Origin of the sequence: Alloalcanivorax xenomutans, from assembly GCF_900217905.1 — a bacterium.
GTDB classification, from domain to species: Bacteria; Pseudomonadota; Gammaproteobacteria; order Pseudomonadales; family Alcanivoracaceae; genus Alloalcanivorax; species Alloalcanivorax xenomutans.
In genome coordinates, this window is sequence record NZ_OBMO01000003.1 from 57,672 (window position 1) to 115,342 (window position 57,671).

General features: G+C 61.2%; 46 protein-coding genes (2 of these 46 cut by a window edge). 24 read left to right on the forward strand and 22 right to left on the reverse strand.

Annotated features, from left to right (window positions below):
- From CRO06_RS03210 to CRO06_RS03270, 13 genes are all read right to left on the reverse strand, one after another.
- On the reverse strand, positions 1 to 178 hold the 5' end (the start) of the coding sequence (locus tag CRO06_RS03210; protein WP_022995863.1) for an IclR family transcriptional regulator domain-containing protein. 776 nt of this gene lie to the left of the window's left edge; 178 of the gene's 954 nt are visible here — the first part of the coding sequence; it begins with the start codon at positions 176 to 178; the stop codon falls past the left edge of the window.
- 93 nt (positions 179 to 271) lie between these two features.
- Positions 272 to 1,174 carry a helix-turn-helix transcriptional regulator gene (locus CRO06_RS03215; RefSeq protein ID WP_051414398.1) on the reverse strand — a complete coding sequence of 301 codons (903 nt, stop codon included), beginning with the start codon at positions 1,172 to 1,174 and terminating at the stop codon, positions 272 to 274.
- A gap of 54 nt (positions 1,175 to 1,228) precedes the next feature.
- Positions 1,229 to 1,981 (reverse strand): ABC transporter ATP-binding protein, encoded by a 753-nt coding sequence (locus CRO06_RS03220; RefSeq protein ID WP_022995865.1) that lies wholly within the window; start codon positions 1,979 to 1,981, stop codon positions 1,229 to 1,231.
- Entirely contained in the window at positions 1,978 to 2,742 is a 765-nt protein-coding gene (locus CRO06_RS03225; protein WP_022995866.1) for an ABC transporter ATP-binding protein, read from the reverse strand. Before CRO06_RS03225 ends, CRO06_RS03220 begins: the two co-directional genes overlap by 4 nt.
- Positions 2,743 to 2,746: 4 nt before the next feature.
- Positions 2,747 to 3,823 (reverse strand): branched-chain amino acid ABC transporter permease, encoded by a 1,077-nt coding sequence (locus tag CRO06_RS03230; RefSeq protein ID WP_055100092.1) that lies wholly within the window; start codon positions 3,821 to 3,823, stop codon positions 2,747 to 2,749.
- A 10-nt stretch (positions 3,824 to 3,833) separates the two neighbouring features.
- Positions 3,834 to 4,694, reverse strand: a complete 861-nt coding sequence (locus CRO06_RS03235) for a branched-chain amino acid ABC transporter permease (protein WP_022995868.1) — start codon at positions 4,692 to 4,694, stop codon at positions 3,834 to 3,836.
- A 66-nt stretch (positions 4,695 to 4,760) separates the two neighbouring features.
- Positions 4,761 to 5,963: an ABC transporter substrate-binding protein gene (locus tag CRO06_RS03240; RefSeq protein WP_080530917.1), complete on the reverse strand. Its 1,203-nt coding sequence runs from the start codon at positions 5,961 to 5,963 to the stop codon at positions 4,761 to 4,763.
- 76 nt (positions 5,964 to 6,039) lie between these two features.
- Positions 6,040 to 7,215 carry a benzoyl-CoA 2,3-epoxidase subunit BoxA gene (gene boxA, locus CRO06_RS03245; protein ID WP_097057716.1) on the reverse strand — a complete coding sequence of 392 codons (1,176 nt, stop codon included), beginning with the start codon at positions 7,213 to 7,215 and terminating at the stop codon, positions 6,040 to 6,042.
- A 54-nt stretch (positions 7,216 to 7,269) separates the two neighbouring features.
- Positions 7,270 to 8,721 (reverse strand): benzoyl-CoA 2,3-epoxidase subunit BoxB, encoded by a 1,452-nt coding sequence (gene boxB / locus CRO06_RS03250; protein ID WP_022995871.1) that lies wholly within the window; start codon positions 8,719 to 8,721, stop codon positions 7,270 to 7,272.
- Positions 8,722 to 8,724: 3 nt separating this feature from the next.
- Entirely contained in the window at positions 8,725 to 10,368 is a 1,644-nt protein-coding gene (gene boxC, locus CRO06_RS03255) for a 2,3-epoxybenzoyl-CoA dihydrolase (protein WP_097057717.1), read from the reverse strand.
- Between the two features lie 161 nt (positions 10,369 to 10,529).
- Positions 10,530 to 11,324, reverse strand: coding sequence for an alpha/beta fold hydrolase (locus CRO06_RS03260; RefSeq protein ID WP_097057718.1), 795 nt, complete (start codon positions 11,322 to 11,324; stop codon positions 10,530 to 10,532).
- Complete coding sequence (locus CRO06_RS03265; RefSeq protein ID WP_097057719.1) at positions 11,321 to 12,916, reverse strand: benzoate-CoA ligase family protein; 1,596 nt, start codon at positions 12,914 to 12,916, stop codon at positions 11,321 to 11,323. Before CRO06_RS03265 ends, CRO06_RS03260 begins: the two co-directional genes overlap by 4 nt.
- A gap of 230 nt (positions 12,917 to 13,146) precedes the next feature.
- Positions 13,147 to 14,142, reverse strand: a complete 996-nt coding sequence (locus CRO06_RS03270; RefSeq protein WP_097057720.1) for an NADPH:quinone oxidoreductase family protein — start codon at positions 14,140 to 14,142, stop codon at positions 13,147 to 13,149.
- A 258-nt stretch (positions 14,143 to 14,400) separates the two neighbouring features.
- Here CRO06_RS03270 and CRO06_RS03275 point away from each other — a divergent pair, with 258 nt between their 5' ends.
- The 3 genes from CRO06_RS03275 to CRO06_RS03285 all read left to right on the forward strand — a co-directional run bounded on the left by CRO06_RS03275 (position 14,401) and on the right by CRO06_RS03285 (position 20,091).
- Complete coding sequence (locus CRO06_RS03275) at positions 14,401 to 17,649, forward strand: carboxyl transferase domain-containing protein (protein WP_097057721.1); 3,249 nt, start codon at positions 14,401 to 14,403, stop codon at positions 17,647 to 17,649.
- A 73-nt stretch (positions 17,650 to 17,722) separates the two neighbouring features.
- On the forward strand, positions 17,723 to 19,447 hold the full coding sequence (locus tag CRO06_RS03280) for a class I adenylate-forming enzyme family protein (protein WP_097057722.1): 1,725 nt from the start codon (positions 17,723 to 17,725) through the stop codon (positions 19,445 to 19,447).
- Positions 19,444 to 20,091 (forward strand): TetR/AcrR family transcriptional regulator, encoded by a 648-nt coding sequence (locus CRO06_RS03285; protein ID WP_022995878.1) that lies wholly within the window; start codon positions 19,444 to 19,446, stop codon positions 20,089 to 20,091. The genes CRO06_RS03280 and CRO06_RS03285 overlap by 4 nt, the downstream gene beginning before the upstream one ends.
- Positions 20,092 to 20,143: 52 nt before the next feature.
- On the opposite strand, the gene CRO06_RS03290 is transcribed toward CRO06_RS03285, so the two are convergent.
- Positions 20,144 to 21,151: an AraC family transcriptional regulator gene (locus CRO06_RS03290; protein WP_179746435.1), complete on the reverse strand. Its 1,008-nt coding sequence runs from the start codon at positions 21,149 to 21,151 to the stop codon at positions 20,144 to 20,146.
- A 164-nt stretch (positions 21,152 to 21,315) separates the two neighbouring features.
- On the opposite strand from CRO06_RS03290, the gene CRO06_RS03295 reads away from it, so the two are divergent.
- Both CRO06_RS03295 and CRO06_RS03300 read left to right on the forward strand, forming a co-directional pair.
- Positions 21,316 to 22,152 (forward strand): TauD/TfdA dioxygenase family protein, encoded by an 837-nt coding sequence (locus CRO06_RS03295; protein ID WP_022995880.1) that lies wholly within the window; start codon positions 21,316 to 21,318, stop codon positions 22,150 to 22,152.
- Between the two features lie 46 nt (positions 22,153 to 22,198).
- Positions 22,199 to 22,933 carry a hypothetical protein gene (locus CRO06_RS03300; RefSeq protein ID WP_097057724.1) on the forward strand — a complete coding sequence of 245 codons (735 nt, stop codon included), beginning with the start codon at positions 22,199 to 22,201 and terminating at the stop codon, positions 22,931 to 22,933.
- Between the two features lie 12 nt (positions 22,934 to 22,945).
- On the opposite strand, the gene CRO06_RS03305 is transcribed toward CRO06_RS03300, so the two are convergent.
- A complete protein-coding gene (locus CRO06_RS03305) occupies positions 22,946 to 24,502 on the reverse strand; it encodes a long-chain-fatty-acid--CoA ligase (RefSeq protein WP_022995882.1) in 1,557 nt (518 codons plus the stop codon).
- 210 nt (positions 24,503 to 24,712) lie between these two features.
- On the opposite strand from CRO06_RS03305, the gene CRO06_RS03310 reads away from it, so the two are divergent.
- From CRO06_RS03310 to CRO06_RS03320, 3 genes are all read left to right on the forward strand, one after another.
- On the forward strand, positions 24,713 to 24,922 hold the full coding sequence (locus tag CRO06_RS03310; protein WP_244902759.1) for a DUF1330 domain-containing protein: 210 nt from the start codon (positions 24,713 to 24,715) through the stop codon (positions 24,920 to 24,922).
- A 456-nt stretch (positions 24,923 to 25,378) separates the two neighbouring features.
- Positions 25,379 to 26,326 carry an AraC family transcriptional regulator gene (locus CRO06_RS03315; RefSeq protein ID WP_022995884.1) on the forward strand — a complete coding sequence of 316 codons (948 nt, stop codon included), beginning with the start codon at positions 25,379 to 25,381 and terminating at the stop codon, positions 26,324 to 26,326.
- Positions 26,327 to 26,429: 103 nt separating this feature from the next.
- Complete coding sequence (locus CRO06_RS03320) at positions 26,430 to 27,830, forward strand: amidase (protein ID WP_097057725.1); 1,401 nt, start codon at positions 26,430 to 26,432, stop codon at positions 27,828 to 27,830.
- Between the two features lie 38 nt (positions 27,831 to 27,868).
- Here the strand turns inward: CRO06_RS03320 and CRO06_RS03325 are convergent, their stop codons facing one another.
- The 3 genes from CRO06_RS03325 to CRO06_RS19905 all read right to left on the reverse strand — a co-directional run bounded on the left by CRO06_RS03325 (position 27,869) and on the right by CRO06_RS19905 (position 31,168).
- Positions 27,869 to 29,128 carry an MFS transporter gene (locus tag CRO06_RS03325; protein ID WP_022995886.1) on the reverse strand — a complete coding sequence of 420 codons (1,260 nt, stop codon included), beginning with the start codon at positions 29,126 to 29,128 and terminating at the stop codon, positions 27,869 to 27,871.
- 177 nt (positions 29,129 to 29,305) lie between these two features.
- A complete protein-coding gene (locus CRO06_RS03330) occupies positions 29,306 to 30,253 on the reverse strand; it encodes a pirin family protein (protein WP_097057726.1) in 948 nt (315 codons plus the stop codon).
- A gap of 69 nt (positions 30,254 to 30,322) precedes the next feature.
- Positions 30,323 to 31,168 carry a hypothetical protein gene (locus CRO06_RS19905; RefSeq protein WP_143247706.1) on the reverse strand — a complete coding sequence of 282 codons (846 nt, stop codon included), beginning with the start codon at positions 31,166 to 31,168 and terminating at the stop codon, positions 30,323 to 30,325.
- Positions 31,169 to 31,345: 177 nt separating this feature from the next.
- Between CRO06_RS19905 and CRO06_RS03345 the strand changes: the two genes are divergently transcribed.
- The 6 genes from CRO06_RS03345 to CRO06_RS03370 all read left to right on the forward strand — a co-directional run bounded on the left by CRO06_RS03345 (position 31,346) and on the right by CRO06_RS03370 (position 41,088).
- Entirely contained in the window at positions 31,346 to 32,137 is a 792-nt protein-coding gene (locus CRO06_RS03345; protein ID WP_063139594.1) for a M15 family metallopeptidase, read from the forward strand.
- Between the two features lie 178 nt (positions 32,138 to 32,315).
- The gene (locus CRO06_RS03350) at positions 32,316 to 33,611 is read left to right on the forward strand and encodes a PAAR domain-containing protein (RefSeq protein ID WP_097057729.1); all 1,296 of its coding nucleotides are present in this window, start codon (positions 32,316 to 32,318) and stop codon (positions 33,609 to 33,611) included.
- A gap of 656 nt (positions 33,612 to 34,267) precedes the next feature.
- Positions 34,268 to 35,554, forward strand: a complete 1,287-nt coding sequence (locus tag CRO06_RS03355; RefSeq protein ID WP_143247707.1) for a hypothetical protein — start codon at positions 34,268 to 34,270, stop codon at positions 35,552 to 35,554.
- 8 nt (positions 35,555 to 35,562) lie between these two features.
- On the forward strand, positions 35,563 to 39,315 hold the full coding sequence (tssM, locus tag CRO06_RS03360; protein ID WP_097057731.1) for a type VI secretion system membrane subunit TssM: 3,753 nt from the start codon (positions 35,563 to 35,565) through the stop codon (positions 39,313 to 39,315).
- Positions 39,308 to 40,306, forward strand: coding sequence for a type VI secretion system-associated protein TagF (gene tagF, locus CRO06_RS03365; protein ID WP_080530933.1), 999 nt, complete (start codon positions 39,308 to 39,310; stop codon positions 40,304 to 40,306). Before tssM ends, tagF begins: the two co-directional genes overlap by 8 nt.
- Positions 40,303 to 41,088 carry an OmpA family protein gene (locus CRO06_RS03370; RefSeq protein WP_022995895.1) on the forward strand — a complete coding sequence of 262 codons (786 nt, stop codon included), beginning with the start codon at positions 40,303 to 40,305 and terminating at the stop codon, positions 41,086 to 41,088. Before tagF ends, CRO06_RS03370 begins: the two co-directional genes overlap by 4 nt.
- 19 nt (positions 41,089 to 41,107) lie before the next feature.
- Here CRO06_RS03370 and tssA read toward each other — a convergent pair whose 3' ends face one another.
- From tssA to tssJ, 4 genes are all read right to left on the reverse strand, one after another.
- Positions 41,108 to 42,157 carry a type VI secretion system protein TssA gene (gene tssA, locus CRO06_RS03375; RefSeq protein WP_022995896.1) on the reverse strand — a complete coding sequence of 350 codons (1,050 nt, stop codon included), beginning with the start codon at positions 42,155 to 42,157 and terminating at the stop codon, positions 41,108 to 41,110.
- Between the two features lie 31 nt (positions 42,158 to 42,188).
- Entirely contained in the window at positions 42,189 to 42,980 is a 792-nt protein-coding gene (gene icmH, locus CRO06_RS03380; RefSeq protein WP_097057732.1) for a type IVB secretion system protein IcmH/DotU, read from the reverse strand.
- The gene (tssK, locus tag CRO06_RS03385) at positions 42,977 to 44,305 is read right to left on the reverse strand and encodes a type VI secretion system baseplate subunit TssK (protein ID WP_022995898.1); all 1,329 of its coding nucleotides are present in this window, start codon (positions 44,303 to 44,305) and stop codon (positions 42,977 to 42,979) included. Before tssK ends, icmH begins: the two co-directional genes overlap by 4 nt.
- Positions 44,306 to 44,455: 150 nt before the next feature.
- Positions 44,456 to 45,049: a type VI secretion system lipoprotein TssJ gene (gene tssJ / locus CRO06_RS03390; RefSeq protein WP_244902760.1), complete on the reverse strand. Its 594-nt coding sequence runs from the start codon at positions 45,047 to 45,049 to the stop codon at positions 44,456 to 44,458.
- A 550-nt stretch (positions 45,050 to 45,599) separates the two neighbouring features.
- Between tssJ and CRO06_RS03400 the strand changes: the two genes are divergently transcribed.
- The 10 genes from CRO06_RS03400 to CRO06_RS03445 form a co-directional block, all read left to right on the forward strand.
- On the forward strand, positions 45,600 to 46,163 hold the full coding sequence (locus CRO06_RS03400) for a tetratricopeptide repeat protein (protein WP_022995901.1): 564 nt from the start codon (positions 45,600 to 45,602) through the stop codon (positions 46,161 to 46,163).
- A 35-nt stretch (positions 46,164 to 46,198) separates the two neighbouring features.
- Positions 46,199 to 46,714, forward strand: coding sequence for a type VI secretion system contractile sheath small subunit (tssB, locus tag CRO06_RS03405; RefSeq protein ID WP_097057733.1), 516 nt, complete (start codon positions 46,199 to 46,201; stop codon positions 46,712 to 46,714).
- A 5-nt stretch (positions 46,715 to 46,719) separates the two neighbouring features.
- Positions 46,720 to 48,210 carry a type VI secretion system contractile sheath large subunit gene (gene tssC, locus CRO06_RS03410; protein ID WP_026949327.1) on the forward strand — a complete coding sequence of 497 codons (1,491 nt, stop codon included), beginning with the start codon at positions 46,720 to 46,722 and terminating at the stop codon, positions 48,208 to 48,210.
- Between the two features lie 123 nt (positions 48,211 to 48,333).
- Positions 48,334 to 48,825: an Hcp family type VI secretion system effector gene (locus tag CRO06_RS03415; protein WP_022995904.1), complete on the forward strand. Its 492-nt coding sequence runs from the start codon at positions 48,334 to 48,336 to the stop codon at positions 48,823 to 48,825.
- A gap of 117 nt (positions 48,826 to 48,942) precedes the next feature.
- Positions 48,943 to 49,452 (forward strand): type VI secretion system baseplate subunit TssE, encoded by a 510-nt coding sequence (gene tssE, locus CRO06_RS03420; RefSeq protein ID WP_014994541.1) that lies wholly within the window; start codon positions 48,943 to 48,945, stop codon positions 49,450 to 49,452.
- Positions 49,453 to 49,454: 2 nt separating this feature from the next.
- Positions 49,455 to 51,290, forward strand: a complete 1,836-nt coding sequence (tssF, locus tag CRO06_RS03425; protein WP_063139590.1) for a type VI secretion system baseplate subunit TssF — start codon at positions 49,455 to 49,457, stop codon at positions 51,288 to 51,290.
- A complete protein-coding gene (tssG, locus tag CRO06_RS03430; RefSeq protein ID WP_063139589.1) occupies positions 51,254 to 52,348 on the forward strand; it encodes a type VI secretion system baseplate subunit TssG in 1,095 nt (364 codons plus the stop codon). Before tssF ends, tssG begins: the two co-directional genes overlap by 37 nt.
- Positions 52,349 to 52,387: 39 nt before the next feature.
- Positions 52,388 to 55,090: a type VI secretion system ATPase TssH gene (tssH, locus tag CRO06_RS03435; protein WP_097057734.1), complete on the forward strand. Its 2,703-nt coding sequence runs from the start codon at positions 52,388 to 52,390 to the stop codon at positions 55,088 to 55,090.
- Positions 55,087 to 55,437, forward strand: a complete 351-nt coding sequence (locus CRO06_RS03440; RefSeq protein ID WP_022995909.1) for a hypothetical protein — start codon at positions 55,087 to 55,089, stop codon at positions 55,435 to 55,437. Before tssH ends, CRO06_RS03440 begins: the two co-directional genes overlap by 4 nt.
- Positions 55,438 to 55,503: 66 nt before the next feature.
- Positions 55,504 to 57,671, forward strand: the 5' portion of a protein-coding gene (locus CRO06_RS03445; protein ID WP_097057735.1) for a type VI secretion system Vgr family protein. It continues 862 nt past the right edge of the window; the window shows 2,168 of its 3,030 coding nt (coding positions 1-2,168); it begins with the start codon at positions 55,504 to 55,506; its stop codon lies beyond the right edge, outside the window.

Below are 57,671 nucleotides of genomic sequence, written 5' to 3' on the forward strand. Positions count from 1 at the left end.
GGCGGCGATAGACGTAGCCACGTGCCTCCAGGGTTTGCAGAATGCGATAAACGATGGTCGTGGCTTCGCCCATGGCGGCGACCACTTCGGTCAGGGACAGCGGTTCCGATGTCCGTTCCAGCAGCTCCAGGACATCCAGGGCACGAGTCAGTGTTTGCAGCTGATAGGAGGCCGCCATTCTTTTTGTCCGCCGGCTTTTGTCATTGGGGAAAATCGATAAATATCGAGCGCAATGGTAGCACAGGCAGCGCCCTGGTCTGGCACTGCCCGGTTACTGGTTGACCGCCGCGGGGCCGGTCAAATACGGGCGGGCCAGGCTCAGGAGCTCGGCGAAGCTGTCCTCGACGCTCCGGTGGGAGGTGTCGAGGACGGCGTCGGCGCGACGGTAGTCGGCGTCGCGTTCGACCAGTATGCGTTTGAGGTCATCCATGGCATGGGTATGGCCTTGCATTGGCCGCGTGTCGCCCTGGTCGATAACACGCTGCATGTGCTCTTCCGGGGAGGCTTTGATCCAAACGGTGTGGAAGCGGTTCAGCAGACGTTGAAAGGTCTCCGCTTCGGACACCAGGCTGCCGCCGGCTTCCACCACCGAAAGGGGATACTGTTCGATCACATACTCCAGCGCTTCCCGTTCGAAACGCCGATAAGCGGGCTGACCGCCGAGCGCCATGATCTCGCCGATATCCATGCCGGCGAGCTGTTCGATCAGGCCATTGAGACGGATATAAGGCACGTTAAGTCGCTCTCCAAGCATCCGACCCAGCCGGCTTTTGCCGCCACCGCGCAGGCCGATCAGCGCCACACCACAGTGTTGCCCCTTGTTCATGTCAAAATGCCGGACCAGCAACTGGTACGCTTCGTCCAGTTGAGCAGGGGACAGGCGATCGAGAAGATCCCGCAGAGGCGGCGGAAGGACCTGCTGTTCCTGTTGCGGAAGGATATCCTGCACTGGCACGCCCATGGCGGCGGCGAGCCGTTGAAGCAGCATGATTGAAATATTGGCCTTACCGCCTTCGATTTGTGCCAGATAGCGTTCGGAGATGTCCGACTGGGATGACAGTTCCTTGCGCGCCATGCCCCGCCGGGCACGAATGGCGCGTACCCGGTCTCCAATGGTCGCCATATAGTCTGGCCCGTTGCTTTCATTCTGATCGTTGGCAGGGTGCATGCTCATCTCCGTTTCCCTGAGCGTACCGGCGATGGCCTCGGCCGGCGCTGATGGAAGGCATTATCCCATGCCGAGGTGGGTGTCGAGTAGGTCGGCATTCTGGCTGATTTGCGGACTGTCACCGTCAAAAACCACCTTGCCTTTTACCAGCACCAGGTGCCGGTCGGCGATGGTCAGCAGGTTATCGATGTTCTTATCGACAATGATGCTGGCTATGCCGGAGCGTTTGATCTCGCCGAGGATCCTCCAGATCTCATCACGGATCAGCGGGGCGAGCCCCTCGGTGGCTTCGTCGAGAATCATGATGCGAGGATTGGTCATCAGCGCCCGTCCGATGGCGAGCATCTGCTGTTCGCCGCCGGATAGCAGGGCGCCATCGTGTTGCAGACGCTGAGCCAAGCGTGGAAAGGTATCCAGAACACGCTCAAGATTCCAGACGGACTGGCCCTCGCCATTGGGGCGGGCCGCCATGATCAGATGCTCATGCACATTGATGCCAGGGAAAATACCCCGTCCTTCCGGCACATACCCAATACCCCGGCGTACCACCTGCCAGGGCCGGCACTTGCGGGTCGGCTGTCCCAAGATCCGGATGCTTCCCTGACGGGGTGTAACGAAGCCCAGCAGCGTCTTCAGGGTGGTGGTCTTGCCCATGCCGTTACGACCCATCAGGCTCAGGGTCTCTCCGGGCATCAGATGAAGATCAATGCCATGGAGCACATGACTCTGACCATAAAAGGCGTGTAGATTCCGGGCGTCGATCAGAGGTTGCACCGTTGGCGGGGGAGAAAGGGACGCGTTGAAGGTGTTCATGCCTGCTCCTGTTGATGTCGGCCCAGGTAGACGTCACGCACTTTTTCGCTGCCGCGAATGGCCGCCGTGGTTCCAGTCTCAAGGATACGGCCGTCGACCATAACGGTGATCCGCTCCGCCAATGCGAAAACGGAATCCATGTCGTGTTCGATCAGCACCAGGGTGTAGTCGCCGCGCAAGGCGCGCAGCAACTCGGTAACCCGGCTGGTTTCCTCACGTCCCATACCGGCAAGAGGTTCGTCGAGCAGCATCAGTGTGGGCGCGGTGGCCAGCACCATGGCGATTTGCAGTTGACGTTGCTCGCCATAGCTCATGGCGCTTGCCGGGGTCGACGCGCGATGCGTGAGCAGGCAGGTTGCCAGTGCCTGTTCCGCGCGCTCATCGACTTGCCGCGCGGTGGCGCGCGAGCGCCAGCTGGCGATGACGCCGCCGAGGTGGATACGGGCGGCGAGGCGGCAGTTTTCGAGGCAGCTCAGGCGCGGAAAAATATTGGTTTTCTGATGGCTGCGGCCGATACCCAGACGGGCCACGCGATGGGCCGGCAGGCCGTGAATCGGGTGTTGCCGATAGTGGATTTCCCCTTCGCTGGGGCGCAGCTCACCAGAGAGCAGATTGATCAAGGTGCTCTTGCCCGCGCCATTGGGACCGAGGATGGCGTGGACCTGGCCGGGCCGGACATCAAAGTCGACCCGGTCAACCGCGGTCAGACCGCCGAACCGGCAGGTCAATCCCCGGGTGGACAACAAGGGCGTGTCACTCATGAGGTCAGCCCTCCTCGTGCTTTTGCGGCCCGGCGAGACCCAGACGCGTTTTGTTTGAAGCGGCGGGACGGGTGCGGAATAATCCGCCAACCCCAATCCTCGGCAGCCCGAGGCGGGGCGGGTCGAGAATGAGGCCGGCCAAGCCCTTCGGTAACACCAATACGATCAAAATAATCGTCAGCCCCATCAGTAGTTGCCAATAGACGGTCAGATGCTCGAAGGCGTAGTGCAACAGCTCGTAGGCGAAGGCGCCGAGTAACGGACCGAACAACGTGCCCATGCCGCCAAGAATGACCATCATCAGCACTTCACCGGACAGGTGCCACCCCAACTGCGCCGGGTTGGCGAAGCCATACTGCATGGCCGCCAGCATGCCGGCGACGCCAGCCAGCACTCCGGAGATGACGAAAGCCGCCAGCTTGTAGCCGTAGGTGGCATAACCCAGCGCCTGCATACGATGTTCGTTGTCATGGATGCCGTCGAGCACCTGGCCAAAGTAGGAACGTATCAACCAGTGCAGGAACAGGTAGGTAAGCAGGGTCATGCCCATGACGAAATAAAAGAACTGCAGCGGATTCTCGAGATCGATCAGCGTCTGGTCGCCGATGGTCAGGGTGGGTTTGAACATGATGAAAAGGCCGTCGCTGCCGCCGGTGAAGCTGGCGTCACTGACCAGATAGTAGAGCATCTGGCCGAAAGCCAGAGTGGTCATGATGAAGAAAATACCCCGGGTGCGTAGCACCAGTGCGCCAATCACCAGGGCGGACACGGCACTCACCAGCATCACCAGTGGCAGCATCCACCACAGCGAAGCGGCGTTATAGGAGGGGCTGGCCAGCGCCAGGGTATATCCGGCGAGACCGAAGAACAGGGCATGTCCCAGGCTGACCAGGCCAATCACGCCCACCAGAAGATCCAGGCTCATGGCGAACAGGCCGAGAATCAGCATCAAGGTCAACTTTTCCAGGAAAAAATCGCTGCCGTCACCGATCAGAATGGGACCCCAGAGAGGATAGAACACCAGCAGAACGGTCAGCGCGAGCATGATTATCGGTACGCGCTTGGGGTAGCTGTGAAGCATTGTATCCTCCTCAGGCGAACAGCCCGCGCGGTTTGATAATGAGCACGGCCGCCATGATCAGATAGATGATGACGCTGGCGAGAGCGGGGAGCAGCACCGGGCCAAAGGTTGCCGCCTGTCCTATCAGCAGGGAACCGAGGAAGGCGCCCTTGATCGAGCCGATACCTCCGATCACGACAATGACGAAACAGGTGATAAGGATGTTGTCACCCATGCCCGGGTACAGGGACGTCATCGGCGCGGAGAGCATGCCGGCAAATGCGGCCAGCCCCACGCCGATACTGAAAATCAGCGTGAACAGAGTGCGAACGTCGATACCGAGCCCTTCCACCATGTCGCGGTTGACCGCGCCAGCGCGGATGACGATACCCAGGCGGGTATGGCGGATAATCCAATATATGCCCCCCGCCACCAGCAGACAGATGGCGGCCACGAACAGCCGGTAGACCGGGTATTGGAGATTCCCGGTCAAGGCGATGTTGCCATTGAGGGAGGCAGGCACCGGCACGCTCAGCACATCGCTGCCCCAGATGATGCGCTGGGCCTCGTTGAGTACCAGGATCAAGCCGAAGGTCAGCAGCACCTGGTAAAGGTGATCACGCCGATACAGCGTGCCGAGAAACAGCCGCTCGATCAGCAGCCCCAACACCACCGCGACGGGCACGGCCAGCAGCAAGGCGAGCCAGAAGCTGCCGGTGCGCAAAGTCAGATCATAGGCCAGATAGGCGCCGATCATATACATGGCGCCGTGGGCGAGATTGATAATGCCCATGATGCCGAAAATCAGCGTCAGCCCGCTGGCGATCAGAAACAGAAGCAGGCCATATTGCAGCCCGTTGAGCAGCTGTATGGCAATGAATACGGGATCCATGAACGTTCTCCTCGGGTCGGTTGCCCGGCAGGGGCGTGCCCCTGCTTCGCGGGTCGCCTGATCGATCTACATACGGCAGCCACGGGCCGGGTCTTCCAGGGCCCGGCTGGCGACGTCGATGACCTGGTTGCGACCGCCCTTGACCTGGCGGAGATAAATGTTCTGGATTGGATGGTGGGCCTTGGAGAAGGTGACCGGCCCGCGCGGGCTGTTCAGCTTGACGCTGGCCAGCGCCGAGATCAGCGCGTCCCTGTCGGCGCTGTCGCCGTCGGTCTGATCCAGTGCCTGGACCAGCATCATACCGGCGTCGTAACCCTGCACCGCATAGGTATCGAGCTCGCGCTCATAGGCTTTGCCATAGGCTTCTCGAAAGGTGCGATCCACATCCGAATCGAGACCGTCGGCGTAGTGCAGGGTGGTGAGGATGCCCTCGGCGGCTTCGCCCTGGGCGTCCAGATTGCCGTCGGTGAGGAACCCGGAACCCAGCAGCGGCACACTGTCCTTCAAACCCACCTTGGCATAGTCGCGTACGAAGCGGACCGCGCCGGCACCGGCAAAGAAAGTGTAGACCGCATCCGGCTTGATACTGGCGATATCCGTCAGATAGGGCTGAAACTGGGTTTCCGGGAACGGCACGAGGATTTGTTTGACGATCTCACCGCCGGCTTTGGTGAAGGACTCCTCGAAGCCAGCGATATCCTCCTTGCCGCCGGCGTAGTTCCAGGTGATGGTCACGACTTTGCGGTGTCCACGATCATAGGCCACCTTGCCCATGGGGTAGCTGTCCTGCCACATGGAAAAAGAAGTACGGAACACGTTGGGCATGCACAGTTGCCCGGTGGCCGCGCCCAGGCCGGCATTGGGGATGATCATGATGGCGCCGGTCTGCTTCGCCACTTTCAACATGCCCATGGCCACGCCGGAGTGCACCGGACCAATGACCACATCAACCTTGTCGCCCTTGACCAGGCGGCTCATGTTCTGCGGCGCCTTGGAGGCGTCGGCCTCACTGTCGAGGACAACGTATTCCACCGGGCGCCCGCCCAGTTGATCACCGTTTTGTTTGATCGCCAGTTTCAGGCCATTGGTGATGGATTCGCCAAGGGGAGCGTAGGTGCCTGAATAGGGCAGCATCAGTCCGAGTTTTACCGGCGCTGCCTGTCCTGCCTCGTTTTGTTGCGCCAATAGGGGTTGCAACGAAGCCAACAAGAAGAGCCCCAGGCCGGTCAGCAGGTGTCGGGTGTGTTTGCGTATGCGTGTTTGTTTCATTTTTTCTCTCCTGGCAGGCCAGTCCTGCCCGTTTTTTTGTTGTAATGCTTTGGTTTAATGGGATCCCGAGCAGACCCTAGTAGGTCTCCACGTGATAGCGCCCGAGGCGGACCATGTCGTCGCGTAAAACGGGCCAGTCGAGTCCGTGTTTTTCCGCGATCATATGGAGCGATTCCTCGACGCCTTGCTCCATGCCTTTCAAGCCGCAGATGTAAATGTGGGTGTGGCTGTTGCCAAGTAACTCGCCAAGCAGGTTGCCGCGCGCCTTCATCCGGTGCTGGACGTATTCCTTGTCCGCATCCGGCAGCCGGGAGAACACCAGTTCCTTGTGGATGAGACTGTCTGGCAGCTTACTGAGCGGGCCGAAATAGGGCAGCTCATTGGGAGTGCGGGCGCCGAAAAACAACACCAGCCGGCCGTTGGCGTCCGGCTGCTTGCGGCGCCGGCGTTCGGTCATGGCGCGAAAGGGCGCCGATCCGGTACCGGTACAAATCATGATGATGTTGGCGTCCGGGTGCTCGGGCATCAGGAAGCTGTCCCCGAACGGTCCCACCACTTCCACCTCGTCGCCCTTGTTCAGGTCGCAGATGAAGTTGGAGGCAACGCCGCCGTTCACGCGCTTTACCGTCAGTGACAGATTGTTGTGATTGGGGCGCTCCCCGTCGCGGGGGCTGGCGACGGAATACAGTCGCATTTTGTGCGGTTTACCGGTACCGGTCTGGCCTGGCGGCAGGATACCCACGCTTTGTCCTTCCAGTACCGGAAAGGCGGTGGCGCCGAAATCCAGCACGATATGACGGATGTCGGATTCGGTGTCTTCGGCGGTTATACGGTAATTGCCCACCACCCGGGCGCGGGCGGGCGCCGAACGGGTGAACATGTTCAACAACGGCTTGCCGGCGGAGTCCGGCGCGCGGGCGCGCACGCCGGCGTGGGCCTGGGCCAGCAGTTCGCGGACTTCGTCGTCATCGTCGGGGGTATCGCTGTCACTCAGTGCTTCGGTGTTTTCTTCCGGCAGCTCATCCCACTCGAACTGCTGCTCGGTGGTAAAGGGCTCGTTGACCAGCCTCCAGTTGTCAATGGCGCCGGTGGGGCAGGGGGCGATACAGTCCATGCAGTAGTTGCACTTGTCCGCATCCACCACATAGTTGTCTTCGTTGTGAGTGACCGCATCGATCGGGCAGGTTTCCTCGCAGGTGTTGCAACGGATGCAGATTTCCGGATCGATAAGGTGTTGTCGCAACAAACTCATGATGTGTCCTCTCGCTCTTGCCGCGGGCGCCGCGACGCCCGCGCAGCGGCAAAGTCAGCCGGCCAGACGCACGTACTCGAAGTCGCCGGGTTTGTTATCAATGCCGACTTTGGGGGGCGCGATCCAACCGGCGTATTGGCCGGGTTCGGTGACTGGCCTCATCAGTGAGTCCAGGTACGCGAGATCAGAGGCGGTGGGCAACCAGGTGCCGCGATTGGCTTCGAAGATGGACTGGTCGATAACGGCACCATCAGGGGAAACGAACAGGCCGCTGAACTCGCCGATCTGACGATTGAAGGCGATGTGAGGCAACGACAGTTCATAATCAAAGCCGGCTTTCTTGATCAATTTGTTCCAGCGCTTCACGCCACCCTCGGCGTCCTTGACGTAGTCATCACGCAGCCGGGCATTGATAGCGTTGAGGGCGGTTTCTTCCACCATCTTCAATTCACCGTCGACCACCTTGAGGACCGCGTAGGTGTCGTTGTGCAGTTGATGGTCATCGTCGATCCGGGTTTCCTGGTAACGGCCCTTGATACCGGCTTCATAGGCGGAAGCGGCGTTGGTGGAGACCTCGTTGCCAAACAGATCCAGCGTCACGGCAAGATGGAAATTCATCTTGCGCTGGATCATCGGCAGGTCCATCACGCCCAGCTTGCGCACCGCCTCCACATCAGTGGGGTCGGTGATGCCGGCCTCATTCATGGCTTCGCAGGTGCGCTGGATGATGCGGGAGATACCAGACTCCCCCACGAACATGTGATGGGCTTCCTCGGTGAGCATGAAGCGGCAGGTACGCGATAGCGGATCGAAGCCGGATTGCGCCAGGGACTCCAGTTGCATCTTGCCGTCGCGGTCAGTGAAGAAGGTGAACATGAAGAACGACAACCAATCCGGAGTCTCTTCATTGAAGGCACCGAGCATGCGCGGCTTGTCCTTATCGCCGGAAGTGCGCTTGAGCAGATTTTCCGCCTCTTCGCGTCCGTCCTTGCCGAAGTATTTGTGCAGCAGATAAACCATGGCCCACAGATGACGGCCTTCTTCCACGTTGACCTGGAACAGGTTGCGAAGATCGTAGAGGGAAGGGGCGGTCTTGCCGAGATGACGCTGCTGTTCCACCGAGGCAGGTTCGGTGTCGCCCTGGATGACAACCAGGCGGCGCAGCATGGCGCGGTATTCGCCGGGCACTTCCTGCCACACCGGTTCGCCCTTGTGTTTGCCGAAGGGGATAGTACGGCCTTCCTCGGCGGGCGCCAGCAGAATGCCCCAGCGGTACTCCGGCATGTTCACGTAACCGAATTCCGCCCAGCCCTTGGGATCCACGCCGACGGCGGTGCGCAGATACACTGGCGTGTCCTGGAAACCATCCGGGCCCATGTCCTTCCACCAATCGATAAAGCCGGGGTGCCAGGCTTCCAGCGCTTTGCGCAGGCGGCGATCCTCGGACAGATTGACGTTGTTGGGAATCAGATCGTCGTAGTTCACTTCCTGTTTCAAGGCGGTCATGGGTTAAATCCTCTCGAAGTTGTAGGTGGGGCGAGAGCCGCTGCCGTACAGTTGCAGGGCGCCTTGCCGGCCGACGGCGTTGGGGCGCTGGAAGATCCAGTTTTGCCAGGCGGTGAGTCGCCCGAAGATACGGGTTTCCATGGTTTCCGGGCCGGTAAAGCGCAGGTTCGCTTCCATGCCGATCAGAGCGTCGGGGGAGAAGCTGGATCGTTCCTCGATCAGCAGCCGCAGTTCCTCGTCCCAGTCGATGTCATCGTAGGCTTCGGTGATCAAGCCGCCGCGCAGGGCGGCCATGGCATCGAGTGGTTGTCCTTGTTGTTCACGGGCGCGCTGCACGCTTTGCGGTTCGCCGTAGAATCGGGTTTCCAGCCGGGTAAGGCCGTTGCTCATGGGGAGGGCGCCGAAGTTCATCGCACTCAGCTGCAATTTCGCGGCTGGGGTGTCGTCCTGCTCCCACTGGCCGTCGAGCATGAAGCTGCGATCGGCGCAGAACACCAGCTCGGCGAGCAAACCACTGAAGCAGCTTCCCGGCTCCACCAGGGCGAACAGGGTGCGGGAAGTCACGTCAAGACGCTTGAGAGTGCGTTTCCAGAACAGGCGGATTTCACGCATCAGCCAGTGTTCCTGCTGCAGCAGGCTTTCGTAGCCGGCGATGCGGGGGGCGTCGCCCTGACTTTTTATCAGCCAGGTGCCCATCTCCGGCTGATTGAGGCGCAAATGCAGAATGGCGTCGTCCAGGTCACGGGCCAGCGCCAACGGCCAGAAACCGTCGCCTTGAGCCTGGGCATCCGCGACAGAGCCGGGGGCGTCCTGTTGCGGGCCGTGCACAATCAGGGTGGCGGTGCGTCGGCTGTTGTCCAACTCCACGCTGAGATGGCGGTAATGGATGCTGTGCTCGCCGATTTCACGATTCAGCGGTGAAAAGAGCACGCCATTGGCGTTGTCCGGACGATCGGACCGCCGCGCCAGTTCCCGGGCACGGGCTGTTACCGCCTGATCGAATTGCGAGGCCGGCGCCAACTCGTCCACCAGCCGCCAGTCGAGCGCGCGCTGGCCGCGAACGCCGTCTTCCATGCTGCAGAAGATGTCGGCCCGATCCCGGCGTACCTTGCGCTTGTCGGTGACACGGGTGAGACCGCCGGTGCCCGGCAACACCGCGAGCAGAGAGACTTCCGGCAGTGACACCGTGGTGGTGCCGTCGTCGATCAGCAGAATATGGTCGGTGGCCAGGGCCAGTTCATAACCGCCGCCGGCGGCGGTGCCGTTCACCGCGCACATCCAGATCTGTCCGGATTCGGCGCTGGCTTCCTCGATGGCATTGCGGGTTTCGTTGGTGAACTTGCAGAAGTTCACCTTGTGGCCATGGCTGGCGCCGCCGAGCATGCGGATATTGGCGCCGGCGCAGAAGATTTTTTCGTTGGCGGATGCCAGCACCACGGCTTTTACTTCCGGGTGCTCGAAACGCAGGCGCTGGACAATGTCGTTGAGTTCAATGTCCACGCCCAGGTCATAGGAGTTCATCTTTAATTGATAGCCGTCGAACAGGCCGGCGTTTTCATTCACCGCCATGGTCACATGGGCGACGGGGCCGTCGGTGGTCAGTCGCCAGTGCCGGTACTGGTCGGGGGAGGTCCGGAAGTCGATCATTTCGCTGCCTCTTCGGTTGTTGTGGGTGGCGCGGTTCCAGAGAGTCCGATGTATTCGGGAGGGTCATTATCAGACCCGAGCAAGAACTATAATGCATTTTATGGGGAAATAATGAATTAAAATGCCATTCATGGCAAGAGGTATGATTTATAGTTCCTGATTCAGGATGAAGGGGCGCCCTTCAGGGCGAGATCCGCGACAAAATGCCGGATGGTTTCCAAAGTAACTTCAGGCTGTTCGCGGTGAGGAGAATGGCCGCAGTGATCCAGCCAGACCACCTGGCAGGGCCCGGAACAACCCGCCTCAATGGCGTCCAGCTGTTTGTGGGTTCCGTACTGGTCCTGGCGCCCCTGCAGCAATAGCGAAGGGCACCGGATACCGGGAATGAACCCCTGCAGATTCCAGGCGGCGAAATCCGGATCCAGCCAAGCGTCGTTCCACCCCTGAAACGCCACATCCACATGACGGTGATAACGGGCCAGACCCTGACGCAGCGAGCCGCTTTGCCAGGCCTCCCGGGCGGTGCGGATGCTGTCCAGCCCCATCGGCTCGGTAAACACATGGGGCGCCATCAGGACCAGGCCGCGTACCCTTGGATCGACCACGGCCGCCGCATTGATCAGGGCGATGGACGCGCCGTCGCTGTGGCCGACCAGCACCGCCCGCTGCACGTTGGCGGCGTCGAGTACCCGAGGCAGAATCTCGCGGGCCTCTTCGTGCATGTAGCTCAATGGACGCGGCAGAGTGACCGGATCGGAAGCGCCATAGCCGGCGCGGCTGTAGGCCAGCACACCACATCCGGTCAGTTCCGCCAGGCGCTGTGGAAACGCTTTCCACAACGCCACGCAGCCCAGCCCTTCATGGAGCAGCACCAGGGTGGCGGCCTGATCCGGAGGAGGGCCAAACCAGGCGGCTTCCAACCGCACACCCAAGACGGTCAACGCTGTCAGCGTCATGCCGGCACCTGTTCCCTGGCCCGCAGTTTGAAGCGCTGGATTTTGCCGGTGGCGGTTTTCGGCAGCTCATCAACGAAATACACCCAGCGCGGGTATTTCCACAGTTCAATACGTGAGCGCACGAAGTCCTGCAGCTCCCGGCTGAATGCCTCTTTGTCGGCGACGGCGGCTTTCAACACCACATAGGCCGCCGGCTTGAGGTTTTCGGTGTCGTCGCTGCGTGCCACCACCGCCGCTTCCATGACCCCCTCGTGTTGCATCAGCGTGGACTCCACCTCGAACGGAGAGACCCAGTTGCCGCCGGACTTGAACATGTCGTCACTGCGTCCACAGTAGTGATAGCGGCCCTGTTCATCGCGATAGTATTTGTCGCCGGTACAGGTCCATTCGCCAACGAAAGTGCGCAGGCTTTTGTCCCGCTGATTCCAGTAGCCGCTGGCGGCGCTGGGGCCTTTCACCAGCATTTCTCCGATCTCATTGGCCGTTTCGATGTCGTCGCCATTTTCATCCACCAGCTTCACTTGGTAGCCGGGTACCGGGCGGCCAGAGCAACCGTAGTGAACGTCACCGGGCTGATTGGTGAGATAGATGTGCAGCATCTCGGTGGAGCCGACGCCGTCAAGAATCGGGGAGCCGAAGCGCTTTTCCCATCGTTCGCCGGTCTCCTTCGGTAACGCCTCGCCGGCGGAAATACTGCGGCGCAAGGCCTTTGATCCGGGGTGCCGCGCCAATTCGGGATCGGCCAGCAGGGCCGCGTACAGCGTTGGGACGCCGCAAAAAATAGTCGGCTGGTGCCGCTCCATGATGTCCAGCGCGGCCGCCGGGGTCGGGCGGCCGTCGTAAAGGATGGCGGTGGCGCCCACCGACAACGGAAATGTCATGCCGTTACCCAAACCGTAGGCGAAGAACAGTTTGGCGATGGAAAAAATACGGTCATGGGGCTGAATACCCAATACCCCCTTGCCGTACAGCTCGGCGGTCCAATACAAACTGGCGTGACGATGGGGAACGCCCTTGGGGTTGCCGGTGGAGCCGGAAGAATACAGCCAGAAGGCAATATCGTCGCAGGTTGTCGCGGCGGCGCGGCTTTCCGCGGAGGCGTTATCGAGCAGCCCCGCCAGGGTGTCTTGGTTGGCCTCGCGGCCATTCACCACGATCACTTTTTCGAGATTGGACAGCTCCGGAATCAACTCGGCGAATTGGGCATAAAGGGACTGCTCCACGATCAATACCTGGGCACGGCAATCGCCGAGGATGTAACGATATTGGGTCGGGGTGAGCAGGGTGTTCAGGCAGACCGGCACAACACCGGCTTTCAACGCGCCCCAGAAACAAGCGAGGTAGTCGGCACTGTCGGACATGGCGAGCGCCACCCGGTCTTCCTGGCGTAGTCCCAGGGCACGGTACATGGAGGCGGCCCGAGCCACCCGTTCGGCAAGGCGTGCGTAGTTCATTTCGCCATCGCGATCGATGATCGCCAGGTGTCCGGCGCGGCCTTCCCGCAAATGGCGGTCGATGAAGTGGTCGGCGGCGTTGAAATGACGGGGCAGGGTGTCAGCGGCGGGCTCGTGCATAGCCTTGGCTTGGGTCATGTCGGCTTCTCTCCCTTGCTGTCGAGATTGTTGTGGTTATCGATTCGGTGCTAGGTACAGCCAGTACACTGACATGTACTATAATGCATGATGCGGCAAGGGCAAGAGGCAGGGAGGGGTAGGGTTATTGATTTATGATATGTATTTTGAAATATAGTGCGCTTTTTGAGATAAGGCCCCCAGGGAGGGAATGGCCGCCGTATCGTCGTCCCATCCGGCGGCCAACGGCCTTACAGATCGGCGCTTTCCAAGTCGGCGATTTCGACCACGGTTTTACCCAAGCCGGTGCCGCTCAGCGCGAACTCCAGAGCCTCGGCAAACGCCTCCAGAGGAAAGGCGCGCCCCACCGGCGGTTGCAGCCGGCCATCATCCACCCAGCTCAACAGGTGCGCCAGATGCGCCTGACCCCGCTGTTCTTCCAATTGCAGAAACTGCCTGACATCCACGCCGATCAGACCCGCGCCTTTCATCAGCGGCAGATTGACCCGCAACGAGGGAATCGGTCCGCCGGTAAATCCCAGCACCAGATGGCGGCCACGCCAGTGCAGAGAGCGGAAAGCCGGCTCGAATAACGGGCCGCATACCGGATCGAACACCACGTCCGGTGCCACGCCACCGCAGGCGGCCCGCAGCCGGTCCCGCCAGCCGTCCGGTTCGGTATCCAGTACTTCGTCCGCGCCCAGTCCCTGGCAGAATGCCCTTTTCTCCTTGGAGGACGCCACGGCAACCACGCGGGCGCCGAGTTGTTTGGCCACCTGGACACCGGCGGCGCCAAGACCGCCGGCGGCGCCGAACACCACCACGGTTTCCCCCGGCTGCAACGCGGCGCGGTCGACCAGCCCGTGCAGCGCGGTCAGGTAGTTGACGCGGAACCCGGCTGCTTCGGCGAACGTCATGGCATCGGGGATCCGCCGCACTTCCACTTGCGGGGCCAGGGCGTACTCGGCCAGTCCGCCGTTGACGGTGGCCATCACCCGCTCTCCCTCTCGCGATGGGTCGATACCGCCCCCCACCGCGACGATTCGGCCCGCCACTTCTCGGCCAGGCGTGTGCGGCAGCGTGGGTTTCACCTGATAGCGCCCGAGGGCCACCAGGGAATCCACATAGCCGAGCCCGCAGGCGGCGATGCGTATTAGTAATTCCCCTTCACCAGGAGTGGGACGCCCGGTTTCGGTCAGTTGATAGTCGGTGATGGATGCCAGCGACTCGGCGATCACTTTTTTCATGATCCGGGTTCCTGTTGTCCGGCGGCTCCGGTGCCGCGGTGAAGGTCGGGGCTGAGGGTCTGGAAGGTAGAGATGTAACGCCAGGGAGGGGACTTTGTACACGGCGGAACCGCTCCGATGCCCGGGAAAAACATTACGCTTTTGGCCAAACGGGAAGCGCCGGGCGGCGGTGCCATGAAGAACGTAAAATAACTTGACGCATTAAACGGAGCGCCCGCATAGTGCTTTGACACTAATGTCAACAACAAAGAGGTGCTCATGGCCGGGACCACAGACCATGGCGTGACCAGCGTGCTGGTGGCCAATCGTGGAGAGATCGCCGTACGTATCATCCGGGCGATTCATGAGATGGGAGGGCGGGCCGTCGCGGTCTTTCCCGAGGACGACAAAGACGCGCTGCATGTCCATCGCGCCGACCAGGCGGTAGCGCTGCCGGGCACCGGGGTGGCCGCCTACCTGGATGCCGGTGCCCTGATCGACGCCGCTGTCTCATCCGGTTGTGGCGCGATTCATCCGGGCTACGGGTTTCTCAGTGAGAACGCGGATTTCGCCCACCGTTGCGCCGAGGCGGGGGTGGTCTTCGTCGGCCCGAGCGCCGACACCCTGACCATGCTTGGTGACAAGGCACGGGCCAGGGCCTTCGCGGTGGAGCAGGGCGTTGCCGTCATGCCTGGCACCTCTGGCGCCACCACGCTGGCCGAGGCGGAGGCGTTTGCCGATGAGCACGGAGCGGTGATGATCAAAGCGCTGGCCGGGGGCGGTGGGCGTGGCATGCGCGCGGTCATCGACCGCGGCGAATTGCCGGTCGCGTTCGAGCGGTGCCGGTCCGAGGCCGGACAGGCTTTCGGCAATGATGCTCTCTACGTGGAGCGCCTGGCCCGCGATCCCCGTCATATCGAGATCCAGGTGGTGGGTGACGGTGTCAGTGTCCAGCATTTGGGCGAGCGCGACTGCAGTATCCAGCGTCGCCATCAGAAACTCATCGAAATCGCTCCGAGTCCCGCGCTCGAAGCCGGCCAGCGTGACCGCATCATCGCCGCGGCGCTCCAACTCGCCGGAGCCTTGAGGTATCGCGGCTTGGGAACCTTCGAATTCCTTGTCGACGGTGACGAGGTGTTCTTCATGGAAGCCAATCCGCGACTGCAGGTGGAACATACCATCACCGAACAAGTGACCGGGGTTGACCTGGTGGTGGCTCAACTGCGCATCGCCAGTGGAGCGCAATTGACGGATATGGACCTGGAGGAGCCGCCGGTGCCGCGAGGGTTCGCGATCCAGGCCCGGGTCAATCTGGAAACCCTGGATGCCGGGGGCGCGCCGCGACCGGGTAGCGGAGTGGTCGACACCTTCACCTTGCCCTCCGGACCGGGACTGCGTGTGGATACCTATGGCTATGAGGGTTACCGTGTCAGTCCCCGCTACGACTCCCTGATCGCCAAAGTTATCGGTCATGCCGAGGATTTTGGCGGCGCCGTCCGGAGAACCGCCGCGGCGCTGGCGGAGTTCGAAATCACCGGGGTTCCCACCAACCTGGACTTGCTGCATGGCATTCTCACCGAGCCGGATTTCGCGCGGGGACGGTTCGATACCGGGTATCTGGATACGCACCTTCCGGCACTGCTTGAACATCGGCGACCCGGACACCACCTGCCGACGGCGGTGAAGGCGGAGCGGGACGGCAAAGCCGGGCCCAGGGCGCCGGAAGGCGCCAGCGTCGCCCGCTCGCCCCTGGGAGGTGTGCTGCTGAGTATCGAGGTGGCCGTCGGTGATGTGGTCGCGGCGGGGGCGCCGCTCCTGGTGGTCGAGGCGATGAAGATGGAACATGTGGTCCGTGCCACGGAATCCATGCGTGTGGACGCGGTGGTCGTGGCGGCGGGCGACTTCGTCGACGAGGGTGATCTGCTTGCTTATGGCAGCGCCGTGGACCATGCCGATGCCTTCACCGCCGAGGCCGTGGAGGAAGACTGGTCGGCGGAGGTGGCGGAGATCGAACGCCGTCGCCAGCTCGCCGAGGCCATGGGCGGCAAGGCGAAAGTCGAACGGCAACGGGCGGCGGGCAAGTTGACGGCACGAGAGCGCATCTCCGCTTTGGCCGATCCGGACAGTTTCCGTGAGATCGGTGCCCTGACCGGTTTCGTGGACTACGTGGATGGGCGCGCCGAAAGCATCCTGCCAGCAAACTTCGTCGCCGGGACGGCGGCGGTGGCCGGCCGCAAGGTGGTGCTTGGCGTGGACGACTTCACCGTACGCGGCGGTTCCGGTGATGCCGCGATCCACGATAAGCAGATCTATGCCGAGCGCTACGCGCGCGAGATGCGCCTGCCGGTAGTGCGTTTGCTCGATGGCGCCAGTGGCGGCGGCAGTGTCAAGACGGCGCGCGAGAACGGCTTCACTTACATTCCGGTCAACCCGGCCTGGGACGCGGTGGTGGACAACCTCTCCCTGGTGCCGGTGGCGGCGGCGTGCCTGGGGCCGACGGTGGGGCTGGGAGCGGCGCGTCTGGTGATGTCGCATCTGGCGGTGATGGTCGAAGGGCTGGGGCAGCTGTTCACCGCGGGCCCGCCGGTAGTGCGTGGTGGCACGGGTGAGGACCTTACCAAGGAGGAGCTTGGCGGCGCCGACATACATCGCGGTACCGGCTCGGTGGAACGGATCGTGCCCGATGAGGCCGCAGCCTTCGCGGTAATCCGCACGTTCCTGGGCTATTTGCCCGCCAGCGCCTTCGAGACTCCGCCTGTGGTGGCATCGGCGGATCCGGTGGATCGTCGGGAGACGTCGCTGTTGAGTGCGATCCCGCGCAACCCGAGACACCCGTACGCCATCGGGCCGATTCTGGAAGCTATCTTCGATGCCGGCTCCGTGTTCACGTATGCCGAGTACGGGGACGGTATCGTCACCGCTCTGGCGCGGCTGGACGGTCACCCGGTCGGCGTGATCGCGTCGGATCCGATGCGGGGCGCGACCATGTCGGTGGAAGGCGCCCAGGCGGTGGGCCGCCTGGTGGACCTGTGCGAGACTTTCCATTTGCCAATTGTCAGTCTCACCGATCAGGCCGGCATGACCATCGGTTCGGTGGCGGAGCGCCGCGCCACCATCCGTGCGGGAGCGCGGGCGATTGCCGCCGTCTATCAGGCACGGGTGCCGCAGGCCGAGATCATTCTGCGCCGCGTCTACGGTGTCGGCGGCGCCGGCATCATCAATCGTCACCGCGCCAGCCGCAGTTGGTCATGGCCGTCCGGCGACTGGGGATCGCTCCCGGTCCAGGGCGGCATCGAGGCCGCGTTCCGCGCCCAGATCGAAGCCAGCGACGACCCGGCCGCCACCATCGCCGAAATCGCCGCGGAGCTGAAGGCGATTTCGTCTCCGTTCCGAACCGCCGAGCACTTTGGCGCCCAGGACCTCATCGATCCCCGTGACAGCCGCGCCTTACTCTGTGATTGGGTGCGCGACGCCTATCGATTGCTACCCGAGCAGGTTGGGCCGCCAGCGTTTGGTACGCGGCCCTGATCACAAAAACAAGGGCACAATAAAAACGGCGCGATAACAACAAATCAGACTTTGATTCGGGAGAGGAACCACAATGAATGAGACGGAGCTGACCGCCTTGCTGCGGGAAGACGGCGAAATCATTACCGAACGGCTCGATCACTGGGCGAAGGTGGCTGGGGGAAGAGCATTCTTCCATTACGGCGAGGACGACGTCACCCTCACGTACGCCGACTTCGGCGTACGTACCGACCACATTGCCGGTAACCTTGCCGCGCTCGGTATTGGCAAGGGAGACCGGGTCAGCGTCTTCACCTTGAATCCCATGGTGAGCGCGCTGATGATGTTCGCTATCTGGAAGGCCGGTGCCGTGTATTGTCCGGTGAATTTCAGCTACACCGGGCGCTTGCTTTCGTACCAGCTCAATGACACGGCGCCGAAGCTGTTGCTGACCGATCCGGCCCTGTTGAGCGCGGTCAATCAGGTCGCCGGTGACCTGGCGGCGCCGCCCGTGGTGATCGTCTACGATCCGCCGGCCGATGCTCACGATCATGTGAATGACCGTGACGAGGTCGATAGCCGTTTCGCTGAGTCGTCCTGGGCGTCACTCATCGCGCCGGCCACACGGCCGGACATTAGCGTGCGCTTTGATGATCCGGCCAACGTGGTCTATACCTCCGGCACCACCGGACCGGCCAAGGGCGTGCTGCAGCCGTATCGCTGGATGGCGCAGTACACCTTCAAACTGCGGCAACCGCTGACTCCGGACGATGTGGTCTACAACGATCTGCCCATGTATCACGTCGGTGGCGCCATCGCCAATGTGGCGCGTGCCGCCTGGGTGGGCTGTGAGGTGGCGGTATGGAACCGTTTCAGCCCCGGTGATTTCTGGAAGCGCGTCGCCTCACGGGGAGCGACCACGGCGATCCTGCTGGATGTGATGATCCCGTGGCTGACCAAGGCGCCGGAACGGCCGGATGACAGGCGTAATACCCTGAACAAAGTGCATATGCAGCCGTTACCCGAGCATCACGCTCTGGTGGCACGCCGGTTCGGGCTGGATTTCGTCACCGCCGGTTTCGGACAAACCGAGTCGGGTTCTCCGCTTGGTCTGCTTTTCGAGGAGACCGCGGAAGGCGAGGGCACGCCCGCGGAGTTGTACCGGGGCCGGTCCCACGAGGAGGTCAAACAGCGGGCCGCGGCGGCGGGCATGGCGGTCCTGTCCGGCGGCGAGGACCGGCCCAGGAGGTTGATGGGACACCCGGCGCCGTTTATGGACGTGGCGGTACTGGATGAGCAGGACCAGCGGTGCGGCCCCGGTGAGCCGGGCCAGCTGGCGGTGCGTCCGAAGCTGCCGGGGCTGATCATGAGTGAGTATCTGGGTAAGCCGGAGGCCACCGTCGCGGCCTGGCGCAACCTGTGGTTTCATACCGGCGACGCGGCGATGCAGCTGGAAGACGGCATGTTCGCCTTCCTTGATCGTCTCGGCGACCGGATCCGGGTGCGCGGCGAAAACCTGTCGTCATTCCAGGTGGAGGATTTGCTCAATCAACATACTGCCGTGGCCCTGGCCGCGGTGTTTGCCATTGCCAGCAGCGAGGGCGATGAGGACGATGTGGTGGCTTATGTGACGGTGGAGCAGGGCGCGCAGTTGAGCGAGCAGGCATTGCACGACTTCGCCGCGGAGACCATGCCCAAGTACATGCGGCCGCGTTACATTCGGCTGATCGATGAGATTCCGCGTACCCCCACCAATAAAATCGAGAAGTACAAGTTGCGTGAGCGGATCCTCAAGGAGCTGGGACGGGAGCCTCAATGATGCCGGATCATGGCGTGGAATCGGCTTCAGGCAAAAATCAGCCTGCCTGGGCGGCGGCCCGTCAGCGGCGGGCCGGCGAGGAGCATCGCATGCGCACGGTGCTGCTGGAGGCGGCGGCACGGGCCTTTGCCCGATCCGGGTACGGCGGCACTTCCATCGGCGCCATCGCCGCCGAGGCCGAGGTGTCCCGGCCGGCGTTCTATGCCTACTTCGCCTCGAAACGGGAGGTCTTCCTCGAAGTTGTCGCGGCATTGCGTGACGAATTTCTTGCCGCCCATGAATTCCCCGGAATTGATGACCCCTATGAACTGGGTCGGGCCGCCACCCGCGCTTTTCTGGCCGCTCATGCCGCCAACGCGGCGCTGCTCACGGTGGTGGACCATGAAGCGGAAGGGGATGAGGAAGTGCGCGCCATGCGTGACGAGATGCGGCGTCGCCCGGCCCGGCGCATGGCCCATTATGTCGAACGGCTGGTGGCGGAAGGGCGGGCCGACCCGGTGGCCGATCCGGAGTTGCTGGCGGGGGTGATGAACGCCACCTTCACTCGCTTCGCGCGGGAGCTGCCCGATGATGCCGGCGCCTTCGAACAGAAGGTGGAGGAGTTCACCGCGATTTATCTGAGACTGATCGGAGTGCGCGGATAGAGGCGGGTATCAGAATACCAATCGCGATGACGTAACGACCATGAGTGGACCTTTACTCATACGGCTGCTCCCTGAAGCGTCGGGGTGACACACCAAACCAGTTCTTGAAGGCGCGATGAAAGGCGCTGAGATCGGCGTAGCCCAGTTCCTCGGCGATGGCATCGGTACGCCAGCCCTGAACGATCATGCGTTGCAGGGCGCGGGTCTTCAGCACGGAGATCTTCAACTGGCGAAAACTGGTGTCGTGTTCACGCAGGTGACGTTGCAGCACGCGTTTGTGCAACCCCAGAGCCAGGGCCACATCGTCGATAGTACGCAGCGCCGGCCGGTCGTCGTCGATCAGTTCCTTGATACCGTCGATGAAGGTTTGCCGGCGGCGCTTGGCGCGAATCAGCCCTTCAGCGTAGCTGAGATTGATCTGGTAAAGATGCTCATCACGCTCACTGACCGGCGCCGCCATGGCCTGTCCGTCGATTTCCAGGAAGAAGTTGCCGGAACGTGCCCGGCAGGGACAGTTCAACGCCTGGCCGATACGTTCCGCCGCCATCCCTTCGGGCACCAGGAAGCGCCGCACCTGCAATCGATGATTGGTGACCGTGCGCAGCAGTCCCAGTGTCTGCGTGACAATGGACAGCACCTGCTGGTTGGAGACCACCACCGCACCTGGTGCCGGAACATACTCGCAGCGTATCAGCCGGTTAGCGGAAGGGGGATGGATCCGGTATTGGCCACTGTCGCTGAGCAGGGGCTGGTAATCGACCATGTGACGTAACGCCTGCAACGCGGTCGGACTGTGCAGCATGATGGGCAGCAGCACACCGCCGGTGCGAGGGCTTTGCCTCCGAGCCACATCAATGCCCAGCAGTGGGTTGTTACTGATGGCACTGGCGCGATGCCACAGGGTGCGGGTGGCTTCGATGCCAAGATGGTGACCATCAATAATTTGCCCTTCACGAATCTCTCGGATTCCGGTGCCGAGTTGCCGGGTGTCGAGGCCGACCTTCTCGAACGCCTGTAACAGTCCGGAAACCCATAGATGGGCCACATGGAAATGGTTCATGGTTCGCCTCCTGACCCGGTTAAGCATAACCAGGGCGGGAAGAAGCTGTTAGTGGCGGGACGAACAAGTGTCGCGAACTGCAAATAATGCTCGCTTTCCAGCAATGTATTAACCGGAGGTCTCCCGCATAGTCGTTCACCTGATAAACAAAACAGGAGCGAGCCATGTCCTTCACCGTAAGCCCCACCGGTGCCGCCTGCGGCGCCACGATTAACGGACTGGATCTGTCCCGGCCTTTGGACGCGGCCACGGTGGCGGCGGTTCGAGAGGTATGGCTGGAACACAAGGTGGTGGTGTTTCCCGACCAGGACCTCTCGGATGACGATCTGGAGCGGTTCAGCCGCTATTTCGGCGAGTTCGCCGGTGATCCCTATATCGCTTCGATGGAAGACCGGCCCAATATCATCGAGCTGCGCCGTACCGCGGATGAAACTTCGCCGATTTTCGCGGACAGTTGGCACACCGACTGGAGCTTCGGTGAAACTCCGCCGGCGGCAACGATTCTGTATGGCATCACCATTCCACCCCGGGGCGGCAATACGGATTTCATTAACCAGGAGAAGGCATTGCGGGAAATGCCGGAGGACCTGCGGCAGCGGTTGCATGGCAGGGTGGCTCTGCATTCGGCGCAGCGGGCCTACGCACCGGACGGGATCTACGGCGATCAGGATTCCAGCAAAGGGCGGGGCTTCAAAATCCTGGCCTCCGATGATGCCTACAAAGTACAGCCGCACCCGATCATCCGTCCGCATCCGGAAACCGGCAATGAGTCGATCTTCGGCTGTATTGGTTACATCCTCGGATTCCAGGATATGGAACCGGATGACAGCATGGCGTTGTTGATGGATCTGTACCGCTGGCAAACCCGGGAGGAATTCCAGTATCAGCATGAATGGCAACCGGGCATGTTGGTGATGTGGGACAACCGGGCGGTATTACACAAGGCCAACGGCGGTTATGAAGGCCATGAGCGGGTGCTGCACAGGACCGTGATCAAATAACCGAAACACGAATCATCCGAGACGAAGCATCGCAAAGGCTGCTGTTATGACCGACCGGATTTCATGGATACCGCTGCTCGCGGAGGCCGTTACCCGGCACAAGACATTACCGCCACTGCCGCCCGGCTTGACCGAAACGGAAGGGTATCAACTGGCACGCCGGCTGGCGGAAGCGGTGGCCGGGGATCAGGCCCATTGTGGATTGAAAGCGGGGCTCACCGATCCGCGCATACAGAGTCATCTGGGATTGAAAGAGGCCATGTTGGGCCATCTTTACTCCAATAGACGCCTGGAGCCGGGAGCCCGTTTGTGCTCCCGTGGCAAGGCCATGATCGAGTGCGAGCTGGCGGTTTTCGTGGACGCCGAGGGGCGACCGCTGTGGGTGGCACCGGCGCTGGAGTTCGTCAATGTGGATTTCGCCCGCCCCGAGGACCTGACACCGCCCAATCTGGCGGCGATCAACCTGGGCGCCGACGCCTTTATGGTGGGTGAGACACGGCCGTGGGATGAGCTCGCCCTGGCCAGTCTGGATAGCGCCCGGATTCAACTGTATCGGGAGAACGAGCTGTTGTTGGACGTGCCGGCCAACACTTCTCTTGGCGGTGTCGCGGAAGCGTCACGGTGGATGCTCGACAAGGCCCGCCGGCTGGGCTGGCCATTGGGCGATGAAACCCTGCTGATGACCGGCACCGTGGGCAAGCCATTGGCGTTCGTGCCAGGGCTTTATCGCGCCGACTACGGGTCGTTCGGTTCGGTGTCGTTCACCATCGATGACCAGTAAAACAGGCATGACTCAACTGACTTGCCGTTCGCGTCCACCCCAATGCTCTTCACGCAGCTTGTACTTCAACAGCTTGCCAGCGGGAGACAACGGCAACTCGGAGCGTACTTCCAGGCTGCGTGGGATCTTGTAGTTGGCGATCAGTGTTTTGCAGTGCGCCATCAGTTCATCCAGTTCCAGTGTGCCGCCGTCCTGCAATACCACCGCGGCGTGGACGCGTTCGCCCCAGTCGTCGTCGGGAATGCCGATCACCGCGCACTGGGCCACCTGCGGCAGTTGCAGTACGGCTTCTTCCACTTCGGCGGAATAGACGTTCTCGCCGCCGGTGACGATCATGTCCTTGATCCGGTCGACCACATAAACAAAACCGTCTTCATCCATGTAGCCGGCGTCGCCAGTGTGCATCCAACCGCCGCGCAGAGCGTCCTCGGTTTGCTCCGGTTTGTTCCAGTAGCCCTGCATCACCACCGGACCACGTACCACGATTTCACCGCGAGTATGGGCGGGCACCGGGTTGTCATTGTCGTCGACGACGCGCATTTCCACCATTGGCAGAGGACGGCCGGCGGACATCATCTTGCCACTGCGGAAGCCTTCCTCGGTGTGCCAGTCCGGGGTGAGGATGGAGACCGTGGGGGACAATTCCGTCATGCCGTAGGCTTGCAGGAAGCGAGCCTGGGGCAGGGCTTCGCGGGCACGGTTCAACAGCGTGCTGTCAATCGGCGAGGCACCATAAAGCAGATGTTTGAGGCTGCTCAGGTCGTATTGCGCGAAGTCCGGATGGCTCAACACCATGCGTATCATGGTCGGCACCAGAAAAGCTTCCAGGATCCGCTCCTGCTGGATCGCCCGCAGTACCGCCAGCGGCTCGAACATGGGAATGATGACACTGGTGTTCAGGCGCGCGGTGGCCTGCAGGATCAACCCCGTGCCGGCCACATGGAAGGTCGGGGCCGCGTGCAGGGTCACCGAGCGGTAAGGCATGCCGGACACCGCCTGGGAGCCCAGACCGTCGATGTACAGATTGGTGTGGCTAAGCATGACGCCCTTGGGTTTGCCGGTGGTGCCGCCGGTGTACATCACCGCCGCCAGATCGTCGCCGTGACGATGGGCGTCCGCCACTGGCGCGCTGTCGGCGATCAGGGTTTCAAAATCCTGGGTGCCGGCGGGGGCGGCTTCATCGCCGGCATAAATGACGGTTTTCAACGAGCGGGATCCTTGCCGCAGTTCCTCAAGCAAAGGCAAAAAGGTATCGTCCACCATCAGAATGGTGCTGTCGCAGTCGTCCAGAGAGTAAATGATTTCCTTCGGACTCCAGCGAATGTTGACTGGATTGATCACGCCGCCGGCCCAGAAGGTGGCGTAGATGGCTTCCATGTAACGGTCGGAATTGAGACTCAGAATGGCGACGCGATCACCGGCGTCGAGCCCCAGTGTTCGCAGCCCGCCCGCCAGCCGCGAGACTCTCGAGACCAGATCACGATAGCTGCGCCGCCGTTCACCGTGGACCGTGGCGGTGCGTTCGGGCACTTCCAAAAGGGCTTTGTGCAATGGCTGAGTGAGATACATGGGGCCTCCTGGCGTTATTGTTAGCGGGTCCCGCGGTCCGGGTTGCGCGATTTGGCGGCGGCCCGGCCAGCGTTTCTGAAACTAGAAGAGCGCCATGGGCCGAACCATCGTCGGAAGCGACGATTTGCCCCGGCAGGCCGATCGGTCGCCTGGCTTCAGACGGAGTACCATGTCCGCCTATCAGAACCGAAATTTAATCAGGAGAATGCCATGACCGCGTACATCGTGTTGATGAAGGAAACCACCCATGACCCGGCGGAACTGGAGATTTATGCGCAGGGCGCCAAGGCCGCCCGCGGCGACCATCCGATTACGCCGCTGGCGTTTTATGGTGATCTGGAAGTGCTGGAAGGACCGGCGATGGAGGGGGCGGTGATTCTGCAGTTTCCGGATGTGGAGTCGGCCCGTGCCTGGTATTAGAGCCTGTTTACGATCTTTTCACCGCCGCGTTGCCGCTGGAAAAGCCGCCTGAGGGCGTTGGGGACTGAAGGCTCTGGTGGGTCCAAAGTCAAAGGCCACAGCGTCCTCTGGCGGCTTTTCCAGCGCAACCCGAAGGGCCGGGCCCCTTTTCCCGCCAGGCCGCGATTACGCTTGTTTATGTAGATTGACTACACCGCACAATCGGAATCACGACCTGGCGAAAAAATGAACTCCGGCGCGGCGGTGAAAAGATCGTAAACAGGCTCTACAGCCCCGCCTACCAGGAAGCCATGCAGCATCGGGTCAAGGGCGCGGATTGGCGCGCGTTCATCGTAAAAGGGGTGGCCTGAAAGCTTGCCATCGGCGTCGACGCGGCGCAGCTTAACAGGTCGCGGGCTAACTCCGGGGGAGCACCGGGATACGCCTGCCGAACCCCGAGCCGCCTGGAGCCCGCCCATGCATGTGGAATACGCCACCGATCATCTTGAGCGTCCCCGCCGCTTCGAGTACTGGCACGATGTGGTATGCCGGCACTGTATTCCCGCCGACAGCCGCTTGTTGAGTCAAAGCCCATTCAATGGCCGTCTGTCGGTGCGGGATCTCGGCTCCACCGCCATCAGCACCATGGTGGCGCCGTTACACCGCTGGAGCCGGGAGGCCAATCATCTGCGCACCCATCCGGATGAGGATTTGTGGATTGGTTTCGCCGAATCCGGGCATGGCGTGCTGGAGCAGAACGGCCATCAGACGCCGCTGGCGGATGGTACTCTGGTGCTTTATGACGCCGCCCGGCCGTTTCAGTGCACACTGGAAGCCGGCCGGGTTTATCTGGTTCGGCTTCCGCGCAGAGCGCTGCTAAGACGCTTCCCCCAGGCCGAACGAGGCATCGGACAAGCCTTGGCGCCACACCGGCCGGGAGTGGCGCCCCTGCGTACCATGATCCAGCAGGCCGCGGCTCTGGAGCTGAGCGACGACCGGATCGGCGCCACGGAACAGTTTGGCCGGGCATTGCTGGACCTGGCGGCGGTGGCGCTGGAATGGCAGGGCGAGCTCCTCGACGGCGCCGTTGAGAATGATCTCCATGGGCGTCTCTGCCGGTTCATCGAGACGCACTTCGAAGACCCGTCGTTATCTCTGGTGGCGCTGGCCCGTGCCCACCATGTGTCACCTCGCACCGTGACCCGCGCTTTCGCCCGCCATGATCAGACGGCCATGGGCATGGTTTGGCGCGTGCGTTTGGAAGCAAGCCGGCGGGCGCTGGAGGAGGGGCGTGTGGCCAGCGTCACCGAAGCGGCGTTCAACCACGGTTTTGCCGACGTCTCCCATTTCAGCCGCGCCTTCCGCCGGACATTCGGCAGGGCACCACACACCCTGTTGCGACACGGCCCGGAAGAGCGCCACTGATTCTGTCCTTCCGGGCACAACGCCTTGTCCTTCTCAGTCCAGCGTCGGGTGGGCGGTCTTGCTAGCGTTGGCGCTGGTAATCCGGGCTCGAGGAGCAATGAGAATGACAAACAACGAACTGCACTATATGGATTTGATGGAAGTGGGCCGGCAGATTCAGAGCCGGCAGAGGTCCTCCGAGGAAGTCACCCGCCACATGCTGGAACGGGTCGATGCGGTGGATACACGCTTGCACAGTTACGTCACCGTGATGGCGGATCAGGCATTGCGGGATGCCCGCGCCGCCGACAAGGAGATTGCCGCGGGGCAGGCCCGAGGCCCGTTGCACGGCGTGCCGCTGGCGGTGAAGGACCTGTTGTGGACCGCTGGCACCGCCACTTCCCATGGCATGCCTATCCTGCGTGATCATGTACCCACGGAGGATGCCACCACGGTACGGCGTTTGCGTGCCGCCGGTGCCGTTCTGCTGGGTAAGTTGCAGCAAACCGAAGGCGCCTTCGCCGACCACCACCCGGACGTCACCGCGCCGGTCAATCCCTGGGGAGAAACCTTGTGGTCCGGTGTCTCTTCCAGCGGTTCCGGCGTGGCCACGGCCGCCGGTTTGTGCTTCGGCTCCCTGGGCACCGACACTGGCGGCTCGATTCGCTTCCCGTCCTCCGCCAACGGGGTCACCGGGCTCAAGCCCACCTGGGGCAGAGTCAGCCGTTATGGAGCGTTCGAACTGGCGGCATCGCTGGATCATATCGGCCCGATCGCCCGTAATACCGCGGACGCCGCCGCCATCCTGGGGGCCATCGCTGGTGCCGATCCACTGGATCCCACCGCCGCGCGGCAGCCGGTGCCGGATTATCTGGCATTGATGACGCATGGCGTGACCGGTCTGCGCCTCGGCTTTGATCCCGACTGGGGAATGCAGCCGGCGGACCAGGCCACCCAGGCGGTGGTGCGCGAAGCTCTCAAGGTGTTGGAGAGCGCCGGCGCGGAACCCCGTGAAGTGTGTTTTCCCGACACCGACCAGGCCGTGGCGGACTGGAGCCCACTGTGTGGCCTGGAAACGGCGGTTGCCCATGAGGAGACTTATCCGGCTCGCCGCTCCGAGTATGGACCAGTGCTGTCGGCGTTGATCGAAGTGGGGCGCTCACTGGACGCCATGGATTACCAGAAGCTGCAATTGCGACGGGCGGACTTCCGCGGGCGGGTGGATGCGCTGTTCGATAAAGTCGACTTATTGCTGATTCCCGCCGTCGCTTACGCCGGTGTGACGGTGGAGACCATGGCTTCTTTCGCCGACGATGAGGCCCTATTGGGAGGGATGATGCGTTACACCTGCCCCTTCGACCTCAGCGGCCATCCGACCCTGACACTGCCTGGCGGGGTCACCGCGGAGGGCGCCCCGGTGGCATGGCAACTGGTGGCGCCCCATTTTCGGGAGGATCTGCTGATTCGTGGCGGCTGGGCTTTCCAGCGCATCACCGACTGGCACCGGCGTCATCCACGAATCTGATCACTGGAAGGGGTAGGCGGGGCCAGGCCCCGCCAACCTCATGCGCGGCTTGGCTGGGCCTGCGGGAAGAAGCGGGCGTCGGGCAGGCGCAAGGAGACCACCCCGGCCACCATCAGAATGGCCGCGGCACTGCCGAAGGCCACCCAGTGGGTGCCAAAGGTCTCGTAACCCCAGCCCCCCAGCCAGGAACTGATCATCGCGCCGACCTGATGCCCCAGGTAGGCCCAGCCGTACAGCACGCCCACCGAACGGATGCCGTAGACGTCGGCCAGGATCGCCGAGGACAGGGCGATACTGCCGGCCCAGACGATGCCGCCCACCGCCGCCACGGCGTACAGATACCACACCGATGGCACCATCATCAGGCCGATGAAGCCGAGACCGCGAATCAGATAGATGGCCGCCAGCAGGTTGCGGCGCGGTACCTGGTCGGCGAGATGGCCGAGCACCAGGGTGCTGGGAATCGCAACCAGGCCGATCAGACCGATGCCGAGAGCGGCGGTGATGGGATCGAAGCCGTGGTCGGTGAGCATGGGTACGCCATGGCTGCCGAGCAGGTTCATGCTGAAACCGCAGGCAAACAGGCCCAGGGCGATTTTGCAGAATGGCAGGGTACGCATCGCCGCCAGGCTGGTGAGCTGAGCCAAGGGCGCCAGCGGCGGCGCGGATTTGCCGCCAGCGCTGTCGCCCGGCAACAGGTCGGTATGCTCGGGGGCTTCGTCTCGGATGATCATCAGGGCGGCGGGGATCACCAGCAGCACGAACAGCACGGTGAATCCGGTCAGCGTGTGCTGCCAGCCGTAGCGCTCAATGGTAAAGGTCAGCAGCGGTGTCATCACGGCGATGCCCGCCATGGAGCCGGTGGACAGATAGAACAGCGCCTTGCCGCGCTGGCGCGTGAACCACCGGCTGATCACCGGCGTCAACGCCACTGGACTGGTGAAGGAGAACCCCAGTGACAGCAGGATGCCGAAGGCCAGAAAGAAGCTGAACGGGTCGGTGGCGTTGACCGACCAGATGCTGGAGATCACGACGATGGCGGTGCCCAGTAACAATACCGCGCGGCTGCCGTATTTTTGTGCCAGAAAGCCCGCCACCGGCATGCCGATTCCGTAGGCGAGCATGCCCAGGGCGACGATGGTGGAGAGAGTCGTGCGGCTGAGCCCCAGGTCCTCGGCGATGGGCTTGAAGAACGGACCGATCCCCATGCGCATGCCCACGGTGAGCAGTGTAATGGTGGTGGCGGCGGCGACAATGTACCAGCCGAAATAAAGGGGGCCGGTCTGCTGACGAGTCATGGCGTGGATTCCTTCTTTCGAAGCCGGCGCCGGGCCGGCTCCGGTGATCGGGCGGGCTATGATTTACATCTTAAGGAACCAAAGTGCAAGCATTACATTCCACGCGGTAGGTCATTTTTATCGCACGGTACAGGACGGCGGGAAAGGGCGGTCAATACCGCCCACGGTCAGGACGGTTCACTTCAGTTTGATATTCGGATCCAGGGTCGGGGCCGTCAGCGGCGGGCCGTCGTAGGCGTCCACCGCGCCGAAGCGGTCGTTGGGGTAGGATTGCCAATCGCTGATCGCCGCTTCGATACGCGCCTGATCACGACCGACAAAATTCCACCACAGCAACACTGGCTGTCCCAGTGGTTCGCCGCCAAGCAGCATGATGTCGGCGCCGTCGTCCAGCTCCAGCGTCACTTGGTCGCGGCCTTGGCCGAGATAATAGAGGCTGCCGCTATCCATGGCGGTGCCTTCCAGGCGTGCATGCCCCTGATTGACACAGACCCCCAACTCGAAGACGGCCGGCACGGGCAGACTCAGGGTGGTATCCCCGTCGGCGCGGATATGAGCACCAACCAGAGGAGAAAACACCCGTGCCGGAGAACGGCGTCCATCCAGCTCACCCACCACCAGGGTGATGGTGGCGTCACCGAGGCGCCATTGCGGTAAATCGGTGTGGTGCGAAAACGCCGGATCGGTGTCTTCATCCGATTCCGGCAGGGCGATCCAGAACTGCAGACCGTGGATTGGGCCGGAGAAGCCGGGCGGACTTTCCTCGGAGTGGCAGATGCCCCGGCCGGCGGTCATCAGATTGAGCTGGCCGGGACGGATGACCTGCTCATAGCCAAGACTGTCTTTATGCAAAAGCGCGCCCTCGAACAACCAGGTGACGGTCTGCAATCCGATATGCGGATGGGTGCCGACATCGACGCCATTATCCGCCTCCAGGTTGGTGGGGCCGATGTGGTCCAGAAAGCACCAGGGGCCGATGCGGCGTTGTTCACGTACCGGCAGGTGGCGGACAATCGGCAGACCGCTTCCGAGGATCTTGCTTTGCGAGGGCAGGGCGCGAACGGTGGGACGCTCGCAGTTCTGCGGACAGTCGATCAGCTCTCCGCCAGTGGTGACGTTGCTCATGGCTGGCTCCCGAATGGGGACGGTATGGGAACCCCAGTATCGGTGCCGGAGAAGATCCGGTAAAGCGGCTCAGCGCGCTCTGGCACGCGGGGTGGGGCAGGCGGCGTCCTGGCCGGCGTAGTGGCTGCAGACCTCATTGCGGCAGCGAATGCCGTTGAGGGTGTTGGCCGGAGGGCAAGCACGCAGCTGTTGTTGCACCTCCAGCGATGTGGGCAGTTGCGGGGCTCCGGATACCGTTGGCACCGTCGGCTCCGACAGGGAGGCCAGCGTCTGCTGGGTCTCGCCATAAATGCGCAGCATCAGAGCATCAATGGCTTCATTGCGGCCGCTTTCCACCTCACGGTGATATTCGCTGAGATGGCCGTCACGTACCAGATCCCGCAATACCGGACCCAGTGTGCCATCGTTGTTCACTTCCACCGGGTCCAGGCGGTTTACCCGTGAGGTCGTGCTTGACGCTGTGGACGATGCCGCTGGATGGTTGGCGGCGCGGCGCGGCGCCGATGTGTGCGATTGCCTGGCGGAGGCTGGCGGGGATGTTGATGCCACCCGGGATGATGTGGTGTTGTCGCTCGTGGTGGCGGAGGTGCCGCCACCGGCCTCTCCGCCAACCTCATCCGGACGGTCATCAATGATCATCGCGCCGCCGATCCGCGCCAGCGGGTCCGAGTGCGAGGGGACGTCGGTTACCGGGTCAGGCGTGCTGGTTGGCGGAGCTGGTGTCACTTTCGTCAGAGAGGAGGGCGCCAAGGAGGCGGAGGGCCGAGCCGGGGGGATCGGTGTGGACCACCATTGGGCAAATAGCCAGGGCAGCATCAGCAACAACGTGGCGGTAATCAGCGTGATCGGAGAGAAGACGCGGCGCAGGCGTGACAGCACGTCGGGAACGCCCCTTTTGGCCGGGCGTTCTTCCATGTCCGCTAGAATTCTGCCTCCCTGGGCAGTGTCGGGCGCGTCCTTGCCGGAAGTCACAAGACTCGGCGCCGCTGAGTGACCGGTATTCAAAAGCTGTCCTTGCCGTTAAATTACCCTCCCGCATTCTAACTACTGGGTGAGTGCCGTCAACGACGGTATCGACATGGAAGACATACCGTGTTTCTGATTGTTGCGCTGATCACACTGTTTTTGCTGCTGTGCCTGGGGCTGGGCTGGTGGATGTTGCCCGAGCGGAGACGGGTGACGGTTTCCACGCCACGGCGTCGTTGGCGTCTGCCGCGCTGCGTGCGGCGCCACGGTGTGCTGGCGGTGGTGGCGGCCCTGGTATTGGTGGTGCCGCCTTTACTGGTGGTATCACTGCGCCAGAATGTGGAGTTGAAGCCTTTTCGCAGCACCGATCTGGCGGAATCCCACTCGATGATCGCCGAACTGCTACGGGGCGAAAGGCTGGTGCCGCCACCGCCGCCGCCACCGGAGGTGTTCACCAATGCTGAAATGCGGCGGTTCCATCCGGAGGTGATCAGCGCCGACCGCCGCTGGGACAAGGTTGATGGTGCTCTGCGCCAGCGGGTATTGGCGATCTATCGGGTGATGAAGCAGCAATATGGCGTCGAGATGGTGCTGGTGGAAGGGTTTCGTGACGCCGAGCGGCAGAAAAAGCTGATGGGCAAGGGGGCCAGTCTCGCCGGGGCCTGGCGCAGCTGTCACCAGTACGGACTGGCGGTGGACAGTGCTCCGCTCAAGGACGGCATGCTGCAGTGGGATATGGAGGACCCGTGGACCCGGCGAGCGTATTTCCTTTACGGGGAGCTGGCCAAGGAGGCGGGTTTAGCCTGGGGCGGCGACTGGACCAATCTCAAGGATTACGTTCACGTGGAATCGCGTGACCGGTGTCTGGCAGCCCGGCGGGCGCGCCAGGCGCGACTTGATGCGCAAGGAGGTTCCTAGCGCGTGCATCGCTCAATATCGGCTCGATTCCCGGCGTACTTCTCAACCATGTCACAACAATGCCGACGCGATTGGTTCCCCATGGTGGCCCTGATATACTCCGACGGCTTACTGGTCCGCACCCATCCGGTGCCGACGCAAGGAAAGATTCCGTTCACAGGATGTGAGGATTGGCGATATGTCACGGCCGATCATAGTACTGGGTGACAAGACCGACCATGGCGGCACCGTCATCGGCGCTTCCACCACCACCGATATCGACGGCAAGGGCGTGGCCCGGGTCGGCGACAAGGTCATCTGCCCCAAGCACGGCCCTTCCCCCATCATCACCACCATCGCCACCGGCGACCCCACCAATCTGGTCGATGGCCAGCCCGTTGCCCGTCATGGCGATAAAACCGCTTGCGGCGCGACCCTGATCTCCAGCCAGGCCGCGTCCGTGGTGGATGCCGGCGGTGGCAAAAAAGGCAGCGACCTCGGCGCGGTGGCCGCCGGCCTCGCCACAATCGTGGGCGTTTCCGCCGCGGTCATTGGGGCGCGGACCTCCCGATACGATGAGCAAATACGCTTCGTCAACGCCAAAGGTGCCCCCCTGGCCGGGGTGAACTATCGCCTGGAAATGGACGATGGCAGCGTGGTCGAAGGGGAAACCGATGACGACGGACGCAGCCGTCGTATTGAAACCGACCAGCCGAGCAAGGTGCTCAAGGCGACGCTTTCTTCCCCGCGACCCGAATGCTGCGGTGATCAACGGCACGGGCATGAGGCGTCCAGTCTGGAGGTCGAGGTGGGCAACGTCACCACCAGCGACCAGCAGGTGGGAAGATCGGTGGCCACCGTGGCCACGCCGGAAGGTGAGTCACGAGGGCTGACCTCCGGGGAAATCGCCATGGCCCGGCAAATATTTGGTGATTCCGTTGATTATGGTCAGGTGCGTGTCCACAACGGCGAGTATCTGTGGTTCGGCTTGCAGCCGAACAATACCGCGATGACACCCAATGGGGAGATGTATTTTAATCCAGACCGGTTCCTGGAAGATTTTTCCCATACAGCTTATCCATGGCCGTTAGAAAATGTGTGGTTCATGCATGAGATGACACACGTTTGGCAGTATCAACTGGGATACCCAGTAAAGTGGAAGCGTGGTAACCCCCTCGGCTGGTTTATGCCGTACGAATATAATGTCGATGAGAGCAAGCGACTTTGCGATTACAACATGGAGCAGCAGGGCGATATCATAGGTGATTACTTCGCCCTGAAAATTCTTGGCAATCTGCTAGCCGTGTCTCAGAAACGTTACCGTAGCCTCGCACATTTGCCTTTATTCGAAAAAATACTGGAAGATTTTCTAAGAGATCCCAGTAATGTGGCGAATTTGCCTGGTGGCGGAAAGGCAAGGCGAGACTTTCGCCGCGAGAGGCGATCCGAGGAACGCGCGACCAACGACTCTCAGTACGAAGAGGGCGAAAAGTGAGAAAGGTTTTTCTATTGGTCCTCGTACAAGTCCTATTAAGTGGGTGTTTTGTAAATGTCTCTCACTATGGGGGACGGACTCGGGTTCTGGACCGAGAAGGAACTCCATGTTTTGCTTTAGCGGACCCAGGTTTTAAAGACTGGGAAGTAAGCTATTTACAAGTAGGGGAGGGAGCTTTTGATGGGCAGGAAGCCTCTATCATTTGGGTTGAAGGAATCATTTCTTCGGAACCAATAATCAATGGGAAAGCTTGTATTTCCTGGGGGCAAACCTTTGAGAATGTGGACAAAGAGATGCACAAATCTCCCCCGCCGCTCGAAGAGCTACACCCCAGACGGACTTATCGTGTCCAAATGAATACCTCCCCTGTCGGCAATGAGCGGAGGGGCCGATGGTATTCCGGCTACTTTTGCTTGTCCGAATCCCCCTCCGGAGGCTGGGTGGTTCACGATTTGGGGGTGAAGCCCGATGCCTGCCCCGTTGCACAGTAAATATGAACAGCGAAAACATTTCAGGAAGAAAGGGTGACTTTGGGTAAGACACTGAAGGGAATCTTGCTGGTCATTGTTGTCTTCGCCCTGTTCTGGGCCGGGACGATTCTTTTCTGGCGCCTCGGAAACACCGACCCCGGCTTGGGAGAATCCGTGGGTTGGCTTGTGCTTGCTCCGCTCGTGGTGCTGGTGTCGGTATGGAGTCTGATGCGATGGCGGCGTAACCGCCAGGCCGCCGCCAATGACCAGCCGAACACGTCGGCGCAGGCCCCGGAAATGACGGATGTTGAACCGGCACGGCTTAATTTGCTCGCCGCGGCGCTGCGCTTGCCAGCGGGAGAGACACCGGGGGAAGCGCTGCAAGGCCTGATGAAGCCTCAGACGCCAAAGCTTCATGACACCTTGTGTGATGCCCGGGGATTACCGTTATTCGCCGCTCCAGTACCACCGTTGACCGCCACGGCGCTGGACGCGATGACATTGGAATTGAATCGACTGGCGGGCATGACCATGCCGGTGGAGGAGTCCATCCGTCGCGGACTGGCCTTACTGCTGCCCGTATTTGATGAATTACTGATGGAATTGGCCGCCGCCCTTCCCGACGAGGGGCCCACGGATGAACGGGTCATTGCCGGCCTGCGGCACCGCTCGTCGCCAACGCGGCCCGCACCGGTAATGGTGCGGGTAATGTTGCCCGCATCCGCTTCTCCCTCGCTGTTCCCGCTGTGCGAGAAGATGATGCGAGGCCGGGTGGAGGACCTGGGTTTGGCGACCGGCCTGAGCTGGCACTTTCAGTTTGACGACGCCAATGGCGGCACCGCCTTCTGGTCGCGGTTGGCCCGGTCGGATGAAGGGGAACAGTGGCAATTGTGGCTGGCGGCGGCCTCGTTGATCAGCCCGGAGCGTCTGCAGTCGCTGCAGAGGCAGGGCATCCTGATGAGCAGCCGTACTCCGGAGGGAGTGATCCCGGGAGAAGGCGCCGCCGGTGTGTTGCTGGGGCCGACGGAAAAAGATGCCGAAGCGGTATCTTGCCGAGGCCCCTACGAAGTGACTACCAGGGAAATGGACAATCCGCAGGCCCGGGCACGGAAGATGGCGAAAACATTGCGCCCGGAGCAAGCGACGGACCAGCCGCTCCCGGATCTGTTGATCAGCAATGCGGATTATCGTTCCGGCTCTTTCGAAGAGGCCGCGTTGTTGGCGCTGAGCTTGAATCCGGACCTGGACGCCAGCCGCCAGGTGCTGGCGCTGGGGCGTGCCGGAGCGCTGGATAACGCCACGCCGATGGCCATGGTGGCTTTGGCGTGGCAGGCGTTACGCGACGGTCATGAAACCGTCGCAATATTGTTCGTGGATGAACAACAAGGTCGGCGGGTGGCTGAATTCACCGCCTCGCCTTTGCAACAGAATCAAACCCAGCCGTCTCCGACGGCTGCCGCGGAATCGGAGTAAGGACACTTATGTCGGGCATGAGAAAGGGGCTTGCCAGCCTGGGCGCCTGGTTGATCAATTACCGATTGTGGGCGGTCGTGGCACTGGTGATCGGGATCTTCCTGTTATGGCGAGGCGGAGATCCGGGCAGCCAGATCGGCTTCGCGTTGCTGATTCTGGCGTTGGCGCTCGGACTGTTCGCCCTGATCAGTTGGGGAATACGGCGTTGGCGTGAGCGGCGGGCCACCCGGGATATCGACGGTTTGATGAACGAGCAGGCCGAGCGGGCAACACGCAATGCCAAGGCCGAGGATCGCGGCGATATCGAGGAGGTACGCGGCCGCATGCAGGAAGCGGTCAAGGCGATCAAATCGTCGCGCCTGGGTGTTCTCAAAGGCAAGGCGGCGCTTTATGAGCTGCCGTGGCATGTGATCATCGGCAATCCGGCGGCGGGGAAAAGCTCCGCCATTCTTAATTCCGGACTCAAGTTTCCCTTTGAGGACAACCGCAACAGTGTGGTGCAGGGGATTGGCGGCACCCGCAATTGCGACTGGTACTTCACCGCCGAAGGCATCGTACTGGATACCGCCGGACGTTACTCCGTCGGCGGCGAGGACCGTGGTGAGTGGCTCTCCTTTCTCGACTTGCTGAAAAAACACCGCCCGCGCGCGCCGATCAACGGCATTATCATCGCCGCCAGTATCGCCGAATTGTCCGGTAACCGTCCGGAGTTCGCCATCGAGCTGGCCCGTAATCTGCGCCAGCGGGTGCAGGAGGTGACCGAACGACTGGAAGTGTTCGCGCCGGTATACGTGGTCTTCACCAAGGCTGATTTGATCGCCGGTTTCATGTCGTTCTTCAGCGGCCTGGATCCGTCCGAACGGGAGAAAGTATGGGGTGCCACCTTGCCCTATGACCCCCAGGCCCAGGTGGACGAACTGTCGATCTTCGACCAGCATTTCGACGAGCTGGCGGAAGGCCTCAAGGAAATGGGGCTATCTAACATGGCGATGCAACGGGGCAGGGAGGTGGCGCCGGGTTTGCTGACCTTGCCGTTGGAATTCGTCAGCCTTAAGCCGGTATTGCGTACCTTTATCGCCAGTCTGTTCGAGGACAATCCGTACCAGTTCAAACCGGTGTTCCGTGGCTTCTACTTCACCAGTGCGCTGCACGAAGGGGAAACGGTACTGCATGCCTCCGAGCGGATCGCCGACGAATTTTCCCTGGCTCCGCGGCAGGACAAGGACGAACCGGTGAACGGCAATCCGGATCAGGCTCATTTTCTCAAGGACCTGTTCCGCAAAGTGATTTTCGCCGACAAGGAACTGGTGCGCCAATACTCCAGCCCCTACCGGACCCGCATGCGCTATGGCGCTTTTCTGGCCGGTGCCTTGGTGGTAGCGGCTCTGCTGGGCACCTGGGCGTGGTCCTACACCACCAACCGGCAATTGGTGGCAAACGCCTCCCGAGACTTGCAGCAGGCGGTTCAGATCCAGGAGGGGCGGCTCGATCTGCAATCCCGTATTGATGCCTTGCTACTGCTTCAGGACCGTTTGGAACAGTTGCGCCAGTACCGCCGTGACGGCGGCATCACCACTACCATGGGGCTTTATCAGGGCGACAACATCGAAGCCGCGTTGTGGCGGGAGTACTTCGCCGGCATGGATCAGGTGATGGTACGGCCGACCCGTGCCCGGCTGGAGGAATACCTGGGCAAGGTGGTGGCGAACGCGGACCAGTTGTCCATGGAAGAAAGCAGAGAGGAGCCGCGCACGGCCTTGTACGTGCCGCCCTCGCCCAAAGATCCGGCCGAGGCCTATAACGCGCTTAAAGCCTATCTTATGCTCGGCGATCACGGGCGGGTGGAACAAACCCACCTGGCCAACCAACTGACCCGTTATTGGCGCGGTTGGCTCGATGCCAACCGCGGCCAGATGAGTCATGAGGAGGTGGCGCGGGCAGCGGAAAAGCTGATGACGTTTTATGTCGCCAGTGCCGGCAAGCCGGGGTGGCCGGAAATCGACACCCGGGTTTCTCTGGTCAACGATACCCGTCAGGCATTGCGTGGTGTGATGCAAGGGCAGCCGGCGATGGAGCGCGTGTTTGCCCAGATCAAAGCCCGCGCCGCAGCGCGTTTCGCCACCATCACGGTAAATTCGCTGCTGGCCGGTGCCAACGGGCAGAACCTGCTGAACGGAAGTTATGCCATTTCCGGGGCGTTCTCCCGGGAGGCCTGGCAGGATTACATCAAGGATGCCATCCACGAAGCCGCCAATACCCAGTTGAACACCACGGATTGGGTGCTCGATACCACCGAGCAGAGCGACCTGTCGCTGGCCGGCAGCCCGGAACACATCGCCCGCCAGCTCACCGCGCTCTATAAGCAGGAGTATGCCGCTGAATGGCAGCGCTTCCTGCGTGGTGTCAGCGTGGCCGGCTTCTCGTCCGGTTTTGATGACGCCACCAGCGCCATGAACCGGCTTGGCAACATTGAAAGCTCCCCGCTGAAGGCCCTGCTGAAGGCCGTGCATGAACAGACCGTATGGGATAACCCGAGAGCGTTGTACGCCCAGGTCAGTGAGCGGTCGGAGCAGAGCAGCGGTATCGTCAACTGGTTCAAGCGCGTGATCCTGCGCCGGGCTCCGGCGGGTATGTCCGGAATGTCCTTCGAAATCGATGAGAAAACCGGCGAAGCCATGCTGCCGCCGCTGGGGCCGGTGGGCAAGGCTTTCGAAGGGTTCGCTCAGTTGATGGAGAAACAGAGCGGGCAGCCGCCGGCCATCGATGCTTACTTCGAGGCTCTGGCGGCAACGCGGTCCCGTCTGAACGACATCAAAATGGCGGAGGTGCCGGGCCCCGGCGCCCGTGCTCTGATGCAGGAAACGTTGAGTAATCAAGGCTCGGAACTGAGCTCAGCCTTGCGGCTGGTTGACGAGCAGTTGCTCACCGGGCTTGGCGCGGAAGAGAAGCAGGCGCTCAGGCCATTGTTGTTGCAACCGCTGACGCAGACCTTCGCCGCGCTGGTGCCGGCGGCCGAGAACGAAATCAACCGGACCTGGCAGGCTCAGGTATACCAACCGTTTGACCAAGGCATCGGCCAGCAATTTCCGTTTGACTTGAGTGCCGACGAAGATGCGCCGAAAACCGAGGTGGCGGCGATCTTCGGGCCATCCGGTGCCATCGCCGCCTTCAATAAGGATGCGTTGGGAAGCTTGGTGATCCAGCGCGGCAACGTTTTGACACCGCGTCGCTGGGCCGGAATGGGAATCCGTTTGTCCCCCGAACTGGTCAGTGGCTATGGCGATTGGGTGAGTGGCCAGAGCGGTGGTGCCGGTGAAGCCGATGTCACCATCTTCCAGATCCTGCCTGCGCCGGCCATCGGCGCGGTGGAGTACGTTCTTGAAATCGATGGCCAGTCATTGCGTTATCGCAATACGCCGCCGCAATGGGAAACCATGCAATGGCCCAATCGCGGCGCTACTCCGGGCGCCAGGCTGGTGGCCACCACCAGTGACGGGCGCCAGGTGCAACTGGCCGACTTCCCCGGAGAAAACGGCTTCGCGCAGCTGATGGACGCCGCCAGTCTGGAAAGCCGGCCCGACAGCAGCACGGTGACCTGGAGCAAGGGCACGGTATCCATTTCCATGGAAATGCGCACCGTGCGCCGGGCTGGCTCCGGCAGCGACAGTGACAGCTGGCAGCGAGGTTTGAAACTGCCTCGCATCGTTGCCGGAGAAGGAGCAGGCGAGCAGCTTGTCAGCCAGGGGGGCGAGAATGAGTGATACGGCGGAAACGCAAACCGTACAGGCGGGATACTTCGGCAAGCTGCCTTCCCGGGGGGATTTTGTGCGCAGCAGCGATCAACATCGTCTGATGTCGCTATTGGACCGTTGGGCCGCCGGCAGCCTGGACCAGTTCAGCCACAACCCGGACTGGAAAACGTTATACGACCAGGCACCATGGCTGCACTTCGCCTTTCTCGGATCACGCAGCCAACTGGCGATCGCCGGCCACATGCTGCCAAGCAGTGACGCTTCCCAGAGACGCTACCCCTTCCTTTCCGCGCTGCGCTTGCAGGTGGCGGATACCGCCGGCTTCATTGCCCGCAGCCCGCTGGCACTGTTCCCCGTCTGGAGGGAACTGGCGAAGGAGTCGAGCCGCGCGGTGCATAGCATGGACGCGGCCGCGGAGCTGGCCGAATTGGGGCAGCGGGATTTCGCGGTGGAGATTCAGCCACAGGTGTTTGAGGGCCGTTTTCAACAGTTATTGGAGCAGGAAACACTGGCTGGACTGGAGCAGAGCATGCGCCGGGCCGGGCACCCGGCGGTGGCGCTTAAACGGAGTCTGCCGGCTCTGGGGCTGTTGTTGCAGCCGTTGATGAGCCAGCAACAGGTGAGCATAGACAAAGGTCTGATCCTGCCGCTGCCCGCGGAGGCGGAAGCGCAGGCGCTGACCGCCACCTGGTGGCTGGACATGCTCACCGGCTTTGTGCGCCGTGGCGATTTCGAGCTGGCGGTGTTGATTCGCGGTGGTGAGGTGCCGGCGCTGATCGTCGGCTTTAATGGGGCTGATCATCAGATACTGCGTTCGGTATGGGATCCGAACGTGGCGGAATCCCATTTGATCGCCGTGCAGGATGCCGATTGGGTAGAGGATTATATGGCCATGAATGTCAGCTTGAACCGGCTCGCCAGCTACATTGACCGTGGCGATCTGTCCCTGGCCAGCGCCCGGCGCTTTTTCATGGAAACCTTTCTCGGGGGTGGTGTATGACCTGGCGCAAAGGCGTATTGATGCTACTGTGCGGCGGCTTGATGCAAGTGTCGTTCGCGCAGGAAACGGAAGCGGCCGCGGAGAAGCCCCCGTTGCCACCAGTGGTGGCCAAGGGCGTGGTGCCGGATCAGGCCACCCGGGCGGCGGTATTGGAACGTCTGCACGAGATTTACGGCGCCGAAAGGGTGGTGGACCGAATCCAGGTGGAAGCGGTGCCCGCCCCGCCCAACTGGGGCCAGTACGTGGCCAATATGTTGTCGCCGGAACTTAAATCAATCCGTGGCGGCGAGATCAGCATCGAAGGCCAGAGCGTCCGCATCACCGGTGAAGTGGATAACGAAGCTCAGCGCCAGAGCGTGGCCAGTGCCTTGAGTATGGCAAGCAGTCGGGATTACACGGTGACCAACAGTTTGCGTCTCGGAGAGTCACGTCAACAGCGCCTGGACGATACTCTGGCGGATCGTTTGATTCGGTTTCAGAGCGGTAGTGACCAACTGACCGTGGACGGGCAGCGCATCCTTGATGAGATGGCCGAGGTGATGCGCGACATGGGCGATGCCCATGTCCAGATCATTGGCCATACGGATAATGTGGGGCGCCGTCAGAACAATGTGGCGTTGAGTTACGCCAGGGCCGATGCGGTGCGCCGCTACCTGATTGAGCAGGGCGTGCGGGAAGATAGTCTGGGGGTGGTCGGCAAGGGGCCGGATGAGCCGGTGGCGGACAACGCCACCCCCGAAGGACGGGCACGCAACCGGCGCATCGAGTTCCGTATTCTCTGACGGCGCCCGGAGAGCGGGCTCAGGTCATGTCCTGATCCCGCTCCCTCTCCACATCCAGTAATTCCTCCACCTGCGACAGTATGCCGTCGTCCTTGATCACTGTTTTCAGCCATTGATGCAGAGGCATCTCGCCCCAACGGGCGGCGCGTTCGGCCAGGTAAGCTACCGGGCTGTGCGGCTCGGTGCGGCGAAAGAACGCCGCCACGTCCCGCAACTGTTCCAGTGCCTGTTGCCGTGATTGGATGGGGCCGCCCTGGCTGGCCGCCGCCGTGGCGGAAATAATCGGAGGATTGGGATCGCCAGCAACGGCTTCGGTATCGTCGCCGGGAACGTCCACATTGGCATCCCGGGCAAAGCGACGGACAGTCTGATTCAACAGCGTCAGCAGATCTTCGGCCGCGCTGAAGCTGGGGCCATCCACGCCCAAATGCCGGTCCACCGCATCCCGCAATTCGCGTAACGCGGCGCCACAGTCAGGGATTTCCTCGAGCAGGCGCCGGTAGTAATCCGGTGAAGTATCGCGCCGGGCCGCCTGCAACTGATCCTGATCCGGGTGATCGCCGGGATCCTGCTCTGTATTTTCCGCTCGGGAAAACACAGTCTCGAAATCGTTGAGCCCGAAGCGTCCCTGGGGCGCATTCACCAGGGGCAGCGTGCGTAGCCATTGCTGCGACTGGGTCAGCAGCCAGACCAGATTACCGACCCTCTCTTCCGCGTCTCCCTGGTCCATCATGGGGTACACGGTGTCCCAATAATGATCACAGAAGTAGGCGATCAGGCGATAGCCGCCGGCCAGACCAGCAAAACCATGCAGCTGGGTATTGGCTTCGGCCAGCCAGGATGCCACTCGTAAATCCTTGGTACGATTCCGCAGCAACTCGCGACACTGTTTGGCCGCACCGGGCCAGTCCGCGTACTTGATATCGGTGACCCATTCCCCTTGATCCAGGGTGGGGTCGTCGGCACGCCTGGCCTCCTGAATGGCATCGAATTCCATGGAAAAAGAAAGATCGTCACCGGCGGGGGCGTCATCTCGAATTGGGCTGATCAGGTCTTGCCAATGGTCCATAACGGGGCATGACTCCGTGGCGTTCGCCGCATCAGGGCAGCGTGATGGTGATGTGCGCGGTGCGCTCTGGCATTTGCACGATGTCCTGGGAAGCCGCCAGACTGGTTTCGGTCTGTTGATTCAAGGTCAGACGCAGACCGAAAAACGCCAGCACCGCGAAGCCGGCGAGGAATATCAGCGGCAACCAAAACGGTACCACCCGGCGGAGGGTATGGCGGACATTATCCGGCGGCGCCCAGTGCGGAGCGAAGCCGCTGCGCTGTCCTTTCAGATAGGCAATCTCATCGCCGAGACGGGCAATCAGATAACCCAGCTTTTCGCTACCATCAAGCCGGTATTTGCCTTCGAATCCCAACAGCAAGCAATAGTGATAAACCTCCAGCGAGGCCAGTCTGGGCGCACCCTGGGCTCGCAAATCTTCCAGATAATCAAAGAAGTGTTGACCCGCCAGGTGATCGCCAAACAGGCGCAGCTGCAACGGATGGCGCTCCCATTCATCGCGAAGGGGGGTGGGTTGCGACAGGATGACTTCGTCCACAGCCGCGCAAAAAGCGTATTTGGCGGCATAGATGTCTTCGGAGGCTATGCCGCTCTTCATCGCGCTGCGTTCCACGCCTTCCAGGAAGTTCTGAATCTCACCGGCGAAAGTATCCGCCTGATTCGGTAGCTGGCCCCGTTTCAGCAGCACCAGTAAATAGAAGCCATCGAACATGAGGTCCAGCAGGCGTCCACCAGCGGCGGTATCCCGTGGCGCGGTACCGGTATCCACCGGCGCGGCGCCGGTAAGGGACGGACGTGCGGAGAGGGAGGGGCCTTCGGTCATGATGTCACCGCGATCAATTCAAGTTTCAGATCCTGGACGCCGGTGGGGACATAGACCATTACCGATTGTCCCTTGAGCATCCGTTCGTACAGCGGGCCACGAGGTTCCAGGGAAAAATAGTAACTGCCGGGACGAACCGGAATGGCGGCGGGAATCTGATTGGCATGGATCAGCTTGACCCCGGGCATGGCGGCCAGAACACATTTTTCCACATCGTCCGGTGCGCCCACCTTGAACCGGACCGGTACCGTTTCCACCAGCTCCTGGCCGGGCATGTCCGCGGCGACGCCAAGATAAAGCGCGGTTTGAGCGTCAATCCGCTGAGAGTCCAGCATGCCACGATGATAAGACGGTTTGATTTCGGCCAGCGGGATGGCGAAGTGACGGGTGGAGATTACGGTGTCGAGCAGATCGCGCACCAGATGGAATAGTGCCGCGAAGGCCTCATCCGGAGCGTCGTGACGGTACTGAGGGAGATCCGCCAGGCCGTGCTGTGTCGAGTAGGTCAACAGATTCCCGGCCAGACGCAGTAACTCTTGATAGAGACGCTCCGGATGAAATCTGGGTTGAGCGAAGAAATGCGACAGTGTGGCATAGGCGGTGTTGGCGGTATGCAACAGCCAGAACGATGCTACATCCGATGAGCGAAACTCGATCAGCCCTTGAGACGCCTGACGTTGCTGATTGCCGAGAGCCTCGGATTTGGCCTGCAAGGCATCCAGCAATCCACGCAACTGACGGGTCAGATATTCCGAGGCGTCCAGATGGAGACACGGTGGCATGAAGGTGTCGTCCAGTTCAAACCCGCCAGTGGAAGTGCGTTTGACTCGCAACAAGGGCACGGTCAGATAGCGGTCGCGCGGAGTGTCATCGGTGAGCAGCCGCACGGACTTTTTCAGATAGGTCAGTTCCGCCTGAGCGGAATCGGTGTACAGATCGCTGGTCCCCATCAGCGTCTGCGTGAACCGGGCGTTGCCGCCGTCGTCATCGCAGTTGCCGCCATGCTCCTTGAGCAGCGGTAATGCCAGATGAATCACGGTGCTGGACACTCCGGCGGGGAGTTCTTCCAGGCGTAAAGGATCGGGCAGGGTGTCCGCATCGGGGGCCTGGTAAATTTCGCCGTCCGGGAATACCAGTGACAGTTCCAGAATACGAACGGCGCCACTTTCAAGAGCGCGCGGGTCCAGGCGGATCTGGCGAATGCCCCAGGGGTAGGGGTGCAGGCTTTGCGCGACATGATGAAGGCGCGCTTCGTGGTAAGTGTCCTGGCGTTGAAAGTGCTGTGGGCGAAGGAACAGACCTTCCCCCCAAAGTACCTTCGACATGCGGCTGACATGCGACACAGTATCTTCCCTTGATATCAATCCGGCTCCACGCGGTTAGCGTCGGGCTTCGTCCTTAATTGACTGTCCGCGCAAGACTACCGGCCCCCTTCGGGGGATGCAACGGATAATGGATTCACGTCGGCGAAGGCTTCAGCGCGGCAACGCGGGGCATCTCACGGCCACCAGACTGGCGGGATCACCGGTCGGTGTCCGGATCAGGCCGGTGCCGTCGCTGGTCACCGCGCAGGCATGAAAACCCAGAGTAAGCCCGGACTTGATGACGGGCTTTGCTGTGACATCGAAAGCGAAGCGCCAACGCTCCCTCGCTGGAGAGCGGAACAGCCCCACAACACCGATTGCCTTCGCTTGTTCCGGAACGCGGGCTTCAATCAGATGATGAGCACCGGGCGTCAAGACGACTTCGCTGACGCTGATCAAATCATTGCGCAAAGCCCGAGCTTCGGCGTCATCATCGAGAAAATCCTGCAGCGATGCCTCGTAAAAACGTTGAGTGTCGCGCAAATGATAAATTCGTACCACCAGGGAGTAGGCCTGATAACCGGAGCCGGCATTCAGATTGTCGCCGCCGTAGAGGCGAACCGGAATGACGGTTTCCTTTGGGCCACCGGAGCCAAGTAACGCGCAGCCTTGCAGAGATATCAACAGCGCGGCCAGAAGAATATTTTTTGTGAACTGGTTCAAAAAAAAGAAAGAGCGAGGGACTTGGTGGCGCATCGTATCCATACGTAGAAAGTCCTGGTTATATCCTGAAAAAGACCGTGTTTTGGTGGTGTTCACTTTAGCAGTTTAGTGTCGGCCGGCCCAGTGCATCCATGACTATGGTACGGCGACAAACGACGGTGAAATCCGGCCTCGCTTGACAGGTCGGACATGCCCACTATACTCGGCCCAATTGGCCATGCCGTTGTTTTTCGTCACAAAGCTGACATTCATGCGCGTTAGCATGAATATGCATGAGTGGCTTCGAACGGCGGTAACCACCGATCGAGCGGGGATGCGTATCACGTTTGTGAAGATCGGAAGGCCTTTTGATGAGAGCAGGGATGACACGGAGTACGATGTCCAGGGACTGGATTAATACCTCATTTTTCTTTTCCCCTGAACCCACATCACTCAAGCGCTCCGGCGCTGACTCGCCGTTTTCCTGTCGCTCTTTGATTATGGTTCGTCCGTTTGCCGGTAAAGCAGGCACGGACGGAAAACATAACCTTAGAAGACATAAGAGATGGTATTGAACAGGGAACGCCTAATACGTCTTGTCACGGTGGCGATCATGCTTGCCACGCTGAGCGCTTGCAGCATGATGTCCGGTCGCAAGTCCGCGGAATATGGTGAGCAGATGGGGCGCGCCGAAGGCGCGTTGAGCAATGACAAGGTGGACGTCGCGCTGGTGTCGTTCGCCAACGCCGCCAAAGCAGACCCCACCCGCAAGGAACCCTGGGTTCGTATCGCCCAGATCCAGTTCGATCGTAATAACTACGCCCATGCCATTGTCGCCGCTGAAGAAGCGCTGCAGCGGGATGCCCGTGATCTGATCGCGGAAGGCATTCTGACTTTGAGCGGTTTGCGCATCGCCAGCCAGTCCTTGCAGCGCCTTGGTGAGCGGGATGCTCTGGGTTCCGAAACCGCGCGCCGCGAAGCGAGGGCGCTGGCGGATACGCTGAAAACCGCCATTGGTGAAGAGCCGGTGGTTGATGACGAGGAGGATAATCGCAGCGCCCGCGCCAGCCGCCCGGCGCCGCGCCCGAAACCCCGTGTCAGCGCGCCCCCCAAACCCAAGACAACGGTCAGCAAACGCAGCGCCAACGATCCGTTCAGTGGTATTGGCGGTGATTGAGTCCCGCCCCGTCGATTCAGCCAGGAGATAGCTCCATGTCCAAGAAGGATAGCACTCAAAAACGTCTTCAGAAGGTACGTCCGCCGCGAGTACAGCTCACCTATGACGTGGAGAAGGGCGATGCCATAGAACAGAAGGAATTGCCCTTTGTCGTTGGTGTACTGGGTGATTTCAGCGGCAATCCGGAAGAGCCGCAGCCTAAGGTCAAGGATCGCAAGTTCGTCAACGTGGATATGGATAATTTCGACGAAGTGATGGCAGGCATGGCGCCACGGGCGGTCTACCGGGTACCGAACAAGCTGACGGAAGAGGGCGGTGAGTTCGGGGTCGAGTTGAAGTTCAAGTCCATGGAAGATTTCCGTCCGGAAGCGGTGGTTGAACAGGTGGAACCACTGCGCCGTCTACTGGAGTCCCGCACCAAGTTGGCGGACCTGCGCAATAAACTGATCGGCAACGAAAAGCTGGAGGACCTGCTTTCCGACGTGCTGAAAAACACCGAGCAACTGAAGGCGCTGCGAGAAGACAGCGGCACCGACGACGATCAGGAGTGATGACCATGGGAAAAGAGGTGGCAAGCACTAACGAGGCGGGAGCGGTAACCGAAACCGAAGGTCTTCTCGACCAGATCGTCGAAGAGAGCCGGGTGGCGAAGTCCGATGAGGAGCATCGCCGGGCCAAGGATATCATCTCCGAACTGGCGAAAGAGGTTATGGAAGGCACCGTGGTGGTGTCCGACAACCTCAACATGACGCTGGATGCCCGTATCGCCGAACTGGATCGTCTGATCTCCGAGCAATTGAGCGCGGTAATGCACGCACCGGAATTTCAGGATCTAGAGAGTACCTGGCGCGGTCTGCACTATCTTTGCGAACATACCTCCACCGGCTCGATGATGAAGATCAAGGCGTTCAACGCCAAGAAACAGGATCTGATTCGCGACTTCAATTCCGCCATTGACTTTGATCAGAGTGCTCTGTTCAAGAAAGTCTATGAAGAGGAATTCGGCACCTTTGGTGGCGCCCCGTTCGGGACCCTGATCGGCGACTACGCCATTGGCCGACAGCCTCAGGATATGTATTTCGTGGAGCAGATGTCCCATGTGGCCGCGGCAGCCCATGCGCCGTTTATTACCGCGGCTTCGGAGGACATGCTGGGATTGGAAAGTTTCACCGATCTGGGCAAACCGCGGGATCTCGCCAAAGTATTCGACACGGTGGAATACGCCAAATGGCGCTCTTTCCGTGACGGAGAAGACAGCCGCTATGTGGGGCTGACGCTGCCGCGCTTTCTTGGCCGTTTGCCCTACAATCCGAAAGACGGCACCACCGTGGAAGGCTTCAATTTCGTGGAAGATGTGGATGGCGCGGATCACAGTAAATACCTGTGGTGTAACACCGCCTATGCCATGGCCACCCGACTGACCGCGGCATTCGAGGACTTTGGTTGGTGTGCGGCCATTCGTGGCGTCGAAGGCGGCGGTCTGGTGGAAGATCTGCCGACCCATACCTTCCGCACCGACGATGGTGAGGTGGCTCTCAAGTGCCCCACCGAAGTGGCGATTACCGATCGCCGTGAGAAGGAATTGAGCGATCTTGGTTTTATTCCTTTGGTGCATTGCAAGAACACGGACTATGCCGCCTTCTTCGGCGCTCAGTCAGCGCAGAAGCCGAAGAAGTACAACACCGACGCCGCCAATGCCAACGCCATTCTTTCCGCGCAGCTCCAATATATGTTCGCGGTATCCCGCATCGCCCACTATCTCAAGGCGATGATGAGAGAGAAGATCGGCAGCTTCGCCTCCGCCGGCAACGTGGAAGAATTTCTTAACCGCTGGATTTCCCAGTACGTGCTCCTTGACGACAACGCCACTCAGGAAGCCAAAGCCCAGTACCCGCTGCGCGAAGCATCCATCCAGGTCTCGGAAGTGCCCGGCAAGCCGGGCTCCTACAGGGCAGTCGCGTTCATCAGGCCGCATTTCCAACTTGATGAACTGTCTGTATCGCTGCGGCTGGTGGCGGAGCTCCCGGCTTCCGCCAAAAAGTCATAGCGATTTCACGGGGTCCGGCGTGGCGGGGTGCCGTTGCCGGACCGATTAATGAGTTGCCAAAGAAGGGGCAACGGAAATGGGCGGCATGGCGTCGTCTAGACCGCATGAAGGAAGGAACTTGACATGCAACATGCATTTTTAAACATCGATTCCATTAAAGGCGAATCCAATGATGATAAGCATCCAGGATGGATCGAGATTCAATCGTTTTCGCAGGACATCCTGCAACCGCGTGCTCCCACCGCGTCCAGCTCTGGTGGCCAAACCGCGGAGCGGGTGAGCTTCGGCCCGATCGAAGTGGTCAAATCCATCGACCTGTCCAGCACCGTGCTGTGCCAGGCTTGTGCCAACGGGACCACTTTTGCCAAGGCCGAGATCGATTTCATGCGTGCCGACAAGGACGGCAACGCCATCAACTACTACAAGGTCGAGCTCAAGAATGTCCTTGTACACCGGGTGACCACCACCATCGGTGAAGATGGCTTGCCCCAGGAAGTGGTACTGCTCAGCTTTGCCGCCATCCGCTGGACCTATAACCAGCAGAAACCGGAAGGCGGAATTGGTGGTAAGACCATGGGCCAGTGGAACCTCAACAAAAACGCTCCTCAATTCTGATGGGCGGTGGTGGCGTCCGGCCGGGCGCCACCGCACTTTTGGCCGCACCGAACCAGGGAGTGGGCGGTGAGACTGGCGCAATCCCGATAATGTCATGCAGTCAGGGCGAATAAGGGGATGAGCGTGAAACGATGGGATAAGGGACTGGAACCCAGCCTGCTCGACAAATTGTTTGATGACGCGCCGAAACAGCCGGGCGACCAGAATATCTTCAAAGCGTCTTCGTTGGGACAGTACAAGGAAACCGTGGCGAGAGACCTGGAAGGTCTGCTCAATAGCCGCATGGCGTTATCGGAAACCCTGTTCGATGCCTTTCCGCAATGCCGGAAATCCCTGATGGTTTATGGGTTGCGAGACTTTTCCGCCATGAGTTTGGTCAACGCCTATGACCGCGCGCTGATCTGCCGCTCTCTGGAGGACGCGATTTCCCGTCACGAGCCCCGGTTGCACGATGTCACCGTTACCCTGGATGAAGGCAATGCACCTGGTGGCGGACTCCACTTTACCATTCACGCCTTGCTGGATATCCGTCCCGCGCGGGAGCCTGTCAGCTTCGATGCGATGTTGCAGCCCTCGACGCTGCAGTACTCGGTGAGCGGATTCCGTCGTAACGCCAGAGTGTCCTGAACATGCGTGATCTGCTTCCTTATTACGAACGGGAACTCGGCTTTCTACGCCGGTATGGCAAGGAGTTCGCCGAGCGTTATCCCAAGATTGCCAGCCGTCTGCTGCTGTCGGCGGACGTCAGTGAAGACCCCCATGTGGAACGGCTGATCGAGTCGTTCGCATTATTGAGCGCGCGTATTTCAAAAAAGCTGGATGACGACTTCCCGGAATTCACCGATGCGCTGCTTGAAGTTCTGTATCCTCATTACCTGCGTCCATTCCCATCGTGCTCGATTGCCCGGTTTGATGTGGGGAATGCTCTGTCGACACTCAGCGAGCCACTACGCATTCCGCGCGGCACGGCGTTGCGTTCGCGGCCGGTACGAGGGGTAAATTGCCGCTTTCGCACCGCTTATGATGTCACGCTGGTGCCGATTGTTCTCACCGAGGCCACCTACCGCCCGGTAATGCGGGCCCCCATGGCGATGGGTGGCGTTGGCGCGGGGCAGGGGCAACTTTCTCTACGATTCGAGCTGGCCTCCACGCAATTGTCGTTCGCCACTCTTGGCGTTGATACCCTGAGACTGTTCACCGACGGCGAGCCTTCCTTCTGTGCCGCCCTTCGCGACGCGCTTGCCTATGGCATAGGCGCCACTTACGTGGAAGCGGATGACAGCGGGCGGTGGCTCGCGGTGGATCAGACACCGATACGGCAGGTTGGATTCGACGACGAGGAATCATTGATTGATTATCCGAGCCGCTCCCACCCGGCGTATCGTCTGCTGACTGAACTGTTTGCCTTTCCGGAAAAATTCGGTTTCTTCGACCTTGATATAAAAACATTGTCGTCCACGGCATCCGGTAGCTTCACCGTCCATTTCGCGTTGAATGCGCCACACACCGACGGTGAGCAGCAGCAGTTACTTGAAGGCCTCGGCAAGGACAATGTGCTTTTGGGATGTTCACCGGTGGTGAATCTGTTCCGGCAACGGGGTGAGCCGATCCACGTGCATGAACGCCAGGCCAGCTATCCGGTGGTGGCCGACGCCCGTAATGCCTTTGCTCACGAGATTTACTCCATCGACACGGTAAAGCGGGTGCGGCAGACGCCGTTGGGCGAGGATATCCAGACATTCCGCCCGTTCTATTCCCTGCATCATGGCGAGGATGCCGGTGGTGAGGGGCTTTACTGGACCGCCAGACGGGATGAGGAACTGGCCGAGCAGAGTCCCGGCTACGAAACCGAAATCACCTTCGTCGATCTGCGTTTCAACCCGACCGTGCCCAAGACGGATGTGGTGGGGCTGGACCTGACCTGCACCAACCGGGATCTGCCCAGCCACCTGGCCTACGGCGTCAGCGGTGGTGATCTGACCATGGAAACCGACACTTCGGTGAAAAGCATCACCATGTTGCGCAAGCCCTCGCGCCCGCGCCGTTTCATCGGCGGCAGAAACGCGCATTGGCGGTTGATCTCCCATTTATCCCTCAATCATCTTTCGATCGCTGGCAGCGGCCTGCCAGCGTTGAAAGAGATGCTGTCACTTTACGATCTGTCCTCGGCGGCGGTGGCTCGGCGCCAGATTGAAGGGTTGGTCGAAGTGCAGCACCGCCCGGTTACCAGCTGGTTACCGGGCCGGCCTTTCGCGGCGGTGGCAAGAGGCGTGGAAATCAATCTCACCATCGACGAGAGCAGTTTCGTCGGCACCGGGCTGTCGGCTTTCGTGGCTGCCCTGGACCGTTTCTTTGGTCTTTATGTCCATGCCAACAGCTTCACCCAGTTGAATATCCTTTCCCGCCAAAGCAATGAGGTACTGATTCAATGCCCTCCCCGAAGCGGCGAATCGACGCTGGTATAGCCCAGCAGTTGCTCAGTGAGCCTCACCGTTTTGGTTTTTTCCAGTCGGTGCGGATCATCGAGCAGCTGTTCAAGCGCCAAACGCGCAGTGCCGATGACGACGCGGTGGCCCGGCATATGCGCTTTGGCAGCAGCCTGTCTCTGGGCTTTCCGGCCAGTGAACTGGAGAAGCTGGAGGCCTGGTCGGAGGAGGGGGAGCGACTGGATCGGCCCGGGGCGGTGGATTACACCCTGACCATGGAAAAACTGGGCAAAGTCCAGATGACGCCAAGTTTCATGGGCCTGCTTGGCGTCAAGGGCGCCTTGCCCTGGCATTATGGTGAATGGCTGCATGAGCGGGAGATCTTTCAGCGAGACCGGGCCGCCCGCGCCTTTCTTGATATTTTTACCAACCGGGCGGTGGCGCTGCATTACGGGGCCTGGAAGAAGTACCGGCTGGCGATTCAGTATGAGCTGGATCAGCGAGAGCGCTTCTTGCCATTACTATTGTCGCTGGCCGGTGTGGGCGTACCCGGGCTGCGAGACCGGTTGAATGAGGCTCCGGGCGCGATTCCGGATCAGGCGGTGGCCTTCCATGCCGCCACGGTGGGGCAACGGCCGGTGGCAGCGGTGCAGATGCAGCGTTTGCTGACCGATTACTTCCAGGTGCCGGTCAAAGTAGAGCAGTTCGTCGGCGCCTGGTATGAGATTCCCGAGCAACAGCGTACCTGTCTGGGCGCAAGTAACGCCCGGCTGGGTGTCAGCGCCGTGGCCGGCGAGCGGGTCTGGCAACGGGATCTCAGGATGCGTTTGGTGGTAGGGCCGCTGGAGAAGGGAAGCTTTGATGCTTTCCTGCCCGGAGGCGAAGCCGCCCAGGCCTTGGAAAAATGGTTGACCATGCTGACCGGTGCCAGCCTCGAGTATGAAGTTCGCCTGGTGCTTAAAGCGGAAGAAATTAACGGATGCCTGCTGGGGGATCCGGAGCGGGGCGGGCGTCTTGGCTGGGACGGGTTCCTGTCCACACGCCAGGATGCCGGCATCCGCACGGATACGACTTACGGTATCCATACACTTCAATAAAGGACGCAACGATGACCGGCAAGGAGCGTAAGCCGCGCCATGAGCATTAACCTGAAAACACTGATCAGCAAACTCAACGACCGCTGCCGGCAGGCGGCGGAGAGAGCCGCCAGCCTGTGCATGGCCGCAGGGCACTATGAAGTCGACCTGGAACACCTGTTCGTGGCGTTGCTGGAGCAGCCTCGGAGCGATCTGGTTCTGGTGGCACGCCGTAGCGGCATAGCGCCGGATGCACTGGAACGAGACCTTCGCGTTGAAATGGAAAGACTGAAAACCGGTAATCAGCGCACCCCGGTGTTCTCTCCGCATCTGCCGACACTGTTCGAACATGCCTGGCTGCTGGCCTCGCTGGATTCCGGCACCACCCGTATCCGCAGCGGGCATCTATTGCTGGCGTTGTTGACGGAACCGGATCTGTCCCGCCTGGCGCAGCGCAGCTCCGCGTTATTTACCCGATTTGATCTGGAGCAGCTGAAGCACGACTTCGACAAAATGACGGAAGGGTCGGAGGAAGGGCATCGTGATGCACCTCTGACGGAATACGCGCCCAGTGAGGAAGGAGAGGACAAAGCGCTTGGCAAGACGCCGGCTCTGGATCAGTTCACCCAGAATCTCACCGACCGGGCTCGGGAAGGCGCTATTGATCCGGTTATCGGCCGTGATGGTGAGATCCGCCAGTTGGTGGACATTCTAATGCGCCGGCGTCAGAACAACCCGATCCTCACCGGTGAGGCCGGGGTGGGTAAGACGGCGGTGGTGGAAGGGCTGGCACTGCGCATCGCCGCCGACGATGTGCCGGAACCCTTGAAAGGCGTGGCGCTGCATGTGCTTGATATGGGCTTGTTGCAAGCCGGCGCCAGCGTCAAAGGCGAGTTCGAGAACCGGCTCAAGACGGTGATTGACGAGGTCAAGAAAAGCGCCCACCCGATCATCCTGTTCATCGATGAAGCCCATACCCTGATCGGTGCCGGCGGTCAGGCTGGCCAGAACGACGCCGCCAATCTGCTGAAGCCGGCACTGGCCCGCGGCGAGCTGCGTACCATCGCCGCCACCACCTGGAGCGAGTACAAGCGTTACTTCGAAAAAGACGCGGCGCTGGCCCGGCGCTTCCAGGTCGTGAAGGTAGACGAGCCCAGCGAGGCTCTGGCCGCGGCCATGCTGCGTGCCATGGTGCCGCTGATGGAGCAGCATTTTGGCGTGCGCATCCTCGACGAAGCCGTTACCGAGGCGGTGAGATTGTCGCACCGCTACATCAGCGGGCGGCAACTGCCGGACAAGGCGGTATCGGTGTTGGATACCGCCTGCGCCAAGGTGGCGCTGGGGCAGGGCGCCACCCCCGCCGCTATCGAGGACGCCGACAAGCATTTACAGCGCCTGGAGCAGGAAATCGCGGCTCTGTCCCGGGACGAACAGGCCGGGGCCTCCCATGGAGACCGCCTGGCGGATCTGCAAAGCGAGCGGGCGGAGACGCAGGACCGTATCGCTACCCTGAGGGAGCGCCTCGACCAGGAAGTGGCATTGGTACAGAGCATCCAGCGGCTACGGGACGGCCGGGAAGAAACGGCGGTCCCCGGCCAGGCCGATTCTGGCCACAGCATCCCGGAGCTGTTGTCCCGGCTGCGGGAAGTACAAGGTGACGCGCCCATGGTACCTCTGCAAGCCGACGGCTCGGTGGTGGCGGAGATCGTTTCCAACTGGACGGGTATCCCGCTGGGCCGCATGGTCAAGGATGAGATTGCGACGATTTCCAATCTGTCCGCCCTGTTGGCGGAGCGCGTTACCGGGCAACAACATGCGCTGGACGCCATCGCACAGCGAGTGCGTACCGCCACCGCCCGTTTGGAGGATCCGAACAAGCCCAGAGGTGTGTTTCTGTTCGTGGGCCCCTCCGGCGTGGGTAAAACCGAAACCGCGCTGGCATTGGCCGACATCCTCTACGGCGGCGAGCGCAAGCTGATCACCATCAATATGAGCGAGTACCAGGAAGCGCATACGGTTTCCGGCCTGAAAGGCTCGCCGCCCGGGTATGTAGGGTATGGCGAAGGCGGGGTGCTCACAGAAGCAGTGCGCCGCAATCCCTATAGTGTGGTGTTGCTGGACGAAGTGGAAAAAGCGCATCCGGATGTGCTGGAAATGTTCTTCCAGGTTTTCGACAAAGGGGTGATGGATGATGCCGAAGGGCGCGAAATCGATTTTCGCAACACCCTGATCATCCTCACTTCCAACGTGGGCTCGTCGCAAATCATGCAATCCTGTCTGAACCAGGAAGCTGACTCACTACCGGACCCGGACGCGCTCCATGATTTTCTGCGTCCAGCGCTCTACAAGGCTTTTAAACCCGCCTTTCTGGGGCGGCTCAAAGTAGTGCCGTACTATCCGATCAGCGATGACGTTCTGGCGCGTATCATCAAGATGAAACTGAACCGCATCGCACGGCGGGTAGCGGAGAACCATGGCGCCTTGTTCGAATGGGACGACGCCTTGGTTGAATCGGTGCTGGCCCGGTGCACCGAGGTGGACAGCGGTGCCCGCAATGTGGATCACATTCTCAACGGCACGCTTTTGCCGGAAATTGCCGAGTCCGTCCTCGCCGCCATGGCCGAGGGCGCTAAAATAGCCGGTATCCGGGTGACCGCGGATGATAACGGTGATTTTCAATACACGGTAACGCCGGAAGGGGTGCCGTCAACCGGAGCCGAGTCTCCACAAATCTTGTCCTTTCATCACAGGAGTGAATCATGAGCGTCTACGGAGTGGATCAGGAAAAAGCCATCACCAACTGCGACGCGGGCCCGAGCATCGGCCGGAAGAGACCGTTGGATGAGGTGCGCCGCTGGCATCGCGTGGCCCCGGGGCATGTGGTCGAGTTACTGGTGGAATCCCCCATCGAACAGCGCCATCAGGCGCGTCAGCTGCTCGGCATGATGGAGCATATGCCGTGGCGGATTCAGGCGCCGGCACAGGCTCAGGATCGGGCCGGGCGTCTGGTCAGCAACGTAAGACTGATCGTGTTGACGATCGCCGGCCGCAATCACCAGCTCCATTGTTCCGAGTCGCCTTCGCTTCAGTTGGAGCGGATCTCCGCGTAGCCGGGCGCTGATTGCGCTGCCTTACGCGGAGTGAAGCAACGGGAAAATCGATCAGGGACCGCTGACATGGATGTGATTGCCAGTCTGATGAGTGCGTTGTCCGCGCCGGGGCAGGGAGCCCGTTTATTGCAGCTCCACACTCCGCTGGGGCCGGACGTTCTGGTACCGGAGAATTGCCACGGCATCGAGGCGGTTTCCGGCGCCGGTGTCGACGCCGGCGCCGGCTTTCGTTTTGATATTACGGCACTGTCGGTGGATGCCCGCCTGCAAGCGGACGACTTGCTCGGGCAGCCGGTTCTGCTCACCTTGCTTACCGCGGACTCACGGACGGATCGCCGCCCTTTCCATGGCCATGTCACCCATTTCGAGTATCTGGAGAGCAACGGCGGACTGGCCCGATATGCGTTGGTGATCGAGCCGTGGACAGTGTTCCTGCAACAGTGGGTGGACAGTCATGTCTATCAGGACATGACTGTCATGGAAGCCCTCGACACCTTGTTCGGGCGACTGGCGGCCCGTGGCGGCGTGGTCGCGCCTCGCTGGCGATGGGACTTGGCGGACAACGCGCTTTACCTCCGGCACAGCCTCGCCGCGCAACTGGAGGAAGATGGTCTGGCGTTCATGACCCGGATCCTGTCGGAGCAGGGGCTGTTTTTCTGGTTCGAGCATCAGGGGAATATGCAGGGTGAGGAAGAAGGTCAGAGCACGCCCAAGGAGGCCGGCGAATTCCAGGTGCCGGGCAGCCATACACTGGTGATCGCCGATTATAACAGCGCTTTCTCGGATCTAGGCGGGATCCGTTATCACCGCAGTGATGTCACCGAGCAGGAAGACGCCATCCAGCAATGGCGGCCGGGACGCCGCGCCCATGCCGCTGGCGTCCGCAGGGCCACCTGGGATTACCGATCGCTGAAAACCCTATCCTCGCAACAAAGCAGCGCGGATATGGCCTGGTCACGGGCGGAGGATGACGACAGCCCCACGGCCTATGCCTGGCACAATCAGGCGGAAACTGAATGGCGCGGCCGTCGGCACATTGAAGTTCTGGAAGCGGCTGGGAAACGGGTGGAAGGAAATGGAACCTGGCGGCGGTTGCGTCCCGGCGGGCAATTCCAGCTTCACCTGCACCCCGGATACGCAGAGGATGCCACCTTTCTCTGCCTGGCGGCGACACACCATGCCCGCAACAATTTAAGCTCGGATCTGATGGCGCAAGCCGATCAGCGGTTCGAGATGCCACGGCCTGGCTTTCCTGATGTGCCAGAGCCTCTCGGCGACGGCGCCTTACCGTCTCTGGATAGCGCTCCAGAGTCTGATTTTTATCGCAACGGTTTCGTTGCTCTACAAGTGGATACGCCGTTTCGTCCCATGGATACCACGTCACGCCATGGGCAGTCCCGGATCCGTGGCCGGGGCCTGCACAGTGCGGTGGTAACCGCGGACAATACACCGGTGCACACCGACCGTGATCATCGCATCAAGATGCAATACCCCTGGCAACGGGGCGAAGGCGCCAGTAGTGGGGAATCCCATCCTGAAAGCGGCATCGACAACGCTCCGGCCAGCGCGGGCGCCTGGACCTGGGTGCGCACGCTGACGCCATGGGCTGGCGAGGATTGGGGCGGTGTCGCCGTGCCCCGAACCGGGCAGGAAAGTCTCACCCTGTTTTTGGAAGGCCAGCCGGAAAGGCCCGTTGCCATCGGTACCGTTTTCAACGGTCAGGGCAACGACGAAGCCCAGCATAATCAGGTGGGTGGCGGTCACGCCCGGGCCACCGGTAATGCCGCCCCCTGGTTCAATGGCAACGATCATAAAGCGGTCTACACCGGTCTGAAGAGCCAGGCACTCTCCGCCAGCCAGCAAGGTAACAGCGGCCACCAATGGATACTGATGGACAGTAGCGAGGGGCAGTCCCGTGCCGAAGCCGGCAGCACCCAACATCAGAGCCGTTTGAGCCTGGGCCACCTGAAAGGCGGGAAAGACAACCTGCGGCAAGGAGAAAGAGGTTTTGGCGCCGACTTGAGCACCGTATCCAGCGGCGCCCTTCGGGCTGGACAAGGTGTCCTGCTCAGCACGGAGGCGGGGCAATGGCAAATGAGCACCGATGGCGCCCAGGCGCGGCTGCAGGGTAATGCGGACCTGCTGAAAACCCTCAATGACGCCGCACGCAACCAGAACGCCGGGCAGACAGGCGAAGCCGACGAATTGCCTTCCCAGCAATCATTGAGCCACGT

Coding starts and splice junctions, on each gene's coding strand:
- CRO06_RS03295 (WP_022995880.1), top strand. CDS start 21,316: ATGTCCTTCACCGTAAGCCCCACCGGTGCCGCCTGCGGCGCCACGATT.
- CRO06_RS03235 (WP_022995868.1), bottom strand. CDS start 4,694: ATGGATCCCGTATTCATTGCCATACAGCTGCTCAACGGGCTGCAATAT.
- CRO06_RS03225 (WP_022995866.1), bottom strand. CDS start 2,742: ATGAGTGACACGCCCTTGTTGTCCACCCGGGGATTGACCTGCCGGTTC.
- CRO06_RS03350 (WP_097057729.1), top strand. CDS start 32,316: ATGTCACGGCCGATCATAGTACTGGGTGACAAGACCGACCATGGCGGC.
- tssF (WP_063139590.1), top strand. CDS start 49,455: ATGCGTGATCTGCTTCCTTATTACGAACGGGAACTCGGCTTTCTACGC.
- tssC (WP_026949327.1), top strand. CDS start 46,720: ATGGGAAAAGAGGTGGCAAGCACTAACGAGGCGGGAGCGGTAACCGAA.
- CRO06_RS03275 (WP_097057721.1), top strand. CDS start 14,401: ATGGCCGGGACCACAGACCATGGCGTGACCAGCGTGCTGGTGGCCAAT.
- boxA (WP_097057716.1), bottom strand. CDS start 7,215: ATGAGTTTGTTGCGACAACACCTTATCGATCCGGAAATCTGCATCCGT.
- tssH (WP_097057734.1), top strand. CDS start 52,388: ATGAGCATTAACCTGAAAACACTGATCAGCAAACTCAACGACCGCTGC.
- boxB (WP_022995871.1), bottom strand. CDS start 8,721: ATGACCGCCTTGAAACAGGAAGTGAACTACGACGATCTGATTCCCAAC.
- CRO06_RS03265 (WP_097057719.1), bottom strand. CDS start 12,916: ATGACCCAAGCCAAGGCTATGCACGAGCCCGCCGCTGACACCCTGCCC.
- CRO06_RS03240 (WP_080530917.1), bottom strand. CDS start 5,963: ATGAAACAAACACGCATACGCAAACACACCCGACACCTGCTGACCGGC.
- boxC (WP_097057717.1), bottom strand. CDS start 10,368: ATGATCGACTTCCGGACCTCCCCCGACCAGTACCGGCACTGGCGACTG.
- CRO06_RS03370 (WP_022995895.1), top strand. CDS start 40,303: ATGACCTGGCGCAAAGGCGTATTGATGCTACTGTGCGGCGGCTTGATG.
- CRO06_RS03260 (WP_097057718.1), bottom strand. CDS start 11,324: ATGACGCTGACAGCGTTGACCGTCTTGGGTGTGCGGTTGGAAGCCGCC.
- CRO06_RS03270 (WP_097057720.1), bottom strand. CDS start 14,142: ATGAAAAAAGTGATCGCCGAGTCGCTGGCATCCATCACCGACTATCAA.
- tssG (WP_063139589.1), top strand. CDS start 51,254: ATGCCCTCCCCGAAGCGGCGAATCGACGCTGGTATAGCCCAGCAGTTG.
- CRO06_RS03280 (WP_097057722.1), top strand. CDS start 17,723: ATGAATGAGACGGAGCTGACCGCCTTGCTGCGGGAAGACGGCGAAATC.
- CRO06_RS03325 (WP_022995886.1), bottom strand. CDS start 29,128: ATGACTCGTCAGCAGACCGGCCCCCTTTATTTCGGCTGGTACATTGTC.
- tssK (WP_022995898.1), bottom strand. CDS start 44,305: ATGTCGAAGGTACTTTGGGGGGAAGGTCTGTTCCTTCGCCCACAGCAC.
- tssA (WP_022995896.1), bottom strand. CDS start 42,157: ATGGACCATTGGCAAGACCTGATCAGCCCAATTCGAGATGACGCCCCC.
- tssJ (WP_244902760.1), bottom strand. CDS start 45,049: ATGGATACGATGCGCCACCAAGTCCCTCGCTCTTTCTTTTTTTTGAAC.
- CRO06_RS03285 (WP_022995878.1), top strand. CDS start 19,444: ATGATGCCGGATCATGGCGTGGAATCGGCTTCAGGCAAAAATCAGCCT.
- icmH (WP_097057732.1), bottom strand. CDS start 42,980: ATGACCGAAGGCCCCTCCCTCTCCGCACGTCCGTCCCTTACCGGCGCC.
- CRO06_RS03330 (WP_097057726.1), bottom strand. CDS start 30,253: ATGAGCAACGTCACCACTGGCGGAGAGCTGATCGACTGTCCGCAGAAC.
- CRO06_RS03300 (WP_097057724.1), top strand. CDS start 22,199: ATGACCGACCGGATTTCATGGATACCGCTGCTCGCGGAGGCCGTTACC.
- CRO06_RS03290 (WP_179746435.1), bottom strand. CDS start 21,151: ATGAACCATTTCCATGTGGCCCATCTATGGGTTTCCGGACTGTTACAG.
- tssM (WP_097057731.1), top strand. CDS start 35,563: ATGTCGGGCATGAGAAAGGGGCTTGCCAGCCTGGGCGCCTGGTTGATC.
- CRO06_RS03310 (WP_244902759.1), top strand. CDS start 24,713: ATGACCGCGTACATCGTGTTGATGAAGGAAACCACCCATGACCCGGCG.
- CRO06_RS03440 (WP_022995909.1), top strand. CDS start 55,087: ATGAGCGTCTACGGAGTGGATCAGGAAAAAGCCATCACCAACTGCGAC.
- tssB (WP_097057733.1), top strand. CDS start 46,199: ATGTCCAAGAAGGATAGCACTCAAAAACGTCTTCAGAAGGTACGTCCG.
- tssE (WP_014994541.1), top strand. CDS start 48,943: ATGAGCGTGAAACGATGGGATAAGGGACTGGAACCCAGCCTGCTCGAC.
- CRO06_RS03315 (WP_022995884.1), top strand. CDS start 25,379: ATGCATGTGGAATACGCCACCGATCATCTTGAGCGTCCCCGCCGCTTC.
- CRO06_RS03215 (WP_051414398.1), bottom strand. CDS start 1,174: ATGAGCATGCACCCTGCCAACGATCAGAATGAAAGCAACGGGCCAGAC.
- tagF (WP_080530933.1), top strand. CDS start 39,308: ATGAGTGATACGGCGGAAACGCAAACCGTACAGGCGGGATACTTCGGC.
- CRO06_RS03220 (WP_022995865.1), bottom strand. CDS start 1,981: ATGAACACCTTCAACGCGTCCCTTTCTCCCCCGCCAACGGTGCAACCT.
- CRO06_RS03415 (WP_022995904.1), top strand. CDS start 48,334: ATGCAACATGCATTTTTAAACATCGATTCCATTAAAGGCGAATCCAAT.
- CRO06_RS03230 (WP_055100092.1), bottom strand. CDS start 3,823: ATGCTTCACAGCTACCCCAAGCGCGTACCGATAATCATGCTCGCGCTG.
- CRO06_RS03305 (WP_022995882.1), bottom strand. CDS start 24,502: ATGTATCTCACTCAGCCATTGCACAAAGCCCTTTTGGAAGTGCCCGAA.
- CRO06_RS19905 (WP_143247706.1), bottom strand. CDS start 31,168: ATGGAAGAACGCCCGGCCAAAAGGGGCGTTCCCGACGTGCTGTCACGC.
- CRO06_RS03320 (WP_097057725.1), top strand. CDS start 26,430: ATGACAAACAACGAACTGCACTATATGGATTTGATGGAAGTGGGCCGG.
- CRO06_RS03400 (WP_022995901.1), top strand. CDS start 45,600: ATGCTTGCCACGCTGAGCGCTTGCAGCATGATGTCCGGTCGCAAGTCC.